This is a genomic window from Bradyrhizobium sp. SZCCHNS3016, from assembly GCF_032484535.1.
In the GTDB taxonomy this organism is placed as follows: domain Bacteria; phylum Pseudomonadota; class Alphaproteobacteria; order Rhizobiales; family Xanthobacteraceae; genus Bradyrhizobium.
Map to the genome: position 1 here is coordinate 1 of NZ_JAUETE010000014.1, position 56218 is coordinate 56218.

At 64.4% G+C, this 56218-nt stretch carries 54 protein-coding genes, 1 tRNA gene and 1 pseudogene (1 of these 56 cut by a window edge); 30 read left to right on the top strand and 26 right to left on the bottom strand.

Features of this window, described 5'->3' with window-relative positions; translation table 11 throughout:
- Window positions 1–348: 348 nt before the first annotated feature.
- On the bottom strand, window positions 349–1272 hold the full coding sequence (locus tag QW881_RS24225; RefSeq protein WP_315759650.1) for a LysR family transcriptional regulator: 924 nt from the start codon (window positions 1270–1272) through the stop codon (window positions 349–351).
- A 123-nt stretch (window positions 1273–1395) separates the two neighbouring features.
- Here QW881_RS24225 and QW881_RS24230 point away from each other — a divergent pair, with 123 nt between their 5' ends.
- On the top strand, window positions 1396–2619 hold the full coding sequence (locus QW881_RS24230; protein ID WP_316159239.1) for an MFS transporter: 1224 nt from the start codon (window positions 1396–1398) through the stop codon (window positions 2617–2619).
- Entirely contained in the window at window positions 2616–3623 is a 1008-nt protein-coding gene (locus tag QW881_RS24235; RefSeq protein WP_315759648.1) for an EthD domain-containing protein, read from the top strand. Before QW881_RS24230 ends, QW881_RS24235 begins: the two co-directional genes overlap by 4 nt.
- A gap of 60 nt (window positions 3624–3683) precedes the next feature.
- Here the strand turns inward: QW881_RS24235 and QW881_RS24240 are convergent, their stop codons facing one another.
- Complete coding sequence (locus tag QW881_RS24240) at window positions 3684–3965, bottom strand: hypothetical protein (RefSeq protein WP_315759647.1); 282 nt, start codon at window positions 3963–3965, stop codon at window positions 3684–3686.
- A gap of 398 nt (window positions 3966–4363) precedes the next feature.
- Here QW881_RS24240 and QW881_RS24245 point away from each other — a divergent pair, with 398 nt between their 5' ends.
- The 4 genes from QW881_RS24245 (at window position 4364) to QW881_RS24260 (ending at window position 9821) form a co-directional block, all read left to right on the top strand.
- The gene (locus QW881_RS24245) at window positions 4364–5374 is read left to right on the top strand and encodes an HlyD family secretion protein (protein ID WP_316159240.1); all 1011 of its coding nucleotides are present in this window, start codon (window positions 4364–4366) and stop codon (window positions 5372–5374) included.
- Window positions 5375–5376: 2 nt separating this feature from the next.
- A complete protein-coding gene (gene rbbA / locus QW881_RS24250) occupies window positions 5377–8112 on the top strand; it encodes a ribosome-associated ATPase/putative transporter RbbA (protein ID WP_315759646.1) in 2736 nt (911 codons plus the stop codon).
- Between the two features lies 1 nt (window position 8113).
- Window positions 8114–9238, top strand: coding sequence for an ABC transporter permease (locus QW881_RS24255; RefSeq protein WP_315759645.1), 1125 nt, complete (start codon window positions 8114–8116; stop codon window positions 9236–9238).
- A 235-nt stretch (window positions 9239–9473) separates the two neighbouring features.
- Window positions 9474–9821, top strand: coding sequence for a hypothetical protein (locus QW881_RS24260; RefSeq protein ID WP_315759644.1), 348 nt, complete (start codon window positions 9474–9476; stop codon window positions 9819–9821).
- A 442-nt stretch (window positions 9822–10263) separates the two neighbouring features.
- Here the strand turns inward: QW881_RS24260 and QW881_RS24265 are convergent, their stop codons facing one another.
- From QW881_RS24265 to QW881_RS24280, 4 genes are all read right to left on the bottom strand, one after another.
- Window positions 10264–10434, bottom strand: coding sequence for a hypothetical protein (locus QW881_RS24265; RefSeq protein ID WP_315759643.1), 171 nt, complete (start codon window positions 10432–10434; stop codon window positions 10264–10266).
- Window positions 10435–11087: 653 nt separating this feature from the next.
- A tRNA-Val gene (locus tag QW881_RS24270) sits at window positions 11088–11162 on the bottom strand.
- Between the two features lie 242 nt (window positions 11163–11404).
- Window positions 11405–12694 carry a hypothetical protein gene (locus QW881_RS24275; protein ID WP_315757411.1) on the bottom strand — a complete coding sequence of 430 codons (1290 nt, stop codon included), beginning with the start codon at window positions 12692–12694 and terminating at the stop codon, window positions 11405–11407.
- 132 nt (window positions 12695–12826) lie between these two features.
- On the bottom strand, window positions 12827–13471 hold the full coding sequence (locus QW881_RS24280; protein WP_315757410.1) for a DUF1134 domain-containing protein: 645 nt from the start codon (window positions 13469–13471) through the stop codon (window positions 12827–12829).
- Between the two features lie 119 nt (window positions 13472–13590).
- Between QW881_RS24280 and QW881_RS24285 the strand changes: the two genes are divergently transcribed.
- A complete protein-coding gene (locus QW881_RS24285) occupies window positions 13591–14100 on the top strand; it encodes a YHS domain-containing (seleno)protein (protein WP_315757409.1) in 510 nt (169 codons plus the stop codon).
- Between the two features lie 14 nt (window positions 14101–14114).
- Here the strand turns inward: QW881_RS24285 and cysQ are convergent, their stop codons facing one another.
- A complete protein-coding gene (gene cysQ, locus QW881_RS24290) occupies window positions 14115–14948 on the bottom strand; it encodes a 3'(2'),5'-bisphosphate nucleotidase CysQ (RefSeq protein WP_315757408.1) in 834 nt (277 codons plus the stop codon).
- 236 nt (window positions 14949–15184) lie between these two features.
- Between cysQ and chpT the strand changes: the two genes are divergently transcribed.
- The 7 genes from chpT to QW881_RS24325 all read left to right on the top strand — a co-directional run bounded on the left by chpT (window position 15185) and on the right by QW881_RS24325 (window position 22421).
- Window positions 15185–15847, top strand: coding sequence for a histidine phosphotransferase ChpT (chpT, locus tag QW881_RS24295; protein WP_315734106.1), 663 nt, complete (start codon window positions 15185–15187; stop codon window positions 15845–15847).
- A 242-nt stretch (window positions 15848–16089) separates the two neighbouring features.
- Window positions 16090–18885: a hybrid sensor histidine kinase/response regulator gene (locus tag QW881_RS24300; protein ID WP_315757213.1), complete on the top strand. Its 2796-nt coding sequence runs from the start codon at window positions 16090–16092 to the stop codon at window positions 18883–18885.
- 26 nt (window positions 18886–18911) lie between these two features.
- A complete protein-coding gene (locus tag QW881_RS24305) occupies window positions 18912–19382 on the top strand; it encodes a chemotaxis protein CheW (RefSeq protein ID WP_315714012.1) in 471 nt (156 codons plus the stop codon).
- A gap of 68 nt (window positions 19383–19450) precedes the next feature.
- Window positions 19451–19816 carry a PleD family two-component system response regulator gene (locus QW881_RS24310; RefSeq protein WP_006613312.1) on the top strand — a complete coding sequence of 122 codons (366 nt, stop codon included), beginning with the start codon at window positions 19451–19453 and terminating at the stop codon, window positions 19814–19816.
- 74 nt (window positions 19817–19890) lie between these two features.
- Complete coding sequence (locus QW881_RS24315) at window positions 19891–21081, top strand: chemotaxis response regulator protein-glutamate methylesterase (protein WP_315757407.1); 1191 nt, start codon at window positions 19891–19893, stop codon at window positions 21079–21081.
- On the top strand, window positions 21078–21947 hold the full coding sequence (locus QW881_RS24320) for a protein-glutamate O-methyltransferase CheR (protein ID WP_315757406.1): 870 nt from the start codon (window positions 21078–21080) through the stop codon (window positions 21945–21947). Before QW881_RS24315 ends, QW881_RS24320 begins: the two co-directional genes overlap by 4 nt.
- Window positions 21948–22142: 195 nt before the next feature.
- Window positions 22143–22421 (top strand): hypothetical protein, encoded by a 279-nt coding sequence (locus QW881_RS24325; protein ID WP_315757405.1) that lies wholly within the window; start codon window positions 22143–22145, stop codon window positions 22419–22421.
- Window positions 22422–22492: 71 nt separating this feature from the next.
- Here QW881_RS24325 and QW881_RS24330 read toward each other — a convergent pair whose 3' ends face one another.
- The 7 genes from QW881_RS24330 to QW881_RS24360 form a co-directional block, all read right to left on the bottom strand.
- The gene (locus QW881_RS24330; RefSeq protein WP_315757404.1) at window positions 22493–23578 is read right to left on the bottom strand and encodes a DUF2252 family protein; all 1086 of its coding nucleotides are present in this window, start codon (window positions 23576–23578) and stop codon (window positions 22493–22495) included.
- 36 nt (window positions 23579–23614) lie between these two features.
- Window positions 23615–23851 carry a hypothetical protein gene (locus QW881_RS24335; protein WP_315757403.1) on the bottom strand — a complete coding sequence of 79 codons (237 nt, stop codon included), beginning with the start codon at window positions 23849–23851 and terminating at the stop codon, window positions 23615–23617.
- Between the two features lie 106 nt (window positions 23852–23957).
- Window positions 23958–25121 carry a glutathionylspermidine synthase family protein gene (locus tag QW881_RS24340; RefSeq protein ID WP_315757402.1) on the bottom strand — a complete coding sequence of 388 codons (1164 nt, stop codon included), beginning with the start codon at window positions 25119–25121 and terminating at the stop codon, window positions 23958–23960.
- 5 nt (window positions 25122–25126) lie between these two features.
- On the bottom strand, window positions 25127–25399 hold the full coding sequence (locus QW881_RS24345; protein WP_315757401.1) for a hypothetical protein: 273 nt from the start codon (window positions 25397–25399) through the stop codon (window positions 25127–25129).
- A gap of 61 nt (window positions 25400–25460) precedes the next feature.
- Window positions 25461–25853, bottom strand: coding sequence for a hypothetical protein (locus QW881_RS24350; RefSeq protein WP_315757400.1), 393 nt, complete (start codon window positions 25851–25853; stop codon window positions 25461–25463).
- A gap of 2 nt (window positions 25854–25855) precedes the next feature.
- Entirely contained in the window at window positions 25856–26260 is a 405-nt protein-coding gene (locus QW881_RS24355) for a DUF350 domain-containing protein (RefSeq protein WP_315757399.1), read from the bottom strand.
- Window positions 26261–26331: 71 nt separating this feature from the next.
- A complete protein-coding gene (locus QW881_RS24360) occupies window positions 26332–27087 on the bottom strand; it encodes a GntR family transcriptional regulator (RefSeq protein WP_315757398.1) in 756 nt (251 codons plus the stop codon).
- Between the two features lie 204 nt (window positions 27088–27291).
- On the opposite strand from QW881_RS24360, the gene QW881_RS24365 reads away from it, so the two are divergent.
- From QW881_RS24365 to hydA, 5 genes are all read left to right on the top strand, one after another.
- The gene (locus QW881_RS24365; RefSeq protein WP_315757420.1) at window positions 27292–28302 is read left to right on the top strand and encodes an ABC transporter substrate-binding protein; all 1011 of its coding nucleotides are present in this window, start codon (window positions 27292–27294) and stop codon (window positions 28300–28302) included.
- A gap of 1 nt (window position 28303) precedes the next feature.
- Window positions 28304–29113 carry an ABC transporter permease gene (locus QW881_RS24370; protein WP_315757397.1) on the top strand — a complete coding sequence of 270 codons (810 nt, stop codon included), beginning with the start codon at window positions 28304–28306 and terminating at the stop codon, window positions 29111–29113.
- Window positions 29114–29115: 2 nt separating this feature from the next.
- The gene (locus tag QW881_RS24375; protein ID WP_315757419.1) at window positions 29116–29892 is read left to right on the top strand and encodes an ABC transporter ATP-binding protein; all 777 of its coding nucleotides are present in this window, start codon (window positions 29116–29118) and stop codon (window positions 29890–29892) included.
- Window positions 29893–30139: 247 nt separating this feature from the next.
- Complete coding sequence (locus QW881_RS24380; RefSeq protein ID WP_315757396.1) at window positions 30140–30868, top strand: aspartate/glutamate racemase family protein; 729 nt, start codon at window positions 30140–30142, stop codon at window positions 30866–30868.
- A gap of 12 nt (window positions 30869–30880) precedes the next feature.
- Window positions 30881–32284, top strand: a complete 1404-nt coding sequence (gene hydA, locus QW881_RS24385; protein ID WP_315757395.1) for a dihydropyrimidinase — start codon at window positions 30881–30883, stop codon at window positions 32282–32284.
- Between the two features lie 603 nt (window positions 32285–32887).
- Here the strand turns inward: hydA and QW881_RS24390 are convergent.
- The 3 genes from QW881_RS24390 to ctrA all read right to left on the bottom strand — a co-directional run bounded on the left by QW881_RS24390 (window position 32888) and on the right by ctrA (window position 35476).
- A complete protein-coding gene (locus QW881_RS24390) occupies window positions 32888–33292 on the bottom strand; it encodes a hypothetical protein (RefSeq protein ID WP_315757394.1) in 405 nt (134 codons plus the stop codon).
- A gap of 90 nt (window positions 33293–33382) precedes the next feature.
- Window positions 33383–33697: a hypothetical protein gene (locus QW881_RS32620; RefSeq protein WP_409999006.1), complete on the bottom strand. Its 315-nt coding sequence runs from the start codon at window positions 33695–33697 to the stop codon at window positions 33383–33385.
- Window positions 33698–34774: 1077 nt separating this feature from the next.
- Window positions 34775–35476 carry a response regulator transcription factor CtrA gene (ctrA, locus tag QW881_RS24400; protein ID WP_012046382.1) on the bottom strand — a complete coding sequence of 234 codons (702 nt, stop codon included), beginning with the start codon at window positions 35474–35476 and terminating at the stop codon, window positions 34775–34777.
- Between the two features lie 422 nt (window positions 35477–35898).
- On the opposite strand from ctrA, the gene fliI reads away from it, so the two are divergent.
- From fliI to QW881_RS24420, 4 genes are all read left to right on the top strand, one after another.
- Window positions 35899–37221, top strand: a complete 1323-nt coding sequence (fliI, locus tag QW881_RS24405) for a flagellar protein export ATPase FliI (RefSeq protein ID WP_315757393.1) — start codon at window positions 35899–35901, stop codon at window positions 37219–37221.
- A gap of 109 nt (window positions 37222–37330) precedes the next feature.
- Window positions 37331–37750, top strand: coding sequence for a flagellar export protein FliJ (gene fliJ, locus QW881_RS24410; protein WP_315714036.1), 420 nt, complete (start codon window positions 37331–37333; stop codon window positions 37748–37750).
- A 155-nt stretch (window positions 37751–37905) separates the two neighbouring features.
- Window positions 37906–38454 (top strand): sigma-70 family RNA polymerase sigma factor, encoded by a 549-nt coding sequence (locus QW881_RS24415; RefSeq protein ID WP_315714037.1) that lies wholly within the window; start codon window positions 37906–37908, stop codon window positions 38452–38454.
- Window positions 38455–38505: 51 nt separating this feature from the next.
- Window positions 38506–39495 carry an anti-sigma factor domain-containing protein gene (locus QW881_RS24420; protein ID WP_316159238.1) on the top strand — a complete coding sequence of 330 codons (990 nt, stop codon included), beginning with the start codon at window positions 38506–38508 and terminating at the stop codon, window positions 39493–39495.
- A 132-nt stretch (window positions 39496–39627) separates the two neighbouring features.
- Here the strand turns inward: QW881_RS24420 and QW881_RS24425 are convergent, their stop codons facing one another.
- Window positions 39628–39828 carry a hypothetical protein gene (locus tag QW881_RS24425; RefSeq protein WP_315734069.1) on the bottom strand — a complete coding sequence of 67 codons (201 nt, stop codon included), beginning with the start codon at window positions 39826–39828 and terminating at the stop codon, window positions 39628–39630.
- 372 nt (window positions 39829–40200) lie between these two features.
- Complete coding sequence (gene flhA, locus QW881_RS24430; protein ID WP_315714040.1) at window positions 40201–42327, bottom strand: flagellar biosynthesis protein FlhA; 2127 nt, start codon at window positions 42325–42327, stop codon at window positions 40201–40203.
- A 1321-nt stretch (window positions 42328–43648) separates the two neighbouring features.
- Here flhA and QW881_RS24435 point away from each other — a divergent pair.
- The 4 genes from QW881_RS24435 (at window position 43649) to QW881_RS24450 (ending at window position 46827) form a co-directional block, all read left to right on the top strand.
- Window positions 43649–44263: a hypothetical protein gene (locus QW881_RS24435; RefSeq protein ID WP_315757391.1), complete on the top strand. Its 615-nt coding sequence runs from the start codon at window positions 43649–43651 to the stop codon at window positions 44261–44263.
- 320 nt (window positions 44264–44583) lie between these two features.
- The gene (locus QW881_RS24440) at window positions 44584–45453 is read left to right on the top strand and encodes a hypothetical protein (RefSeq protein ID WP_316159237.1); all 870 of its coding nucleotides are present in this window, start codon (window positions 44584–44586) and stop codon (window positions 45451–45453) included.
- 118 nt (window positions 45454–45571) lie between these two features.
- Window positions 45572–45973: a helix-turn-helix domain-containing protein gene (locus QW881_RS24445; RefSeq protein ID WP_315705390.1), complete on the top strand. Its 402-nt coding sequence runs from the start codon at window positions 45572–45574 to the stop codon at window positions 45971–45973.
- Window positions 45970–46827, top strand: coding sequence for an IS3 family transposase (locus tag QW881_RS24450; RefSeq protein ID WP_315757083.1), 858 nt, complete (start codon window positions 45970–45972; stop codon window positions 46825–46827). Before QW881_RS24445 ends, QW881_RS24450 begins: the two co-directional genes overlap by 4 nt.
- A 158-nt stretch (window positions 46828–46985) precedes the next feature.
- Here the strand turns inward: QW881_RS24450 and QW881_RS24455 are convergent, their stop codons facing one another.
- Window positions 46986–47996 (bottom strand): NAD(P)-dependent alcohol dehydrogenase, encoded by a 1011-nt coding sequence (locus QW881_RS24455; RefSeq protein WP_315757389.1) that lies wholly within the window; start codon window positions 47994–47996, stop codon window positions 46986–46988.
- 83 nt (window positions 47997–48079) lie between these two features.
- Between QW881_RS24455 and QW881_RS24460 the strand changes: the two genes are divergently transcribed.
- The 3 genes from QW881_RS24460 to maiA all read left to right on the top strand — a co-directional run bounded on the left by QW881_RS24460 (window position 48080) and on the right by maiA (window position 50221).
- The gene (locus QW881_RS24460; RefSeq protein WP_315757418.1) at window positions 48080–48427 is read left to right on the top strand and encodes a MerR family transcriptional regulator; all 348 of its coding nucleotides are present in this window, start codon (window positions 48080–48082) and stop codon (window positions 48425–48427) included.
- 507 nt (window positions 48428–48934) lie between these two features.
- A complete protein-coding gene (locus tag QW881_RS24465; protein ID WP_315757388.1) occupies window positions 48935–49450 on the top strand; it encodes a cytochrome family protein in 516 nt (171 codons plus the stop codon).
- Between the two features lie 99 nt (window positions 49451–49549).
- Window positions 49550–50221: a maleylacetoacetate isomerase gene (gene maiA / locus QW881_RS24470; RefSeq protein ID WP_315757387.1), complete on the top strand. Its 672-nt coding sequence runs from the start codon at window positions 49550–49552 to the stop codon at window positions 50219–50221.
- Between the two features lie 110 nt (window positions 50222–50331).
- Here maiA and QW881_RS24475 read toward each other — a convergent pair whose 3' ends face one another.
- The 6 genes and pseudogenes from QW881_RS24475 to QW881_RS24500 all read right to left on the bottom strand — a co-directional run.
- Window positions 50332–51501 (bottom strand): TAXI family TRAP transporter solute-binding subunit, encoded by a 1170-nt coding sequence (locus QW881_RS24475; RefSeq protein WP_315757386.1) that lies wholly within the window; start codon window positions 51499–51501, stop codon window positions 50332–50334.
- Window positions 51502–51885: 384 nt separating this feature from the next.
- Window positions 51886–53721: pseudogene (locus QW881_RS24480) on the bottom strand (tetratricopeptide repeat protein).
- Between the two features lie 359 nt (window positions 53722–54080).
- A complete protein-coding gene (locus QW881_RS24485) occupies window positions 54081–54374 on the bottom strand; it encodes a DUF1330 domain-containing protein (RefSeq protein WP_315757385.1) in 294 nt (97 codons plus the stop codon).
- 175 nt (window positions 54375–54549) lie between these two features.
- Window positions 54550–54846, bottom strand: a complete 297-nt coding sequence (locus QW881_RS24490; protein WP_315734032.1) for a copper-binding protein — start codon at window positions 54844–54846, stop codon at window positions 54550–54552.
- A gap of 95 nt (window positions 54847–54941) precedes the next feature.
- Window positions 54942–55400 (bottom strand): cupredoxin family protein, encoded by a 459-nt coding sequence (locus QW881_RS24495; RefSeq protein WP_315757384.1) that lies wholly within the window; start codon window positions 55398–55400, stop codon window positions 54942–54944.
- A gap of 47 nt (window positions 55401–55447) precedes the next feature.
- On the bottom strand, window positions 55448–56218 hold the 3' portion of the coding sequence (locus QW881_RS24500; protein ID WP_315757383.1) for a copper oxidase. It continues 564 nt past the right edge of the window; 771 of the gene's 1335 nt are visible here — the last part of the coding sequence; the start codon falls outside the window, past its right edge — the gene reads right to left on this strand; it ends in the stop codon at window positions 55448–55450.

Consider the following 56218-nt stretch of genomic DNA (forward strand, 5'->3'; position numbering starts at 1 on the left):
CGGCGACCGGAACGCCAGCCTCGTGCTCCTTCAAAATCCCGATGATCTGCTCTTCCGTAAAGCGGCTGCGCTTCATGTTCTGGTCCTCGTTGGGGCCAGAACGAACTTCAAGCTGGATTAAGCCCGAGGGGCAAGGTCACCGGCGAAGCAGTTCAACCGCCTGTGCAGCGTAGAAAAGACTATTGAACTCTCCTCGCGAAGCAAGCACCGAAGGATAGATCGCCGAAGGAACGAGGATTAGGATGCCGTTTTCGGTAATGTATGGCATCCGGCGTTTTCTTACGCAGAATGCGCGGATCGGATGAAGACGTTGCTGATCTCCACACGGGGACGCAATCGAACGGCAGCTCATCTATCGCGATCCCACGGTAGTTCAGGCAGGAAGCAGTTCACCAACTCATCGACGACAACGCGCACCTTCGGGCTCGTCTGCCGAGCCTGCGGCCAGAGGGCGTGGATCGGAAAGCCGCGCGTCTTGGCCTCCGGCAGCACCTGCACCAAGCGTCCTTCCCGCAAGTGGTCGGCAATCAGCCAAGTCGAGAGATGCGCGACGCCTTGGCCGGCGAGGGCCGCGTCGCAGATGGCGTCGCTGTGGTTGAACGAGAGCCGTCCAGAGACGAGCTTCGCCACGGGGGTGCCCTTTCCATCCAGGAACCACCACGGCAAGGTCTTTCCGCCCCGGCCAAATAAGATGCAGGCATGGGCGTCCAGATCATCGAGCGAAGTGGGGCGACCGTGCATGTCGAGATAATCCGGGCTGGCGCAGAGCACCGATTGCTGAACACCCAGTTGCCTCGCGACGAGCGTGGCGCTGTTATCGAGATCGCCGATGCGGATCACGAGGTCGATGCCTTCGTCGATCGGATCGATTCGGCGGTCCGTCAGCGAAACTTCCAGCGAGAGCTCGGGAAAACGCGCGCCAATATCGAGTAACACAGGCAGCACCCATCGCCGGCCAAACACGACGGGCAGGTCGACCCGCAGGCGCCCGCGCGGCCGCAGGCGATGGGCGTTCAGCGCCGCCTCGGCGCTTTCCAGGTCGGCCAGAATTCGCACGCAGGTCTCATAGAAGGACTGGCCTTCGGTCGTCAGAGCGAAGCGCCGGGTCGTTCGATTGAACAGCCGTACGCCAAGCCGATCCTCGAGCCGCGCCACGCTCTTGGCGATGCCGGATTTCGAGAGGCCGAGCCTCTCCGCCGCCAGTGTGAAACCGCCCGCGTCGGCGGCCTGAACGAAGGCCGTTATGCCATTGAGGTGTTCAGCGGAGATCATTGCGAGCCTATTGACGACTTCTAGTCAACTCATATTGCCATATGAGGCAATTTATCGCCATTTAATTCGTCAATAGATTGCTCCGGATAGGGTCGTCCGGCCCGCATCCAAGGAGCGGCGCCAATGCCAGGACCATCCCATTCCGCAATGGAAAACGACCGGAAGAAAACGGTCCCACTTGCCGTGATCTGGCTTCTGGCGATCGGAGCCGGGGTCGGTGTCGCCAATGTCTATTACATCCAGCCGGTGGTCCCGCTGGTGCGCGAGACATTCGCTATCGGACCCGAACAGGCGAGCCTCGTTCCCGCGGCCTCCCAAGCCGGCTATGCCGCCGGAATGCTGCTGCTGGCCCCGCTCGGCGATCTCATCGACCGCAAGCGGCTCATCCTTACCAAGTCGATCCTGCTCGTTCTCGTCCTGCTGGCGACGGCCTTCGCGCCGAGCTTCTTCATGCTGCTAGCGCTCAGCCTCGCCGTCGGCCTTCTCGGCAGCATCGGCCAGGACTTCGTGCCGATGGCGGCGCACCTCGCGACTGGCGGGCAGCGTGGCCGCACCATCGCGCTCGTGACCACGGGCCTGCTCTGCGGCATCCTGTTGTCGCGCACGCTGGGTGGCATCGTCGGCGATCTCTTCGGCTGGCGGGCGATCTACGAGTTGGCCGCTGCCATGGTGGCACTGGTCGGCCTCGCGGTCTGGCGCTGGTTGCCGATCCAGCCGGCCACCGCCAGCGGTTCTTACGGCGTCTTGCTGCTGAGCCTCGCCGATCTGGTCAAGCAGCATACCGTGCTGCGCAAGGCCCTTGCGACGCAGGGCTTGCTGGCCGCATCCCTTGGCGCCCTCTGGTCCACCCTTGCGCTGATGCTGGCGGAGCCGCCGTTCCACCTTGGCGCAGGCGCGGCCGGCACTTTCGGACTGGCCGGCGCAGCCGGGGCCTTCGGCGCCCCCCTGTTCGGACGGCTCGCCGATCGCCGCGGGCCGATCATCGCCGTTCATCTCGGCTGTCTGCTGGTCGCTCTTGCCTTCACCCTGATGCTGCTGTTGCCGCATTCGATCACCGCGCTGATCGCCGGAGCGGTGCTGTTCGATATCGGCGTCATGGCCGCGCTGGTTTCGCACCAGACCATCGTGGCGACGATCGACCTCGCCGCGCGCAGCCGGCTGAACGGCTTGCTGATGACCGCTGCCATGATCGGCATGGCGATCGGCGCGCTCGCCGGCGGCTGGGCCTGGAGCCGCTATGGCTGGACCGGCGTGTGCCTCACAGGCGTGATCGCCGGCTTCGCCGCGCTGCTGCGCTCCCTTCTTCCGCCATCCGTCCCCTTCGCTTCAAAGGAGTTCGCCCGATGACCATCTCTACCGCATCATCGTCTTCGACCAAGTCTGATGCTGGTGCAGCTCCATTGACGGTGTTGTTTTCGCTCCTGTCGCGTGCCGATTCGACGCCGCTCGATCGACGTAGCCGGGCAGACGGCCATATCCTCGACAAGGACGGGAGGGTAGTTTCCGATCCCGGCGCCAATCCGGGCGCCAACGCGTTCGAGCCCGACCCCAACCTCAATTTCGAGAAATGGGGCGACTACTGGCGCAAGGTGCATGGCCCGCGCTTCCTGTATCCCGACGAGGCCGGCGACCGGAAGACCATCGATCGCCTGCTGCGCTACGATCAGATACACCGCGTGGCGCCGGGACCGACGAGTCTGAACCCGCCGCCTTATCAGCCGCCGCTCGGCACGGACGGTCGCCTGTTCGACACCATCATCGGTCACGTCGAGCCCTATCGCCGTCCGCAGTGGGACGGGGTCGCCTATCTCAACTTCGCTGACCTCGACGATCTTGACGCAGTCCTCGGCGCGGAGCGCGTCCGCCGCAAGATCCTTCCCGAGGACCAGGCCATCTTCCGCGATCTCGGGCCGGTGCTCGCCCGCCAGTTCATCATCGTGCCGAACACGGCCGGCGACGACGCCATCGTCCTGATCAAGACGCATGTCCGGCGCGATGATCTCGACCGCGAGACGTTCCAGCGCCGATGGCTACACGACCATGCCGAACTGGTGGTCGGTCAGGCCGATACGCAACGTCTCGTGAAGCGTTACGTCCAACTCCATAATGTCGGCCCCGTCACGGCGGGTGCGCCTTTCTTCCATCCCGCCACCAGCCGGATCGATGGCGTTACGCTTCTGGCCTTCGCCTCGATGAAGGATGTCGAGAGCTACCTGTCGTCCGACGGTCATGCCGTCGTCAAGGAGGCGGAACGATCTATCGCGGTCGTCGAGGCGGGCGAATATTGGACCGGCCTGACCTTCACCGTTGTCGATCAGCTCGCGCCGGAACGGGCATCAGCAATGTCATGAGAGGAGCCGGCGATGCGGTCCAAAAATGGCATCCGATTGCGGCGGGCTATCGCGCACCCGCTATCCGGCCATTGCGCGATGCTCCCGGAAGGCGGCTGCGAGCGTACGCAGCGGGGCACGCGATTTGAGGTCGATGAGCGTCACGCAATGAAGGGGCCGTTGGTCGGTACGGACCCGACCATCGATAAGGACGATGCGCGGCTCGACCGGATGCTGGAAGGATCCATCTGCCGTGGCTGCTGAGGAAGGGCGGATCGCGAAAGCGATCGTGTCCGGCGTGGTGGCCGTCGTATTCGAGCAGGCCCGTTTTTTGCGTGCATAGATGTCGCGTACCGAGTCCATCTCACTGCGGCCTTTGGTGAAGACGGCCTCGTTGCCAAGGCGGCCGAGAGATCCCCGGACATGTCGAAATCGGACCGAGGCTGATGCAGCGCACGGTCAGACGCCGACCTTGAGCATCGCCAGGCCACTCATGCCGCTGAGTCTTTCCCGCGTAACTCAATTGAATTGTTTCACAATATTGCTGACGAGCGACGCCTGCTCATCGATGTGCTAATCGGCTTGCTCGACTATGCACTCGCACGCCGGAGAGACGAAACTGCTTTTCGTTCTAGCGTGCGCCATTGGAGCCGGCGCCGCGCAATCACGGAAGCAGAATCAGCATTGAGCTAGATCAGAAAATTTCACGGGTTGTCCAGCTAAGATCTTTCGTCTCAGAAAAGAGGTGCACGCCTGTGAAGATGCTTAGCCTCAAGAAGGCTGCTCTTTTGATGCTGGTTTTGCTCGTGCCAGCAGGTGCCTGCGGCATTTGGTATTGGCGGCAGAGCCAGCAGGGCAAGCTACCTGAGGGGCTTGTGTCGGGGAACGGGCGCATCGAATCCAACCAGGTCGACATCGCCGCGAAGTCGGCCGGACGCGTCCGGGAGGTGCTCGCCCAGGAAGGCGATCTCGTCATGGTGGGCCAAGTGCTCGCCCGCATCGATACCACGGAGTTGCAGGCGCAACGCGCCAAATATGCTGCCGACAGGGCTTCTGAGGAAGCTTCGATGCTCGAGGCGAAGGCGACTGTTGCTCAACGGCAGGCGGAGTTGACCCTTAAGGAAACAAGCCTTCGTAGAGCGCTTACGCTCGTTGGGACCGGGGCGGTCAGCCAGCAGGCCCGCGATGAGGCGCAGAGTGAACGCGATCCTGCGCGCGCTGTCCTTGAAGCTGCGCAGAAGACTGTGACGGCGCGCGAGATGTCGATTGGCGCCGCGAAGGCCCTCGTTGATCAGATCGACGCCCAGATCGCTGATGCCAGCCTCGTGGCGCCCGTGCGGGGCCGCGTTCTTTATCGTCTCGCCAATCCCGGCGAAGTTGTTTCGGCGGGCGGCAAGGTTCTGACGATCGTCAACCTGTCGGAGATATATATGGAGATCTATCTCCCCTCCCAGCAGGTCATGCGCATAACAATCGGGTCGCAGGCGCGCATTGTGTTCGACGGTGCCGATTTCGCCGTCCCGGCCAAAGTAAGCTTCGTATCTCCGGAGGCCCAGTTCACGCCCAAGCAGGTCGAAACCCGTAGCGAGCGCGACAAGCTGATGTTCCGGGTCAAGCTACGCATGCCGCCTAGCCTCATCGAGCGTCATCTCGACCAGGTGAAAACGGGGACCCGTGGCGTTGGCTATGTACGCCTCGATCCGAACCCGCCCAATTGGCCGGACTTCCTGCAAAAGCGCATCCAGGGCGATCCTCTTGACGCGGGAGACTGACTATGGCGGCTGCCGCATCACTGATCGCCGAGGTTTCCGGCGTTACGCATAGCTATGGCAAAATCCGAGCGCTCGACAATGTGTCGTTGGAATTGCCGAGCGGCCGAATGGCTGGCGTCATCGGACCTGATGGCGCTGGAAAGTCAACGCTTCTCGGCCTGATCGCGGGAGCCCGAAAGCTGCAGACTGGATCAATCGCGGTCCTGGGCGGCAACATGGATGAGGCAGGGCATCGCCGCTCGGTGTGTACGCGCATTGCCTATATGCCACAGGGGCTCGGCAAGAACCTCTATCAGGAGATCAGCGTCCGCGAGAACCTGGCCTTCTTCGGAAGTCTCTTCGGTCTATCCGCGTCAGAGCGTGAGGCGCGCACGCGGCGTCTGACGGCCGCGACGGGCCTGCTCCCTTTTCTCGATCGGCCTGCCGGAAGGCTTTCGGGCGGCATGAGGCAGAAGCTTGGTCTGTGCTGCGCGCTCATTCACGACCCCGATCTTCTCATTCTCGATGAGCCGACGACCGGGGTCGATCCGCTGTCGCGCCGACAGTTTTGGAATCTCATCCGCGATTTGCGGCGCGAGCGGACGTCGATGAGTGTCGTGGTCTCCACCGCCTATATGGATGAAGCAAATTATTGCGATTGGCTCATCGTGATGGATCGCACAAGAGCGCTCGCCTCCGGCTCGGCGGATGAACTACGCGCGAAGACCGGCGAACAGGACCTCGAAGCTGTCTTCGTCGCCCTGCAACCGGGACAGAAATCGGCGTCGCAACGCCTCTTCATTCCGCCGCGCAAACCGAGCACCGAGGCTCCCGTGATTGTCGCGAAGAATTTGACGTGCCGGTTCGGCAGTTTCACTGCTGTCGATCGCGTCAGCTTCGCCATCGAACGCGGCGAGATCTTCGGCTTCCTCGGCTCGAACGGCAGCGGCAAGACTACGACCATGAAGATGCTCACCGGGCTTCTGGCGCCCAGCGAGGGAGAGGCCGAGGTTTGCGGAAGTCCCGTCGATGCGAACGACCTGTCGATACGCCGGCGCGTCGGCTTCATGTCGCAATCGTTCTCGCTGTACGGCGAGCTCACCGTGCGGCAGAACCTCCTTCTTCATGCCCGCCTTTTCGATCTGGCCGAGGGCGAAGTCGAGGATCGAATCGCCAAGCTCCTGGTCGAGGTCGGTCTCGTCGACTATGCTGACGCCGAGGCGAGCTCGCTCCCGCTCGGGGTGCGGCAACGCCTCTCTCTGGCCGTGGCAATCGTGCACGATCCCGAGCTGCTGATCCTGGATGAGCCCACGTCGGGCGTCGATCCGCAGGCACGCGACGAATTCTGGCGTCTGCTCGGCGATCTCTCGCGCACCCGCAATGTCACGATCTTCGTCTCCACGCATTTCATGACCGAGGCGATGCGCTGCGACCGCATTTCATTGATGCATGCAGGTCGCGTTCTCGTTTGCGACACGCCGCAAAACGTGATCGCCGTCAAGGGCTGCGCGGATCTCGAAGACGCGTTCATCGCCTATATCGAGAGTGCTGAGATTTCTCCGTCAGCAGCCGAAGGGCGGCCGGCGGAAACACTGCAGGACGTCGCGGCTTCATCGCACGGCCACTCGGCTTTCATGCCGCTGCGACGTCTCCTCGCCTATACCAAGTGTGAGACGCTTTCACTTATGCGCGATCCGGTGCGGCTCGCCTTCGCCTTCCTCGGCTCCTTCATCATGCTGCTGATCTTTGGCTTCGGCGTTTCCAGCGACGTGACCAATCTCACCTACGCCGCGTTTGACCACGACGACACGCCGGAGAGCCGGGCCTATCTCGCCAATTTCTCAAGTTCACGATCCTTTACCGAAAAGACGCCGATCCGCAGCCTCGAAGAGATGGAACAGCGTCTGAAGTCAAACGACCTCACTCTTGCCATCGAGGTTCCACCGGGCTTCGGCCGCTTGGTCAAGCGCGGTTCGAATTGGCAGATCTCTGCTTGGATCGACGGCGCTAACACGTCGCGCGCCGCGACCATCGAAGGCTATGTCCAACAGGCACACAATCTCTTTTCGGATCAGAGAGACCGCGAGGCCAGCGCCCCGGCAAGCTCCGCGCCGACCACCAGCATCCTGGTCCGCTACCGCTACAACCCGACGGCTGAAAGCATTTACTCGATCGGCCCGGCGGTGCCGGCGATGTTGCTCATGATGTTTCTCGCCATTCTGATGGCTGTCAGCGTGGCCCGCGAAAAGGAGATCGGCACAATCACGAACTTCTACGCCACGCCGACGACCCGGCTGGAGTTCCTGATTGGCAAGCAATTGCCCTATATCGGCGTCGGCATGATCAACTTCATCGTCATGACCGCGACCGTGCTGTATCTCTTCGAGGTCCCGCTCAAGGGCAGCGGTTTCACGCTGGCCCTCGGCGCGCTTCTCTATGTGGCGGCGGCCACCGGCTACGGGCTTTTCATCTCGACCTTCACATCTAGCCAGGTCGCAGCGGTGTTCGCTGGAGCGGTGCTGTCAATGCTCCCAACCATGCAGTTCTCCGGCATGATGCAGCCCGTCTCAACGCTGCAGGGCGGTGCACGGCTCATGGGGTATTTATGGCCCACGAGCTACTACATGCATATGAGCGTCGGTGCGTTCACCAAGGGACTTGGCTTGCGCGACATGGCAACCGATCTGCTGGCTCTGACCTTGTTTTGTCCGGCCTTCCTGGTGCTGTCAGCGCTCCTCTTGCGCAAACAGGAGAAATAAGGTGCGGAGTCTCTCCCACATCTTCTGGCTCGGTACCAAGGAGCTGCGCACCCTTTCGAAGGACATCATGATGATCCTCTTCATCATCTATTCCTTCGGCTTCAGCATCTATACGCAGTCGACCGGGGCCGGCGAGACCGTCAACAATGCCTCCCTCGCGATCGTTGATGAAGACCATTCCGGTCTCTCGCGATCGATTGCCGGACTTTTCTATCCCCCATACTTCCAGGCGGCCAAAATGATCGGCGCATCCGATATCGATCGCGTCATGGACGAAGGTCTCTACACTTTCGTCGTCGTCATTCCGCCGCGCTTTGAAGCGGACGTGCGGAAGGGACGCGATATCGAAGTTCAGGTCAACGTCGACGCCACCGCGGTCCAGCAGGCGTCCCTGGGCGGCGGCTATATCCAGAACATGGTGACCAACGAGGTCAAGCGCTACCGGAAGGAGACGGGGGACACCACCGGGCTCTCCAGCGATCTCGTCATTCGCCGCGCCTTCAATCCCAACGGCACGCAATCCTGGTTCCGTGCCATCGTCGGCCTCGCCGATCAGCTGTCGATGCTGATCATTATCCTGACCGGTGCGGCGCTTTTGCGCGAGCGGGAGCACGGCACAATCGAGCACCTGCTGGTAATGCCACTGACGGCTTTCGATATTGCGCTCGCCAAGGTGTGGTCAAACGGGCTGGTGATCATCGTCGGCTTCATCTGCTCTCTGTTATTCGTGGTCGAGGGTCTGCTCGACGTTCCGATTGCCGGCTCTCGCGGTTTGCTGCTGCTTGGAACCGTCATCTACGTCTTCGCCGCGGCGGCGATCGGAATCTTCCTCGGCACGCTCGCACGCACCATGGCGCAATTCGCCCTTCTGATGATGATGACTGTGATGCCGATGATGATGCTATCGGGCGGCATGTCGCCGATTGAGAGTCAGCCACAATGGGTCCAGTACGTGACATGGTTCTTTCCGTCACGGCACTATGTGAGTTTCATGCAGGCGATTGTCTATCGAGGCGCGAATCTCGACATCGTTTGGAAAGAGTTCGTGACGGTCCTGGTGATGGGCGTAGCGTTTCTTGTGGTGAGTTTGGTGCTGTTCCGCCGGTCCATTGCGGTATTGCACTAGATCGCGAAGCTGCGTTGCGGTGGGTCTTCTGGATCAATGTGCCGTTCTGCGCAGTGAGGTTGAGCCACGGTGTCGTGGTGATGGCGCGTTGATGCGCGACCTTGCAACGGGGTAGACCATTGACCTCGTCCTGCCTCGTCTGCTTGGTCAAAAGAAGCCATCTCCGTGAGACGGCGGTGCGCGCTGTTGCGCGCAGCCAGTATCGGACCGGCGGATCGATCCGTACGAAGCGCACATGGTTGACGCCGACAAAATGGAGCACCTTGCGCCGGTATGGCGTTGCGAAGGGATGCTCCATGATCTAAGCCCTCGCACTTTCCTCGCCGACGGCATAGGCAAGGCCATATTCGTCTACGTTGACGTCGCAGATCGCCTGAAGGCGCGCGACGCAGGGATTTTCGTGGCCGTCCCTGAACAGGTGCGCGAAGCGGCGTTGCGGCTTCAGATAGTCCTGTACCGGAACCTGCCGGCGGATCTTTCGCACCTGCGCGACCTTGCCACGCTCGGCTTCGAAGATCGGATAGAGGCCGCATTCCACTGCGAGCCGTGCCTTTGGCTCGGATGCGGTCATTATGAGGAGTAGGAGAACGGCTTTCTATGTTTCATCAAGCCTTCCCGTCCTTTCGTTCCACAGCTGCTAAGGAGACCGAGCTGAGGGCTTAGGAGAATAGAAACATGGTGTCGTGCCTGGGGTCCGGACCACCCGCAATCGGGCCTGATCAATCGTGACGATCACGAATTGTGACGCACTGCCTTCCCCAACTCCCGCCCCCAATCAGGCACTATGTTCGAAAACACTATTGCAATGAATTAGATGGCAGCCCGACTCTGCTCATGCACAACCTCCCGCGCAGAAGCCGCTCTTTGCAGTAAGAATCCCGGGGCAAGTAGTTCTCGGCTAGCTGCCGGACTACACTCGACTGTTTTCGCTTCGATGTTACCGCGCAGGCGACGAAGCGAGCGACCGGATGCCGGGAAAGTACCCGAGTCTTCGCTATCGACCTCATCCCGAACCAGCCCCCTTCTCAGGTTTGGTCATCGAAGTAGGGTGCCAGGTGAGGCGGTTTGACCTCAATGTCGAGTTTGGCCGTGCGTTCAATCGTACTTTGGACAATTGTTTCACAGTCGAGGCGAGTGAGCCCGCAGATGCCGTGTTCCCGCAACTCATCCTCGAGAATCGCGGCCATGATCGACATGATGCTCATCCCTCAGCCCCTCTCGATCCGCACAACAGCCGTGTAAGATGCATATTGCTACATTCGTCTTCATCAAACTCGATCTTGTGGGGATAGTGGCATGTTGGCCAAGTCGCAGATTGCTTCAATCAAAAGACGTATAGCCCGACCGTCCCAGTCGATCTATTCGATCGGGGTTTGCCATAATTCGGGTAGGACGTAAGCCGCGTGGCGACCCTTTACGCCCAGACCGGCGACAGTCCGTGCCGGTATGGCCATAATGGCCTGTTCAATAGGCGCTAAGCCGGCGAGCATGGCTTCAATTCGCTCAAGATGACCGTCTGGCGATACCGGATGGTACAAGTCTCGTACCTTGGCCATCGTGTCTTCGAGTTGCTTGCCCAATACCATCAGACCTGAATCGTCATCGCTTGCCTCCGTCCGTATGTCGGCGAGCACTGAAGCCGGGAGAGAGGCTTTGTTGGGAATCTCACTCCCACGGCGGGCTGACTGAGAAGGGCCCTGTATACGTCCACCAGAACAACGCCGCGTACTCGCTCCGAATGGCAAGCCTCAATCCACTGGCCGAACGAATGTGCCCCAGCTGTGCCCCGGACATCTCGGGGCACACAGTTAGGAAATAAAAGCGCTAAACGACTGAAACTGTTGCCAAATGGTGGGCGCACAAGGGATCGAACCTTGGACCTCTCCCGTGTGAAGGGAACGCTCTCCCGCTGAGCTATGCGCCCGGATCCTGGTGGCTGCCGGCCGTGGGGCCGTAAGAGGCAGCTGCCGAAGCAGTCCGTCGGAGCCCGCGATTTACGAAGCGCGGGCAGGGGGTGTCAAGGATTTGCGGCGCCGCTGGCGAGGAAAACTGCCGGGGTGCGGTGGCCCGTCCTCGATAGGGGCCGAAACCGGCCCTCTCGCGGGCCGGCCTCCATACTGAAGCGAGGGGCGGATATCCGCCGCACTCGGCGCCGATCCGGCGGCCTCAGGCCCCGAGCTGCCGTGCTCGCGAGGCATGAGACTGCAGCGCGCGGATGCGGTCGGCCAGGGTGCCGCCTTGCGGACCGCCTGCGCCGGCTGCAGCGGCTGGAGCCGCGGCGACGCCATTGGCGTTGGCCGGCTTGGCGGGGGCCGGCTCGGCGGCCAGCATGGCTTCGATGGTCGAGTTCGGGCCCTCGATCTGCATTGCGAGCTTGGCCACTTCGGCGGCGATGTCGTTGATGCGCTCACGCAAGAGCGCGTTCTCCATCCGCTCCTGGGCCCAGGTGCTCTCGGCCTGCTGCTGGATCGCGTTCATCTCGCGCTGCAGCTTGGTGCGCTCGTCGCGGGCGGCCTGCAATTGCTCTTCGAGGGCGGCCTTCTCGGATTTGAGCCGCTCGAATGCGGCTGACTTGCCGCTGCCGAAGCCGGCCAGCTCCTCGCGCAGCTCCTTCAAGGCGCGGTCGGCGGCCACGTTGGCCTCGCGCAACTGGTTGTTCTCGAAATCACGTTCGGCAAGCAGCTTGCCCTGGGTCGACAGCCGGCCTTCGAGGTCGGCAACGCGGGTCGCCAGCATCTCGGCTTCCTTGACCTGGACGATCAGCTGGCGGTCGAGCTCGGTGACGCGCTGGCTGAGATTCTCGACCCGCGCGCGGGCGTCGTTGAGCGCCTTGGTCGCGGTGTCGGATTCGTCGCGCTCCAGCGCGAGCCGCGTCTGGGTCGCGGAGAATTCCTTCTCGGCGTCGGCCACGCGGCTGCGCAGCTCCTCGACCTGGGTCCTGACCGACACCAGCTCGACCTGCCGGCTGTCCGCCAGCAGCGCCTTGTCGTTGAGCTCGGTGCTCAGCCGGACCAGCTCGGCCTGCTTCTCCTTCAGCGCCTGCTCGGCGGCGCGCAGCGCCTCGGTCTTGGCGGCGAACTCCTCTTCCGTGGCGCGGAGCTGGTCCTTGAGCGCCTTCTCGCGCGCCTCCAGCGCGAAGATCGCAGCGTTCTTCTCGCCAAGCTCGAGCTTCATGCGGTTGATGGCGTCGGTCTTCTTGCCGAGGTCGGCGAGCTGGCCGGTGGCCTTGTTCTTGAGCGCGTCGACGCTCATCTCCAGCCGCCGCGCCGACATCGCGAACTCCGCGCGCAGCTGGTCCTTGTCGGCCTGGATCTCGGCCATCGACAGCGGCGTCGCCGCCTCGAGCCGGCGCGTCGTCAGCCGCACCGCACGATTGTGCACCAGCGGCACGATCATCAGCGCACAGAGCATGGCGATCAGAAAACCGATCGCAAAATACATGATCGGCTCGACCATGACGCACCACTCCCGGTCCAAAATGATTAACGGAATCACAATGCACGGCGGGCTGATTCAACGCCAGCCCAATGCCGTGTTAACCTTGATCCGTCGCGGGAGAACGTGTCCTAGCGGTACCAGCCGGCGACCTCAGAACGGGTTCCAGGTCGCACTTGGGGTGAACTTGAGGTAGCCGACATTGGCGCCGAGCCGCAGGCCGATCCCGGACCGGATCGGCACCAGCACGATGTTGTTGGCGGTCAGCGCCGTCATGCCGAAGCCGCCGACGATATAGGCCGAGCCGTCGATGCCGACGAAGCGCTGATAGATCGCGCTGGTGGCCGGCAGGTTGTAGACCAGCGTCATGGTGCGGGCGCCGTCGCCGCCCCAGTCGAAGCCGAGCGAGGGGCCCTGCCAGTAGACGCGGAGGTCGCCGGCGTTCTTGGTGTAGAGCGTGCCCTCGCCGTAACGGAGACCGGCGACGAAAGCACCGGCGCCTTCCTCGCCCAGGATATAGCCGTTCGGCAGGCCCCATTGGCTGACGGCGCGCTCGATGACCGAGGCGAGGCCGCGCGAGACGTTGCCGAAGAAGCGGTGGCCGGCATTGACGAGCTCGTCCGGATTGAAGCTGTCCGGGCTCGGCGCAGGGCGCGGCGGCGGTGCGGGCTGCTGATACGGCTGCGCAGCCTGGTAGGGCGGCGCAGCAGGCGGGGGCGCCTGCTGCCCGGCGACCGACGCGGTCATGGCCAGCACGGCCGCTAGCGTGGCGGCGGCAAGGCGTGATGCGAAACTCATCGATGGAAATCCCCTGCTATCGGCTGCCCGAGCCTCGCCTTAACCTGACGCCAACCCCATCGGGCGATTGTCGGGCGAGGGGCGATGCCCCTGCGACTCCCATGTTATCGGCACCAACTATGACCGCACAACGGCAACAACCGAACCAGACCGGATCAAAGTCGCTGTTTCGCCTTGTAATTGCCGCTATCGCGCTCGCTGCGCTGCTACTGCCGGTCGGCGCGCCGGCGGCCACGACGCAGCGCATCATCTCCGACCGCTTCAGCGGGCTGGCGATCGACGGCTTCGACCCCGTTTCCTATTTCGTGGATGGCAAGGCCCTGCTGGGACTGCCGGATTTCGAGGCGTCCCAGGGTGGGGTGGTCTGGCGGTTTCGCAACGAGGGCAATCGCGCCTCCTTCCTGGCCCATCCGGAGGTCTACGGCCCGCAATTCGGCGGCTACGACCCGACCGATGTGGCTCGCGGCGTGACGGTGGCCGGCAACCCGCGCTTCTTCGTCGTGGTCGAGGAACGGCTGTTCCTGTTCAACCGCGAGGAAAGCCGCGACGCCTTCGCGGCCGACCCGAGCCGCTATCTGCCGCGGGCGGAAGCTCGTTGGCCGGCGCTCGAGGAGGATCTGCCGCAGTAGGCGGTAGGGCTGTCTCAAATTCTCACCGCAGCCGGGTCGCCCCAGGCGATGAAGGACGGCACGATGAAGCCGTCAGGGCGCTCGCCATAGCGCAACGGCGCGCCGGTCTCGCTGGTGACGGTGCCGCCGGCGGCTGCGACCACGGCATGGCCTGCCGCCACGTCCCATTCCGAGGTCGGGCCGAGCCGCGGATAGATGTCGGCCAGACCTTCGGCGAGCCGGCCGAACTTCACGGCCGAGCCGAGCGGCAGGCGCACCGCGCCCGGACGGGCCGCAATGAAGGCTTCGGTGCGGGCATCGCCATGCGACCGGCTGACCGCGGCGACCCATGCCGCGCCCTGCGGCGGCATCGGCCGGGTGCGGATCGGCTCGGCGGCCGCCAAACCCGCCTCCGTGAACGACAGCCGCTCGGCGCCACGGCCGACCAGACCGCGCCAGATCTGGCCGATGGCCGGCGCGCAGACGATGCCGAGCAGCGGGCTGCCGCCGGTGACCAGCGCCAGATTGACCGTGAACTCGCCGCGCCCGGCGACGAACTCCTTGGTGCCGTCGAGCGGATCGATCAGGAAGAAGCTGCCATTGAACGGTCCTGCGCTCGCCCCGACCCGCTCCTCCGACAGCGCGGGAATCGCGGGCGCCAGCCGTGCCAGCCCTTCGGCAATGACCCTGTCGGCGGCAAGATCGGCCTCGGTGACCGGCGAGCCGTCGGATTTGTCGGTGACAGCCATGGCGCGGCGGTTGACGGCGAGGATCGCGTAGGCCGCCTCGACGACGAGCTCCGTCAGGGGCGTCATCAGCGCGGCGGCGGCCTCGACCTCGACGGTTCCTGCAGTCGGTGCCGTCGTCATTGCGCGGTGCTCCTTCCGGCCGTTCCGTACGCAGCTTGCATCATCGTATCCTTGTTCTGGCGCCGGCGCATCCGGGTACGGCCGTTCGCACGTTCATTGAGCTGCGGCTGCCGGGAAAACCGCTACGTACTTTCCCGTGTCCCGCCCTCAGTCCGGTGGCGGTCCATGCTTTCGCAGTGTATCAAGCGTTAACGCAAGCATGATTCGCCCAGGTTCGCGGATTTCAGGAACATCGAATGTCCGGCACGTCCTCTCCCGAGATCGCCAATCCGATTCCCGCTCCCGATACGCTCGAACTTGCCGCTCTGCTCTGCTCGAAGGTCTGCCACGACCTGATTAGTCCGGTCGGCGCCATCGTCAATGGGCTCGAGGTGCTCGACGACAATCCGAAGCCGGAGGATCGCGACTTCGCGCTGGAGCTGATCCGCAAGAGCGCCAAGACGGCGTCGGCGCGGCTGCAGTTCTGCCGCCTCGCCTTTGGTGCGGCCGGCTCTGCGGGCGCGCAGATCGATCTCGGCGACGCCCAGACCATGGCGCGCGGCCATATCGAGGATGCCAAGACTTCGATCACCTGGAATCTGCCGCGGCTGCTGTTGCCCAAGAACCGGGTCAAGCTGCTGCTCAACATGATGGTGGTGGCGCAGCAGACGATCCCGCGCGGCGGCATGCTGACCGTCGACCCGATCGGCGACGGCGAGTCCATGAGCTTCCGCGTTGCCGCCACCGGGCTCAATGCCCGGCTGCCGCAGAACATCGTCAATCTGCTTGGCGGCGAATTGCAATCGACCATCGATGCCCACGCGGTGCAGCCCTACTACACCCGTCTGCTCGCCGATGCCTGCGGCCTCAAGGTGACGCTCACCGCCGACGGCAACGCGATGGTCGTGCAGGCGGCCTGATCTGGCAGACGTCCTGCCGCGTCAGTCCTGCGACCTCGTGTCGTGGGACAGACGCAACAATCCATTCACCATGGTTAATCAAGCCTTGCCGATCGGTCCGAATTTGTCCGGATGCATCTTATCTCTTTGTTGAGTCCGTTCATTTGCGCTTACTCAACTAATATTAAACGCTTTGCACCGAAACTGGCCACGGTTTGAAGGGCGCGTCATGTCGCGTTCCGTTGCGTGCGAAGGCCAGTTTCATGGATGACCTGTTGCGTGAGTTCCTGACGGAGACCAGCGAGAGCCTGGACACCGTCGATAATCAATTGGTGCGGTTCGAGCAGGAGCCGAACAACGCCAAGATCCTCGATAACATCTTCCGGCTGGTGCACACGATCAAGGGGACCTGCGGCTTCCTCGGCCTGCCGCGGCTCGAAGCGCTGGCGCATGCCGCCGAGACCCTGATGGGCAAGTTCCGCGACGGCATGCCGGTCACCGGCGAGGCCGTGACGCTGATCCTCACCACCATCGACCGCATCAAGGACATCCTGGGACAGCTCGAGGCCAACGAGGCCGAGCCCGAGGGCGAGGACCGCGACCTCATCAGCGAGCTCGAAGCCATGGTCGAGCGCGGCATGGCGGCAATGGCCGCGTCGGCGGAGCCGATCGCGATGGCCGGCGAGACCGCGCCACCGCTTGCGCCTGCAGCGCCGGCCGCGCCCGCGGTCACGCACGGCTCGCTGATCGACCAGACGCTGGAGCGTCCGCTGCGTCCGGGCGAAGTGTCGCTCGACGAGCTCGAGCGGGCCTTCCGCGAGACCGCGATCGAGTTGCCGCCCGCGCATGAGAAGGCGCCTGAGCCCAAGGCCGCTGCCCCGGCGCCGGTCGCCAAGGCCGGGCCTGCCAAGGCGGAAGCAGAGGCCAAGGCCGAGGCGCCGAAGAAGGCGGCGCGCGCCAAGGCCAATGCCGATGGCGAGGTGCACGAGAACGACAAGGTCGCCAACCAGTCGATCCGCGTCAACGTCGACACGCTCGAACATCTGATGACGATGGTCTCGGAGCTGGTGCTGACGCGCAACCAGCTGCTCGAGATCGCCCGCCGCAACGAGGACACCGAGTTCAAGGTGCCGCTGCAGCGGCTGTCCAACGTCACCGCCGAGCTGCAGGAGGGCGTCATGAAGACGCGCATGCAGCCGATCGGCAATGCCTGGCAGAAGCTGCCGCGCATCGTCCGCGATCTCGCCACCGAACTCGGCAAGCAGATCGAACTCGAGATGCACGGCGCCGACACCGAGCTCGACCGCCAGGTGCTCGACCTGATCAAGGACCCGCTCACCCACATGGTGCGCAACTCCGCCGATCACGGCCTGGAGACGATGGCCGAGCGCGCCGCGGCCGGCAAGGCCGAGCAGGGCACGATCCGGCTGTCCGCCTATCATGAAGGCGGCCACATCATCATCTGCATCGCCGACAACGGCCGCGGCCTCAACACCGAGCGCATCAAGGCCAAGGCCTTGGCGAACGGCCTCGTCACCGAGGCCGAGCTCGAGAAGATGACGGAAGCGCAGATCCACAAGTTCATCTTCGAGCCGGGCTTCTCGACCGCGGCCGCCGTCACCTCGGTCTCGGGCCGCGGCGTCGGCATGGACGTGGTGCGCACCAACATCGACCAGATCGGCGGCACCATCGACATCAAGTCGGTGCTCGGCGAGGGCACCTCGGTCACCATCAAGATCCCGCTGACGCTCGCGATCGTCTCGGCGCTGATCGTCGAAGCCGGTGGCGACCGCTTCGCGATCCCGCAATTGTCGGTCGTCGAGCTGGTGCGCGCGCGCGCCAACTCCGAGCACCGCATCGAGCGCATCAAGGACACCGCGGTGCTGCGCTTGCGCAACAAGCTGCTGCCGCTGATGCATCTGAAGAAGCTCTTGAAGATCGACGACGGCTCGTCGACCGATCCGGAGAACGGCTTCATCGTGGTGACGCAGGTCGGCAACCAGACCTTCGGCATCGTGGTGGACTGCGTGTTCCACACCGAGGAAATCGTGGTCAAGCCGATGTCGACCAAGCTGCGTCACATCGACATGTTCTCGGGCAACACCATCCTGGGCGACGGCGCCGTGATCATGATCATCGATCCGAACGGCATTGCGAAAGCGCTCGGCGCCGCCGGCTCGGCCTCGCAGGCGGTATCCGACGAACACGCCGCGCATCACGCGATCGGCGGCGAGCAGCTCACCTCGCTCCTGGTGTTCCGCGCCGGCACGGCGCAGCCCAAGGCGGTGCCGCTGGCGCTGGTCACGCGCCTGGAGGAGATCGCGGCCGACAAGATCGAGATCTCCAACGGCCGCTACATGGTGCAGTACCGCGACCAGCTGATGCCCTTGGTGCAGATGGAAGGCGTGTCGGTGCAGACGTCAGGCTCGCAGCCGATCCTGGTGTTCGCCGACGAGACCCGGGCGATGGGCCTCGTGGTCGATGAGATCATCGACATCGTCGAGGAGCGGCTCAACATCCAGGTCTCCGGCGCCAAGGACGGCATCCTCGGCTCGGCGGTGATCAAGGGCCAGGCGACGGAAGTGATCGACGTCGGCCACTTCCTGCCGATGGCGTTCGCCGACTGGTTCATCCGCAAGGAGATGGCGACCGAGTCGCAGACGCAGTCGGTGCTCTTGGTCGACGACTCGCCGTTCTTCCGCAACATGCTGGCGCCGGTGTTGAAGTCGGCCGGCTACAAGGTGCGCACGGCGGCATCGGCGATCGAGGGCCTCGCCACGCTGCGTTCCGGGCACAGCTTCGACATCGTCGTCACCGACATCGAGATGCCGGAGATGAACGGCTTCGAGTTTACCGAGGCGATCCGCGCCGACCAGAACCTGAACCAGATGCCGGTCATCGCGGTGTCGTCGCTGGTGTCGCCGGCGGCGATCGAGCGCGGCCGCCAGGCCGGGCTCTACGACTACATCGCCAAGTTCGACCGGCCCGGCCTGATCGCGGCGCTGAAGGAACAGATCGAGGAACGGGCGCGCGCCGAAGCCAACCGGCGGGCCGCGTGACAGCAAGCGGACAGGAGTAGCGTGCGATGAGCAGCAAGATCGAAACCACCGAAGGCGCCGCCGTCGAATACGTCACTGCGATGATCGGCGGCCAGCTGTTCGGCCTGCCCATCTCGCGGGTGCAGGACGTGTTCATGCCGGAGCGGGTGACGCGGGTGCCGCTGTCGTCGGCGGAGATCGCCGGCGTCCTGAATCTGCGCGGCCGCATCGTGACCGTCGTCGACATGCGGGCGCGGCTCGGCCTCGCCCGCGCCGAGGACGGCAAGCCGCCGATGGCGGTCGGCGTCGATCTGCGTGGCGAGTCCTATGGTCTCCTGATCGATCAGATCGGCGAGGTGCTGCGGCTGCCCGAGGAGGGCCGGGAGGAGAACCCGGTCAATCTCGACCCGCGCATGGCGAAGCTCGCCGGCGGCGTGCACCGCCTCGACGGTCAGCTGATGGTCATCCTCGATGTCGATCGCGTGCTCGAGCTCGCAGCAGACAAGATGGCGGCCTGAACACTGCAATTTGAGGGCGGCGGCGCATCAGGCGTCGTTGCATTGGATCCTGATCTCGTGAGGCTGATATGAGAACGTGTCTGGTAGTTGACGATTCCAGCGTCATTCGAAAGGTGGCGCGACGCATTCTGGAAGGTCTGGATTTCCAGATCGTGGAAGCGGAGGACGGCGAGCAGGCTCTGGAGATCTGCAAGCGGGGCCTTCCCGATGCGGTGTTGCTCGACTGGAACATGCCCGTCATGGACGGCTATGAGTTTCTCGGCAATCTCCGGCGCATGCCCGGTGGCGACGCGCCGAAGGTGGTGTTCTGCACGACCGAGAACGATGTCGCGCACATCGCGCGCGCGCTGCACGCCGGCGCCAACGAGTACATCATGAAGCCCTTCGACAAGGACATCGTGACCGCGAAGTTTCAGGAAGTCGGGCTGATCTGATCTCCGTTGCGTGCGGCGGTCCCGTGGTCGTCCGGGCTTGCCGTCACCCCGTGCCTCTGTCCTGTTGGTGAACTATGAGCGTCGCGTTGGCCAGTTCTTCGATCCCGAGTTCGATCAGGCAGGAACCTCTCCGGGTGATGGTCGTGGACGACTCCGTCGTCATCCGCGGCATGATCTCGCGTTGGATCGCGTCTGAGCCCGACATGGTCGTGGCGGCGTCGCTGCGCACCGGCCTGGAAGCCGTGAACCAGATCGATCGCGTTAATCCCGACGTCGCCGTGCTCGACATCGAGATGCCCGAGCTCGACGGCATTGCCGCCCTGCCGAAGCTGCTTGCCAAGAAGAAGAACCTCGCCGTCATCATGGCGTCGACGCTGACCCGCCGCAACGCGGAGATCAGCTTCAAGGCGCTGTCGCTCGGCGCGGCCGACTACATCCCGAAGCCCGAGAGCACGCGCGAGGCCTCGGCGGCTGACAATTTCCACTACGATTTGATTCAGAAGATCCGCAATCTTGGCGCCAAGGCGCGCCGCGCCGCTCCTGCTCCGCATGCGCCGGCCGCATCGCCGATCGTTCCGCAAGTCCAGGGGCTCCGGCCTGTGCTTGCATCGCGGCCGATGGTCGCCCCCGTGGCGCCCGCCGTGCCGACCCAGCTGGCGCGCCGCTCCTTCAGCACGCAGATGCCGAAGGTGCTGCTGATCGGATCGTCGACCGGCGGCCCGCAGGCGCTGATGTCGCTGGTGACCGAGCTCGGTCCCGTGATCGACCGCTTTCCGGTGCTGATCACCCAGCATATGCCGCCGACCTTCACCACCATCCTCGCCGAGCATCTGGCGCGCTCGAGTCGCCGACCGGCCCACGAGGCCGTCGACGGTGAGGTGGTGAAGCCGGGTCAGATCTACCTTGCCCCCGGCGGCCGCCACATGCGTGTGGCGCGCCATGGCGCCGATGTGGTGATCGCGCTCGACAACGGTCCTCCGATCAATTTCTGCAAGCCCGCCGTCGATCCCTTGTTCATGTCGGCGATCGAGGTCTGGCAGGGCTCGACCCTGGCCGTGATCCTGACGGGCATGGGTTCCGACGGCATGCGCGGCGGCAAGGACATCGTCGCCGCCGGTGGCAGCGTGATCGCGCAGGACGAGGCGACCAGCGTGGTCTGGGGCATGCCGGGCGCAGCCGCCAATGCCGGCATCTGCGCGGCCGTCCTTCCCTTGAACCAGATCGGACCGAAGCTGGTCCGTCTGTTTGCTGGAGACCGTTCGTGACACCCCTGGACTATGAGTTCTTGCGTAAGGTCCTGAAGGATCGCTCCGGCCTCGACCTGTCGGCCGATAAGCAGTACCTGGTCGAAAGCCGGTTGCTGCCGCTGGCCCGCCGCGCCAACCTGCCGGGCATCCCGGAGCTGGTGCAGAAGATCAGGAGCGGCGCGGAGCAGCTCACGACGCAGGTGGTCGAGGCGATGACCACCAACGAGACGTTCTTCTTCCGCGACAAGATTCCGTTCGATCATCTCCGTGAGGGCATCCTGCCGGCGCTGATCCAGTCGCGTGCCAATCGTCGTTCCCTGCGCATCTGGTCAGCCGCCTGCTCGACCGGACAGGAGCCGTATTCGATCGCGATGTGCCTGCGCGAATTCGGTCCCGCTCTGGCGGGCTGGCGCATCGAGATCATTGCCACCGACCTGTCGCAGGAGGTGCTGGAGAAATCGAAGGCCGGCCTCTATAGCCAGTTCGAGGTGCAGCGCGGATTGCCGATCCAGCTGCTGGTGAAATATTTCACGCAGCTCGGCGAGCTCTGGCAGCTCAGCGCCGACATCCGCGGCATGGTCCAGCATCGCCAGCTCAATCTGCTGCAGGACTTCTCGCATCTCGGCAAGTTCGATGTCATCTTCTGCCGCAACGTGCTGATCTATTTCGACCAGGAGACCAAGGCCTCGATCTTCGAGCGGATGGCCAAGGTGATGGAGCCGGACGGCACGCTGTTGCTGGGAGCCGCCGAATCGGTCGTCGGCATCACCGACGCGTTCAGGCCCAACCAGGAGCGGCGGGGTCTGTACCAGATCAATCCGGTGCGCAGTCCGCGCGGTGGCGCTGCGCTGCTGCCCGGCCTCAAGGTGGTCGCGGCTCGCTGACGACAGGCGGAAGCGCTCTGTGATCGCGGCCGCAGCTCGACCGGTCGCTGCTCACCACGGTGCTGGCACCTTACGGCGTCGGTGAAGGTCGAATCGCCACCGAGGGCCCGCCGGTGCTGGTGGAGGAGCGGCTGGTGCTGCCGCTGTCGATGGTGCTGCACGAGCCTTGCGACCAACGCCTCCAAATATGGTGCGTTGTCCGCCTCCCACGGCCAAGTCACGATCTCCCGGCGCCTGCGCGACGATCGCCACCGGCTCGAGCTGGTCTGGCTGGAGCGCGGCGGACCGTTGATCGAAGGCGGCGGCGCACGCGGCTTCGGCACCACGCTGATCGACCGCGTCGTGCGCTTCGATCTCGATGGCGAGGCCGTGCCGGACTTCGCGCCCGCTGGCATCCGCTGCTCGCTGACGTTTGCGCTGGGCGCGGAGACATCGTCGGAACATCGGCCGGCGTCGGCCGTGCGGCCGGACTGACCGGTGTGTGATGAAGGTCGCGCTCCGGTCGGTGCTTCCTCGTCCTCGCCGTATCGGCCCTCACGTCGAGCTCAGGCCCGTCGGCACCACACGTCGTAGTCCCTCTCCGTCGCCTCGCGTGCGGCGCGGGAAGCTCTGTGCAACCAGCCCGAACCGCGTTTCCTGAGATCCGCCGCGATGGTGCTGCTGACGCGACCGTCAGCCGCATGGACGGAGGCGAGCTCCGCGCCCATGCCGCGTAGAAGGACGAGCTTGAGGTCGGCGCCGGCCTCCTTGCCGAGGTCGATCTTGCGCGCATCGGCCGACAATCGCCGAACGACGTAGTCCCCCTCGTCGGTCCGGTAAACGCGGAGGAATGGATCGGGCGCGCGATGGGCTCCATTCGAGAGTTCAATGAACCTGTGCTGAGGCGCCGGCTTCCGTTGCGGCTTGTCCTTCGCCCAGGTCCAGGCCGAAGGGACCAACGCCTTCGCTTCGCGCACGACGCGGCCGCCGCGCCATGTTGCGACGACGACGAAGCGTGGACGTCCCAGGCTGCCGCCGCCGGCGGCGCGGCGGAAGAATCTCGGCGTCTCGCCCGTCCCGGGAAGGCTGCCGAGGAGCAACTTATGGACGGCGGAAGGAATTGCATCCGCCGGCGTCAATCCGTCGATCTCGTCCCAGAATTTTCGCCGGCACTGATCCGAGCATTTGACGTAGGAGCGGATCCACATCTCATGGTCGTCGAGCAGCGCCGGCCCTGGCCTTTGAAGTCCGCGGCGATAGCCTTCCAGGATCGCGTCTGCCGCATCGCGGTTGCCGATCTCCATTTTCGGCGCGAGCTCGACGCTGGTCGTGAGTCGGACCAGATCGAGGACGTAGGGCATCACCGCGGCCTCGTCGAAATCATTGACGCCCCACACCCAGCGCCCGTCGGCGTCGCGCCACGTGCCGAAATTCTCCAGATGGATGTCGCCGACGCAGAGCGCAGCTGGTGCGTCGGTGAGCTCGGGGCTGGTCTCGGCGATGCGCCGCGCCCAGCGGTAGTACGTCGCCCGCAGGAAGATGAAGGGGCTCTTTCGCATCCGCTCGTGCTTGGTGAGGAGGTCGTCTTCGACCACTGCGCATTGGCTGCGAAGCCAGGCCTCGTAGGCCGCGGTATCTTCGATGATGGACACGCGATGCCTCCGGATGTGCCGGGCCCGAGCGAAGCCTTATGAGTTGCGCTGATGCCGAACGAACGTGGCCTCGCACATCGCGCGCAGTGCGCGCTTGTCGAACGGCTTGTCGAACGGCTTGGCGAGCCGGGGCAGGCCGCGGATCTCCGGCGGAAACAGCGTCGCATCGTCATGGCCCGAGGTAATGACGATCTTCAGATCGAGCGCAATCAGGCCCTCGTCCTCGGCGACCAGGATCCGCAGGCCTTCGAGTTCGGAGTTGTCCGTCGCCATGCCTCATCCCGACTATGCGCGCCGATCCGGCAGGGAATTCCCCTCGGTCCTATCTAGTGCTCCCGAACCGCGTGTCGAGGCGCTTTCGCTGGCTGTCGTCAATATCCTACAGGATTGCATGCGGCAAAAAGCGCGAGCGGTTGCCGGTGATCGGGCTCGTGTCCTCGCGGATCGACAGGCCGCATGGCTTGTGGTCGACGAGCCAGCTGCCGATCACCGGGAACACGCCGCCGAAATCCGGCAGCGGCGCCAGCGCTTGGCGGATGAAGCCTTCGGCGCCGTAGGGCCCCTCCTGCGCAGAGACGGCGACGCCGTCGGATACCAGGCTGACATTGGCGCCCTCGCGCGAGTAGATCGGCTTGCGCACAAAGCTCGAGCCGAGGCTGGCGGCTTTCCGATCGTCCTCGAAATAGGCCGGCAGCAGGTTCGGATGGCCTTCGTGCATCTGCCAGAGCAGCGGCAGGATGCCCTTGTTGGACAGGATGGCCTTCCACGGCGGCTCGATCCATTGCGTCGGCGCTTGCGCGAGCTTGGCGCCGAACGCATCGCGGAACATCCATTCCCACGGATACAGCTTGAAGGCGAGCGCGATGTCGCCGTCGTCGAGATCGACGAAGCCGCCGCCGGTCTCGCGCCAGCCGATGTCGGCGACATCAAGGATGGTTGTCGACAGGCCCGCTTGGGCTGCCGTGTCGGCCAGATAGGCCAGGGTCGCGGCGTCCTCGGCGTTGCCGGTGAGGCCGGCCAGATGCACGCGGCGCTGCCTGCCGAGGGCGCGCCAGCGCTCGATCAGGCGCTCATGGATCGAGTTGTACTGGTCCGCACGCCCCGGCAGGATGCGACGTTCGATCGCCTGCTCGAGCCAGGTCCATTGGAACACCGCAGCCTCGAAGATCGAGGTCGGCGTGTCCGCGTTGTATTCGAGCAGCTTCGCCGGCGCGCGGCCGCCGTGATAGCTGAGGTCGAACCGTCCGTAGAGGCTGCCGTCCCTTCGCTTCCAGCTCTCCGCCAGCAGCGGCCAGAACGCTTGCGGGATCTTCAGCCGGCGCAGCAGTGCCTCGTCGCCGATGACGCGTGCGACCAGCGCGAGGCACATCTGCTCGAGCTCGGCCGTCGGCTCCTCGATGCCGAGCTCGATCTCGGCGATCGTGAACGCGTAGTAGGCGCGCTCGTCCCAATAGCGCTCGCCGTCGAGCTCGTAGAAGTCGAATCCGCATCGTGCCGCGGTCTCGCGCCAGTCGTCACGTTCTGGACAGGGGATGCGCCGCATCGGTGTCAGCCCCAGGCTGCACCAACCGTGCCGTGCCCGTGGCAACCGGGCGCAGCATCGCCGAAGCCGCCATCGCTGATGCGGCCATGACCGCGTCCGCGCGGTCCCGGCGCCGTCCCGCGTCGGCGACCACGCGATCGCTTGCTGGCAAAATGTTGCGAGGCGGCGGCGGTCACCGCAACCTTGATCGTCGCCCGCACCACCAGGTGCGGACGTTGCATCGGATCGCTTCCGATGAGTCGGTAGGCCAGTTTTTTATGATTTTGAGTCTGTGTCAAAGATCCGAATCCAAGGAAACATCACAAACGCGGTGTTTTCACGGCGCCGGCGCGACGAAAATCAGCCGCCGCCTCCGAAGCCGTGTCCGAACGAGCCAAAGCCGCCGCGCGAGACATGTGCGGAGGAGGCCTCGGCGACATGGCTCGAGCCGCTGCTTCTGGAATCACTGTCGCCGCTGGAAAATCCCCAGCGGCCGGAGCCGCTGCCGCCGCCACCGCCGCTCGAGCGGCGCGTCGTGCATTCGCTCGTCTGCGGCTGGCCGGCCATCGTTGGCGTCTCGGTGCCCTGCTGCGGGCAGCTCTGCTGCCGCGGCATCAGCGCATAGGCGGTGCTGCCGACCGCGAGCGTGCCCATCAGCAGCAGCGCGACATGGCCGGAGCGCTTCACCGGCGGCGTCGCGGGCGGGGGCGGCATCGGCCGGCGCTTGCCGAATTCGCGGCGTTTCTCGGCCATGGTCAGATGATCATCGAGGCGGCGTTCAGCGCGCCGGCGGAGAGCGACGCGAGACCGAGCCAGATCGCCGAAGCCAGCTCGCCGGCGACGATGCGCTGGGCGAGATCCGGCACCGGAATGCGGACGAGGTAATAGACGATCACCTGGACGATCAGCGCGACCAGCGCCCAGATCAGGCAGTCCAGCACGTTGGCGGAATGGGCGATGGCGCTGACCAGCGGCAGGGTGAAGCCGAGCAGGCTGAGGCCGAGCGCGATCGCGGCCGAGGGGTGATTGTCCCGGATCAGCTGGAATTCATTGTAGGGCGTGACGCGGGTGTAGACGAACAGGTAGGCCGTCACCGCGACCAGTGCGGTACAGAAGTACACCAGAAAGGCCGGCAGGCCGGCGAGCGATTGCAGGATCATGGATCAGGCCCGACGCTTGGAAGCTCTCATCTGTCGCGATGCCAGCATGCCCGGTTCGACGTGAACAAAGTCTATCCGTCTTTCGCCGGATCCAGCCTGGCCTGGTCCAGCATCTGCAGCACGGAATCCCCCGTCTTGCGGGTGTGCTCGGAGAGCGCCTGCGCGAAGCCGGATGTGTCCCGCGCCCGCAGCAGCGCCATGAACGCTTCGTGCTCGCCGATCGATTCGTCCCAGCGCCGCGCGTCGTAATTGGCGACCGCCCGCGCCCGGAACACGCTCGCATGCAGGGTGCTCCACATGTTGAGCAGCACGGCGTTGCCGGCGAGCTTGGTGATCTCGGCATGGATCTGCTGGTTGAGCCGGAAATAGGCGGCGCGCTCGGCGGCGCGATGCAGCGCCACCAGCTCGGCATGCATGGCGTCGAGCCTGGCGAGGTCGTCCGACGTCGCACGCGCGGCCGCGGCGCGGCCCGCGGTGGCATCGAGCGACACCATCACGTCGAAGATCTCGGCGATCTCGCGGGCGTCGATCGGCGTCACCACGGGCGTGCGATGCGGCCGCAGCTCGATCAGGCCCTCGGCGGCGAGGATCTTGAAGGCCTCGCGCAGCGGCGTGCGCGAGACGCCGAAGGTCTCGCACAGCATGCGCTCGGGCAAGGCAGCGCCGGCGGCGAGCTCGCCGTCCACGATCATCTCGCGCACCCTGGCGACGAGCTGATCGTGCAGCGACAGGCGATCGAGCGGCCGCTTGGAGTGGTCGGACGACAGCTTCAGCCGCGCCGGCTTGAAGCGCGTCTTCAGTCTGGGCCGGGGTGAAGGCGGGGTCATGTAGGCGCGGCTGCTCCGCTGCGAGATGCCTGAAATTCGGGCGATGCGCCCGCGGATGAGGCATGATCTCCAAAATTCATGAACTATTACATATTGATATTACTGTAAAAAATCAACATTGCATATCGCATCCAGTTGGCACGTCGCTTGCTGATGAGAGGACAAGTTATGAGAGACAAGCCCATGAACCGACCTGCCCTGGAGATGGATGTGAAACGTTTCGTGCTGCCCATGCTCGCCCTGCTCGCCCTGCTCGCGCTGCCCTCGCTCAGCTTCGCCGACGATGCCGCCAAGATCAAACTCGGCTACGCCAAATGCGCGCATTGCACGCCGATGTCGCTGACGCCGCAATTCGCGGAGGGCGTCGCGATCGATGCCGTCAGCTTCAACACCGGCACGGACGCGCTGACCGCCTTGGTATCGAAGAACATCGACGTCGCGCAGGTGACCTATCTGCATTACGCCATCGCGCTCGACAAAGGCTTCGACGTGGTCGCGATCTCCGGCCAGGTCAATGGCGGCTCGGCGATCCTGCTCGGCAATGATCTCGAGGTCGCGCCGGGCGATTGGAGCGCGCTGAAGGCGCTCATCGCCAAATACAGGGCCGACGGCAAGCCGTTCCGCGTCGCCGCCTCGCGCGGCAATGCGCAGGACATCCACATGCGCGGCGCCTTCGCCAAGCAGGGCATCGACATCAACAAGGACGTGCAGTTCGTCAACATTCCCAATCCGTCGGATCATCTGCAGGCGCTGCGCCGTGGCGAGGTCGAGCTGATCTGCACCGTCGAGCCGTTCGCGACCCAGATCATGCAGGCCAAGGCGGCGAAGTTCTTCGGCTTCCCCTATGACCAGGCCGCCGGCAAGCTGACCAATCTGATCCTGACCCGCTCCGACGTCATCGCATCCAACCCGAAGGCGCTGGGGGGCGTGGTGAGCGCGGTCGTGAAGGTCGACGCGCACATCGCGGCCGACAAGCCGGCGCTGATCGAGGTGATCTCCAAGATCACCGGCCTGGACAAGGCGATCGCCACCGGCGCGGTCGAGAATCTCGATCCCGATCCGAAGATGTACCGCGCTTCCGCGCTCGCCATCGCCACGATGATGCGCGACCTCAAATACATCAACTCGGACGTCACGGCCGCGGTCGAGAAGAACCTCGACTACCGCTTCCTGGAAGCGGCGACCGGCAAGCCGAAGACCGAGCTCGGCTACTGAGATGACGGCGTTCGCCCAGCTCAGGAAGCTCGACCGCTATATTGTCCCGGTGCTCGTGCTCGCCGGCTGGGAGGCGTTCTCGCGCTCCGGCGCGCTGCCGGCGGCGCTGCTGCCGGCGCCGTCGACCGTGCTGTGGGCGTGGGCGGACTGGCTGGTCGGCACCGACGGCAACACCCAGACCTACAGCGGCCATTGGCTCGCCGATATGCTGGCCAGCCTGTCGCGCGTTGCCGCCGGCTTTGCGATTGCCACCGTGCTCGGCGTCTCGCTCGGAGTCGCTATCGGCTGGTCGCGCAAGATAGAGATCGTGATCGAGCCGACGCTTCAGATGCTGCGGCCGATCCCGCCGGTGTCGTGGATCCCGCTCGCCATCATCTGGTTCGGCATCGCCAACAAGCCGGCGATCTTCCTGGTGTTTCTCGGCGCGTTTTTTCCGATCCTGCTCAACACCATCCACGGCGTGAAGACCTGCGACCGCAATCTGATCCGCGCCGGCGCCATGGTCGGCGGCAGCGAGCGCAAGCTGCTGCGCTACATCGTCGTGCCCGCGGCGATGCCGAGCATCTTTGCAGGGCTTCGCATCGGCATCGGCTCGGCGTGGATGCTGACGGTGACGGCAGAGATGGTCGCGGTGAAGAGCGGGCTCGGCTACGTGCTGTGGGATTCCTACTACTTCCTGCGCTACGATCTGGTGCTGGCGGCGATGGCGAGCATCGGCCTGCTCGGCTTCTGCAGCGATCTTGCCATCCGCTTCGTGATGGCGCGCGTGCTGCACTGGCAGCGCAACACCACCTTGGGCGGCGGGGAATGAGCATGGTCGCGATCGAGATCGCCAGCGTCTCCAAGATCTTCACCGACAGGAAGCGCAACGCCGAGGTGACGGCGCTCGCCGACATCAGCCTCAGCATCGCGCGCAACGAGTTCGTCTGCCTGCTCGGCCCGTCCGGCTGCGGCAAGTCGACCCTTCTCAACATGATCGCCGGATTCGAGCAGCCGAGCGCGGGCCGCATCGCCGTCGACGGCGAGACGGTGACGGCGCCCGGCGCCGATCGCGGCGTCGTGTTCCAGCACGCCAATCTGATGCCGTGGCTGCCGGTGTGGGAGAACGTCGCCTTTCATCTGCTGCTAGGCGGCGGCCAGAAGGCCGAGCGCCGCGCGCGGGCGCAGGTCTATATCGACATGGTCGGGCTCACCGGCTTCGAGAACCACTATCCGTCCGAGCTGTCGGGCGGCATGAACCAGCGCGTCGGCATCGCCCGGGCGCTGCTGATGAATCCGCAAGTGATCCTGATGGACGAGCCGTTCGGCGCGCTCGACGAGCAGACCCGCATGGACATGCAGACCGAGCTTGTCAGGATCTGGCAGCAGCACCAGGGCACGATCGTGTTCGTCACCCACGGCATCGACGAGGCGCTGACATTGGGGACTCATGTCGCCGTCATGAGCGCGCGTCCCGGCCGCATCGTCGAGATCATCCCGATCGATCTGCCGCGCCGGCGGGACATCACCAGCCCGCAGTTCAATGCGCTGAAGCGCCACATCCTGGCGCTGCTGCGCGGCGAGCGGGCGGAGCAGGGGGAGCGGGCGTGATGATGGCCCGATTGCTCCCGCACAAACGATGCATGTTGAAGCCGAGACAGCTCGATATGCGCAGTGCGCCCCCTCTCCCGCTTGCGGGGGAGGGCTGGGGTGGGGGCGCTCCACGGCACGCTGCCCGTGAGGAGAGAGTTCCCCCACCCGGATCGCATCTGCGATGCGATCCGACCTCCCCCGCAAGCGGGAGAGGTCTTCCCGCCGACCACCTCCAACTGCCCGCGCCGAGAGAGGCAAACCACCAATGACCAAACGCACTCTCCTCGGCATGCTGACGCCGTCGTCGAACACCGCCCTGGAGCCGATCACCTCGGCCATGGTCGCCGGCCTGCCGAACGTGTCAGCGCATTTCTCGCGCTTCAAGGTCACGGAGATCGCGTTGTCGACCGACGCGCTGGCGCAGTTCGACACATCGAACATCTTGCGCGCGGCCGAATTGCTCGCGCATGCCAAGGTCGACGTCATCGGCTGGAACGGCACCTCCTCGGGTTGGCTCGGCTTCGAGGCCGACGTCAGGCTGTGCGAGCAGATCACGGCCGCGACCGGCATCCCTGCGACCACCTCGATGCTGGCGCTCAACGAGATTCTGACGAGATCCGGCGTGAAGCGGCTCGGCTATGTCACACCCTATCGCGACGACGTGCAGGCGCGGATCATCGCCAACTACGAGACGCTCGGCATCGGTTGCGGCGGCGACCGCCATCTCGGCCTGCAGGACAATTTCTCCTTCGCCGAGGTCACCGAGGCGCAGCTCGAGCGCATGATCCGCGAGGTCGCGGCCGAGAAGCCCGATGCGATCGCCGTCGTCTGCACCAACCTGCGCGCCGCGCCGCTGGTCGACAGGATGGAGCAGGAGACGGGCATTCCAATTCTCGACACCATCGCCACCGTGGTATGGAAGAGCCTGAAGGTCGCCGGCGTCGATCCGGCCGCCGTGACCGGCTGGGGCACGCTGTTCAAGAACTTCGCCTGAGAAGGACGTCACATGGCTGCATTCGACACCGTTATCCGCAACGGCACCGTCGCCACCGCGAGCGATACGTTCAAGGCCGATGTCGCCATCAAGAGCGGCCGCATCGTCGCGATCGGCGAGGCCATCACCGATGCCGACGAGATCGTCGATGCCACGGGCCTGCTGGTGCTGCCGGGCGGCATCGACAGCCATGTCCATATCAGCCAGCCCTCCGGCCCCGGCATCGTCATGGCCGACGATTTCGAGAGCGCGACGCGCGCCGCCGCCTTCGGCGGCAACACGTTCGTCATGCCCTACTGCCTGCAGGAGAAGGGCCAGCCCTTGCGCGCCGCGCTGAAGGACTATCACGCGCTCGCCGACAAGGCCTGCTACGTCGACCACTCTTTCCATCTCATCATCGCCGATCCCACGGACGCCGTGCTCGGCCAGGAGCTGCCGGCGCTGGTCGCCGACGGCTATTCGTCGCTGAAGATCTTCATGACCTATGAGGGTCTCGCGCTGAACGACTACGAGATCCTCGGCGTGCTGCAGGTCGCGCGCGAGCAAGGCGCGCTGGTGCAGATCCATGCCGAGAACTACGACGCCATCCGCTTCCTCACCGACCGCCTGGAGCGCGCCGGCAAGATCGCGCCGTACTATCACGGCAAGTCGCGCCCGATTCCGGTCGAGCGCGAGGCGACCCATCGCGCGATCTCGCTGGCCGAGCTGATCGACGTGCCGATCGTCATCGTCCACGTCTCCAACCGCGAGGCGATGGAGGAGATCCGCCGCGCGCAGGCGCGCGGTCTGAAGATCCACGGCGAGACCTGCCCGCAATATCTGGTGCTGACGGAGGAGGACATGCAGGGCCTCAACATGGAAGGCGCCAAATATGTCTGCTCGCCGCCGCCGCGCGACAAGGCCAGCCAGGAGGCCTGCTGGGAGGGCCTGCAGCAGGGCGTGTTCTCGCTGTTCTCGTCGGACCACTGTCCGTTCCGCTACGACGACGAGGCCGGCAAGCTGACGCCGAAAGGCCGCACCAGCTTTCGCTGGGTACCGAACGGCATCCCCGGCGTCGAGACCCGGCTGCCGATCCTGTTCTCCGAAGGCGTCAGCAAGGGTCGCATCACGCTGAACCAGTTCGTCGCCTTCACCGCCACCAACCACGCCAAGACGTATGGGCTGAGGGCTAAGGGCTCCATCGCGATCGGCTACGATGCCGACATCGCGCTGTGGGATCCGGCGAAGACCGCGAAGATCACCCAGTCCGGCCTGCACCACGGCTCGGACTACACGCCCTATGAAGGCATCGAGATCACCGGCTGGCCCGTCGCTACGATGCTGCGCGGAAAATTCGTCGTGCGCGACGGCCAGCTGGTCGGCGCCAAGGGCGACGGCCGCTACGTTACGCGCGGCAAGCCAAGCGCAGTGGCCTGAGTGGCCTAAGCACGCTCTTCCCATCCGTCATTGCGAGCGGAGCGGCGCAGCGAAGCAATCCAAACTCGAGCTCGCGACTCTGGATTGCGTCGTCGCTTCGCCCTTCGCAATGACGGCCAATTGCGATATCGTTCCTGTGAACAGCCGTCAGACAAGGAGTGCCGCTAGGTCCGCGGCTCTTCCGAGACCCTGAGATCATGATGCGGGTCCGCGGGATCGCATCATGATCTCGTCTCTTTGCTCGAAGCTGATCGTGGGTGAACGATCGTTCCAGTCCTCGGCGGACTGGAAGCGGGTTCAATAGGCCGTCCATCCGCCGTCCGTCGCGTAGAACGCGCCGGTCAGGTTCGACGCCTCGGGCGACTGCAGGAACAGTATCCCCGCGACTAGCTCCTACATGGCGTCCGCGCGTACGGTGCCGCCAGCGCGATCGGCCAGACTCATGGGCCCGTACACAACGGCCGAGATGATAGTTTTGTGCAGTCGAGCAGCGTCGCCGTCGCCGTAATCGCTGTCGGTCAATGCAAGGACAGCTAGTTTTCGTGGGCGTGAAAGCCCGGTGCGGGGAACGCTCCGGGCTCATCACGCGGTCGCAAGAAACGACTAATGATGCACCCGCAGGGTCCCGTCCGCGTTGTAGTCACTCTTGGGATTGTAGCCGGAATCGCGGTGCGTTCTACGATGTAGGGCAGCGTTGCTGCCGCTTGCGCCCGGAGTTCCGCTATCAACCCGCATGGTTCCGTCTGCATTGTAGTCACTCTTCGGCCCGTAGCCGGAATCGCGATGCGTTTTTGCATGTAGGGCAGCGTTGCTGCCGCTCAGGCCCGGAGTTCCGGGATTGACCTGCATATTTCCATATTGGTCGCGATCACTTTTGCTCGCCCCGACCTGCTGAGCCGCACTGGCTTTTGCATGAGTACCTTTTGCATGATGAGTACGATGTCCGGCCAAGGCCGCAGATGTAGAGACGGCGAGAATAACAAGACCAACAGCAATGCTTCTAGCCATAGTGAACTCCTCACGTTGAAGGACCATTGATGACGGATACGCCGTCAATGCTAGCCTGCCACGGAAATTGCTGACCGTCTTTGATGCAACTCAAGGTACCGAAGGCGGGTGCGACGTCACGGTCCGCACAACTTTTGGCATCATTTCTTCGGCTTTGGTGCGGTGCCCGGCGGAGCCGATGTCGCTCCGCAACATGCCTCTGACGACGGGTTCGACCGATGCCTTCACCGTACCGCTATCGACTTCGATTTGCGAAACGCCGGTCGTCATGTCGACCAGAAGCCGATCGCCGCTCAGCACGTTCCGGCAACTGGTCGACACCACCCCGCCGAGCGTGGTGATCAGAATTGGGACCGATCTCTGCGCCGCATGGGCATCGCAGGTGACTTGCGCGAAGCCGCACATGGCAGATCGTCGATCCGAAACAGGAGCGTTCGGATCCGAAACAGGAGCGTTCGACAGGGTCTCGATCGGGAACGCAAGCCTTGACGGTGGCCGTTCGAACGCCTGAAAGAAATATGATTTCTGTTTATCGAAACTCTATTTTGTTTTTACGAAAAATGTGCTTTACTGCGCGCCGTCCCGCCCAACGAGGGGACGCTTCGCGGTCGTCACGGACGTCGGGTGTGGGATGCGATGGGCGCTGTGGGGTCGCAGCATGGCTTGGCCGTGCCGACGAACGATCCCTGGCGCACGGTGAAGTCGCGTGGTCCTGGCCTCCCGGTGCTGAGGTCAAGCTTGTGGGCGTTGCTGATGAGCTGCCTGCGGGTGATGGGGGCAAGACAGCCGGTCCCCAGGGAGATCGCGTATAAATCGTAAAACCATCGCGCAGGGAGGGCCGGGTGTTTCGGCCAGACCTGTGGCGACTGCCGCCTGCTTTCTTTTCTGCAGGCGGGCCACGGGCGCGGCCAGCGCCCGGCCTTCCCTGCGCCCTCAGTGAGAGGAGGGCGGTGAGAATGGCACACAACTCGGGCGCCGGGCGCCGCGAGACCGCGTCAGCTTGGGATGATGGAAGGTTTGAGGAAGCGGGGTGTGGATCGCGGTCGAGGCCTTCTCGAGCTTCATGCTCGTTGAGAGGCGAGGGCGCTTGTGTTTCGGGATTGGGAGTTCGAGGCGCACTGGCGCAGCAACGGCGGTGGGCTCCCTCCCCCTCGCGGGCAGGGGTTGGGGTGGGGGGGGTCTTGCTCCGAACCGAGTTTGGGGCATGGGGCGCCGCGGCGGTGAGATTGCTGTTTAGCTAGCTGCGGTTGGGTGGCCTACATGAAGACCATTCGCTGGGACCCCCACCCTCGACCCCTCCCCGCAAGGGGGAGGGGAGCGCAGCGGTTGGGTTGAGAGAGCTCGTGTCCAACACCCATCGGCCCCAGGCAAGCGCTCGCCTTACAAACCATCACCCCCACAAACAAAAACCCCGCCATTTGCGGCGGGGCCCAGTCTGGGAGGAGCAAGCCGGTGAGGCCTGCCGGAGTACCCAGTGAAAGATCAGGCGGGGATGCGCTCGTCCATGTCATGCGGCTCGCGCAGCACGTAGCCGCGGCCCCAGACAGTCTCGATGAAGTTGCGGCCTTCGGAGGCGTTGGCGAGCTTCTTGCGCAGCTTGCAGATGAAGACGTCGATGATCTTCAGCTCGGGCTCGTCCATGCCGCCGTAGAGATGGTTGAGGAACATCTCCTTGGTGAGCGTGGTGCCCTTGCGGAGCGAGAGCAGCTCCAGCATCTGGTATTCCTTGCCGGTCAGGTGCACGCGCTGGCCGCCGACCTCCACCGTCTTGGTGTCCAGGTTGACGACGAGGTCGCCGGTCTGGATGACCGACTGGGCGTGGCCCTTGGAACGGCGGACGATCGCGTGGATGCGGGCGATCAGCTCGTCCTTGTGGAACGGCTTGGTCATGTAGTCGTCGGCGCCGAAGCCGAGACCCTTGACCTTGTCCTCGATCCCGGCGAGGCCGGAGAGGATCAGGATCGGCGTCTTGATCTTCGAGACGCGCAGCTGCTTGAGCACGTCGTAACCGGACATGTCGGGCAGATTGAGGTCGAGAAGGATGATGTCGTAATCGTACAACTTACCGAGGTCGACGCCTTCTTCGCCAAGGTCAGTCGTGTAGACGTTGAAGCTCTCAGACTTCAACATCAGCTCGATCGACTGCGCGACGGCGCTGTCATCCTCAATCAGCAAAACGCGCATGCCAGTTCCCCATAGTCGCCGCTCCGGGCGTCAGGTCGGCCGCCATCGCGGCACTCAAAACGCCTTTGAACAACTGATTCGGATCCTGACGAGAGATGGTTAACAAATCCTGATTCCCCTCCGCAAGCTCTATCCGTGCAATTTTTATCGAATCGCCGTAAGGTGTTGCGATAAGGCAGTTTTTCTTAGCCGTCCTCGTTCAAGCTCCATGTTAAGAGATGGACCTAACCGACTCTCGGATCTCACCGCTTTTTGAAGGCGGCAAAGCGAAGCACGTCAGTCACTCCAGACCATGACGTAATGATTAATGATGCGAGTAAACACAGAGTTAAACCGACGACGCGAATCTGCCCCTACTTAAGGTTTTCGCAATGAAGGCTCTGGCGCAATGAACTTTCTCTCGCGATGAAGGCGCTTTGGCAATGAAGGCCCTGGCCGAGCAGATCAGCGACATCGACGCCGTGAACACCTATGGGCGTGTCGTCGGCGTGAAGGGACTCATGGTGGAGATCGCCGGGCCGCTTCATGCGATGTCGGTCGGCGCGCGCATCGTGATCGAGACCGGCAACAATTACATCCCTGCCGAAGTGATCGGTTTCTCCGGCAAGAATGCCGTGGTGATGCCGTTCGCCGGGCTGGAGGGCGTGCGCCGCGGCTGCCGCGCCGTGATCGCCAATGCGGCCAACCAGGTGCGGCCGTCGCCGGCCTGGCTCGGCCGCGTCATCAATGCGATGGGCGAGCCGATCGACGGCAAGGGGCCGCTGCCGCAGGGCGCCTCACCGGTTCCTTATCGGAACAATCCGCCGCCGGCGCATTCGCGCAGGCGCGTCGGCTCGCCGCTCGATCTCGGCGTCCGCGCATTGAACACCTTTCTCACCTGTTGCCGCGGCCAGCGGCTCGGCATCTTCGCCGGCTCGGGCGTCGGCAAATCGGTGCTGCTGTCGATGCTGGCGCGCAACGTCGATGCGGCGGTGTCGGTGATCGGACTGATCGGCGAGCGTGGCCGCGAGGTGCAGGAGTTCCTGCAGGACGATCTCGGCGATGAGGGTCTCGCGCGCTCGGTCGTCGTGGTCGCGACCTCCGACGAGCCGGCGCTGATGCGAAGGCAGGCGGCGTATCTGACGCTCGCGATCTCCGAATATTTCCGCGACGAGGGCAAGGATGTCCTTTGTCTAATGGACTCTGTGACGCGCTTTGCAATGGCGCAGCGCGAGATCGGGCTGTCGGCCGGCGAGCCGCCGACCGCCAAGGGCTACACGCCCACCGTGTTCACCGAGCTGCCGAAACTGCTGGAGAGGGCGGGGCCGGGCAGCGGCGACGGCACCATCACCGGGATCTTCACGGTGCTGGTCGATGGCGACGATCACAACGAGCCGGTGGCGGATGCGGTGCGCGGCATTCTCGACGGCCACGTCGTGATGCAGCGTTCGATCGCCGAACGCGGCCGCTATCCGGCGATCAACGTCCTCAAATCCGTGTCGCGGACGATGCCGAAATCGGCCGACCCCGTATTCTTGCCGACCATCATGCGGGCGCGCCAGGTGATGGCGACCTACGCCGACATGGAGGAGCTGATCCGGCTGGGCGCCTACCGCGCCGGTTCCAGTCCGGAGGTCGACGAGGCGATCCGGCTGCACGAGCCGTTGGAGGCGTTCCTGCGCCAGCGCAAGGACGAGGTCTCGACGTTGCAGAGCGGGTATCGGGAGCTGGAACAGATCCTGGGGCGCTTGGAAACGGAAAGCTAACTTTGTCGGGTAATCATCCCCTCCATGTAACGAGCCTAGTCGGCGAGCCCAGGGAGGGCGGCCGGCCCTGTCCCGCGCCCTACACGGGACTTCTGGGGAGTATGAGTCGATGAAGTCGCGCGAAACGCTGATCCGTCTGAAGAAGTTTCAGGTGGATGAGAAACGCCGCCGGGTGACGCAGATCGAGGGCATGATCGCTGACTTCCAGCGCATGTCGGCCGAGCTCGAGCGGGAGATCCAGACCGAGCAGGAGCGGGCCGGCATCAACGACCCGACCCATTTTGCCTATCCGACCTACGCCAAGGCCGCGATCCAGCGCCGGGAAAACCTGACGCGCTCGGCCGACGAGCTGCGCACCCAGCTCGAGGACGCCAAGGCCGCGTTGTCCGAGGCGTTCGAGGAGATGAAGAAGGTCGAGCTGCTCGACGAGCGTGACCAGGCCCGCGAAAAGGCCGAGGAGAGCGCCCGCGAGCAGGCCGACATGGACTCTATCGGCCTGATGCGCGCCCGGCTCGGCGTCATCGCCTGAGCCCCTGTCGCCGTCGCGGCTGTCGCTTTCGAAAACCCGGGCCGCGAGGTCCGGGTTTTTCGTCGCGCCCGCCCCGGTGGAGAGTTGCCCAGGACTTGTGCTACGGGAGGACGTAGGCTCGAACGAGGGAGTGGGGCGATTTTCGGGGACGCTGAATGCTGACGCCGGCAGAGCTGGTCTGGTTGCTTGCCGCCGTTGCCAAGGGGGACGAGGCCGCCTTCGAGCGCCTCTACGCGGCGACGCGCGCGAAACTCTATGGCGTCGTGCTCCGTATCTTGCACCGACAAGACCTCGCCGAGGAGGTCGTCCAGGAGACCTATGTGAAGGTCTGGAACAACGCCGCGCAGTTCAACCCGGCGGTGTCGTCCCCGATCACCTGGATGGCCGCCATCGCCCGCAACCGCGCCATCGACCTGGTGCGAAAGCGCGGTGAGCTGTCTTTGGAGGATGAGCCCTCCGCGCTGGAGGTTGCGGCCGAGACGCCGGATCCGCTGGCGCGCCGCGAGATGTCGGAGGAGCTCAAGCGTCTTTTGGAATGCGTCGGCCAGCTCGAGCCCGACCGCCAGAAGCTCGTGCTGCTTGCCTACTATAACGGCTGGAGCCGCGAGCAATTGGCGACCAAGTTCGAGGCGCCGGTGAACACGGTGAAGACCTGGTTGCGGCGGAGCATGATGGACATCCGCCAATGCCTCGGTCTCGGATGAGGTGCCGTTCGAGCCGGCGAGAGACCTTGTAGGACGTGACCTGGACCTGTGATGGCGTATAGCGAAGACCATATCGCGCTGGCGGCGGAATATGCGCTCGGGACGCTCGATGCCGCCGAACGGGCGCAGGTCGAGACCATGATGGCCGTCGACATGGAATTTACGACGCTGGTCCAGGCGTGGGAATTTCGTCTCGGTCCGCTCAACCAGATGGTCGGGCTGGTCGAGCCGCGCCCCGAGCTGTGGGAGCGCATCAAGGCCGAGATCGCGCGGTTGCGCGCGTTCGCCGAGAGCGCTCCGCCGGCTGAATCAGTGGCGGTGGCCGAGGCTCCAGTCATTGCTGTTCGTCCTGACCCTGCACCTCCCGAGGGTTCGCCTGTCGCGGCGGAAGCCCGGCCGATCGAAGCGGCCCCGGTTGAGGCGCCCGAGCCTGAGGTCACGACCGTCGCCGCGACGCGTAGCGCGTCTGCGGCGCATGAGATCGCGAACGATGATGCGAACGTGGTGCGGCTCTCGTCCAAGGTCCGGCAGTTGCGCGCGGTCGCCAACATCATGACCGCGCTCGCGGCCGTGCTGCTCGCGCTGGTCGGTGTCCAGGTTTACCGCCCCGATCTCTTGCCGCAGCCATTGCGGCCGAAGCCGCGGATCCAGACTGTCGAGATCAAGGTGCCGGTCGCGCAACCCTCCGCCCAGTTCGTTGCTCTCCTGCAGAAGGACGCGGCGTCGCCGGCGTTCATCTTGACCGTCGATGCCGCCAGCAAGAGCTACACTGTGCGCCGGGTCGGCGCTGCGCCGGAGCCGGGCAAGAGCTTCGAGTTGTGGCTCGTGTCCGACAGGCTGCAGAAGCCGCGCTCGCTCGGCGTGATCGGCGGCAGCGACTTCACCAGCCGTCCCGTTCTCTCGTCCTACGACGCCGACACCGTGAGTCGTGCGACCTACGCCGTCACGGTCGAGCCTGAGGGCGGGTCGCCGACCGGGCAGGCGACCGGGCCGATCGTTTTTACCGGCAAGCTGATCGAGACGGTGCCGCCGGCGCGGTGATTCAAGTCCCAGAAAAAGAAAACGCCCGTGGGGAGCGGGCGTTTTCAGTAGTCGACTTGGGGTTGGGTCTACTACATATCCACGCGGCCAGTTGGGGGGCTGTGAGAACCGCGTGAATTCCGGGAATTCCTGTCAGCGAACCAGCGACGTCTCCGAACTCGTCACCACGACCGGCTTGCCGGCCTTGAGGACCTTTGCCGTCTGCGCGTAGTTCGGCTCCGCGTTGAGACGGGCGGAGATGCCGAAGCCGGCCACTGCGATGCCAGCCACGAGCGCCACCACCACGATCTTGAGGTGGGTGGTCCGATCCGCGCTGTAAATCGAGTGGTTCATGGAAGCCTCCTGCCGTCTTCCGTCCTTCGCTGATTCGTGTGAGCCGGGGGCTTTCCGGTTCATCGTCTCGCGTGAACTAACGTAGGAAACCTCAATTCTGTTTCGTAGGCCACATCACAAGTGTGTGATAAGGCGTGATGCCTCGCGATCGAAAGTCGATGACATATACATTTATATAGTTATATCAATAACTTGACTTGTTGTTCGGTGTGCGGATGAAATTTCAGCCACCTAACGCAAAATTAAGAATTCGTTTGCCTGTGGCGGTAAAGCAAGGGGTGGTCTGCCGGTAAAAACGGCAAAAGCCGGGGCCGCGCGCCGGCCCCGCTGATCAAACGCGCTCGGGATTCCGCGGTTCCGCAACGCCAGCCGTCACACGCTCCCCACCGTCTTCAGCCGCGCCCGCGGATGGATTTCTGCCTGCGACAGCACCGTGGTCTGGGCGCGGAAGCGCTCGACCAGCGAGCGGACGAAGGGCCGGATCGCGGCCGACGTCACCAGCACCGGCGACTCGCCCTCGCGCGCGGCGCGCTCGAACGCATCGCGCGTCGCGGTCATGAACTCCGACAGCTTCGACGGCTGCATCGCGAGGCTGCGCTCCTCGCCCTGGCCGATCAGCGATTCCGCAAACGCCTGCTCCCACCTCGCCGACAGCGCGATCAGCGGCAGGTAGCCCATCGGCGAGGTGTTCTGGGCGCAGATCTGGCGGGCGAGGCGGGCGCGCACGTGCTCGACGATCGTGGCCGGGTTGCGGGAGAACGCGAGCGCGTCGGCGATGCCTTCGAGGATGGTCGAGAGGTCGCGGATCGAGATGCGCTCCGACAACAGCAGCTGCAGCACGCGCTGGATGCCGGAAATCGTGATCTGCGTCGGCACGATGTCCTTGACCAGCTCGCTCTGCTCCTTCGGCAGCTCCTTCAGGAGCTTCTGCACCTCGCCGTAGGAGAGCAGGTCGCTCATATTGGCCTTGAGCAGCTCGGTCAGGTGCGTCGACAGCACGGTCGCCGCGTCCACCACTGTGTAGCCCTTGAGCGTCGCCTCCTCCTTCAGACCGGCGTCGACCCAGGTGGCGGGCAGGCCGAAGGTCGGCTCCGTCGTGTGGATGCCGGGCACCGCGACCTGGTTGCCGCCTGGGTCCATGACCATGAACTGGCTCGGCCAGATCTTGCCGGAGCCGGCGTCGACCTCCTTGATCTTGATGATGTAGGTGTTGGCCTCGAGCTGCACGTTGTCGAGGATGCGCACCGACGGCATCACGAAACCCATCTCGATCGCCAGCGACCGGCGCAGCGCCTTGATCTGGTCGGTCAGGCGGTCGGTGCCGTCGGGTGCGTTCACGAGCGGCAGCAGCGCATAGCCGAGCTCGATCTTGAGGTCGTCGATCTTGAGCGCGGCCGAGATCGGCTCCTCGGCGGCCGCGGCGGTGGCAGCCGCCGCCGGCGCTGCAGCCGCGGCGACCTCCTCGGCCTTCGCGACCTCCTTCTGCTTGCGCGCCTTGAGGGCGAGCGCTGCGGCGCCGCCGCCGAGCGCCAGGAACGGAAGGGTCGGGATGCCCGGCAGCAGCGCCAGCACCAGCATCACGGCGGCCGACATGCCGAGCGCCTGCGGATAGCCCGAGAACTGCTTGATCAGCGCCTTGTCGGCGGCACCGCTGACGCCGGCCTTGGAGACCAGGAGGCCCGCGGCGGTCGAGACGATCAGCGCCGGCACCTGGGTGACGAGGCCGTCGCCGACGGTCAGCGTGGTGTAGGTGCGAGCGGCCTCGGCAAAGCCGAGACCCTGCTGGGCGACGCCGATGATGATGCCGCCGATGATGTTGATGAAGACGACGAGCAGGCCGGCGACCGCGTCGCCGCGGACGAATTTCGAGGCACCGTCCATGGCGCCGAAGAAGCCGCTTTCGTCCTCCAGCTCCTTGCGCCTGATCTTGGCGACCTTCTCGTCGATCAGGCCGGCGGAGAGGTCGGCGTCGATCGCCATCTGCTTGCCAGGCATGGAGTCCAGATGGAAGCGCGCCGCGACCTCGGCGATGCGGCCCGAACCCTTGGTGATGACGACGAAGTTCACCGTCACCAGGATCGCGAACACGATGATGCCGATGACGAAATTGCCGCTCATCACGAAGTTGCCGAACGCCTCGATGACGTGGCCGGCGGCATCCGTGCCCTCGTGGCCGCGCGACAGGATCAGCCGGGTCGAGGCCAGGTTGAGCGACAGCCGCAGCATCGTCGAGATCAGGAGGATGGTCGGGAAGGAGGAGAATTCCAGCGGCGCCTGGATGAACAAAGCGGTCATCAGGATCAGGATCGACAGGGTGATCGAGATCGCCAGGAACAGATCGAGCACCAGCGAGGGCAGCGGCAGGATCAGCACCACCAGGATGGTGAGGATGCCGAGCGCCAGCGCGATGTCGCCGCGCAGGACTGCTGTCTTGAGGTCAGCGAATGAGAACCCGCCGGCCGGAGATCCGACCCCCTGACCCGCCGTGACGTCGACCATGGCTTTCGCCCCTTCCCGCCGGCCGCGTGTGCCGGCCCCAAACGACTGCGCGACGGCCGCAGGGCCGCCGTTCCGAAACTGAGGTACCGCGCCGGCGTCCACGGAAGCTCTCCTCCGTCAACTGCACCCAACCACGACACGCACATTCCACCCGGCAATTTTTGCCCGGTGGTTGGTTAGCGTTCGGTTAATGGCGGTTAACAAAGGGTTGCGGGGGAGAGGGGATGGGCTCTCCTGCCGCATCTTCGATACGCTGCCACGGTCCGGGCCTCGCCCTTCGAGACGCCCGCCTACGGCGGGCTCCTCAGGGTGAGGAGCGAAGGTCGTACCCGGACGATGAATTGTGCCAGCCATCGCGCTCCTCCCGATGAGCACACCGCTCATGGCCAAATGCAGCTCCGGTTTCGGCGCCAAACCCTCATGGTGAGGAGGCGCGCAGCGCCGTCTCGAACCATGAGGCCCCTGCCGGCCCTGACTGCGAACAAGCACGAATGAATTTCCTCTCGCAGACATGCGGCATCGTCTCCCGCGGCGGATCGCGCCCGAGTCGTGCATCAGGTCCGCCCTCGATCGGATGGAGGGCGCAGGGAAGGCCGGGCGCTGGCCGCGCCCCGCCTGCGAAAAAAATGCAGGCGGCAGGTACCACAGGTCTGGCCGAACACGCCCGGCCCTCCCTGCGCAACGGTTGGAACGGCTTATACGTGGTCTCCCTGGTGCGCCGGGCTTGTTGGCCACCATGGCGACAATGCGCTTGCGCGCATTGCGCTGGACACCAGCGTCGGGGTGTCAGGACCGCACGATTTCGCCGTGCGCAATGAACCGTTCGTCCGCGCGACATCAAGCCACGCTGCGATTCCTTGCGCCCATCGCATCCCACCTCCCACGTCTCGTGACGGTCGCGACACGCCCCTCCGGCGGAAGCAGGACGGGAAGAGATATACATGATTTCGGAAAAAATGAAAGAGGAAACGTCGGGCAAGATCTGAATTCGTGCTCTGCGGATCAACGCAGCGCAATTCGGCTGGATCCTCTGTCGCTATGAAACGGCGCCGGTCTGCCAGGCGGCTTTGCAAAAATGTCGAGAACGGCGGCATGGCGACCGACCTGCAAATCAACGTCGGTGACGCTCTAGGAAAGTAGTCAAGGATTCGTGCCGACGTCCTTCGATCGCGAAGCGTCCCCCTCACTCGGGACTGATATGTCTACCATTTTTCTAAAGAAACGAAATCAAGGATTCTGGGAGAAGGCGCGCCGCGGAGACTTCGTCCCGCATCCCCTGCTATCGTGCCGCGGCACGAGTCGAAGCGATGGAGCGGCGGTGATGGCAGTGAATATGGCGCAGAAGCGGGCCAAGAAGGCGCAGCGGCGCAAGCAATTGGCGATTCTGGCGAAACGCGAGGACGCGATTTACAACAGCCTGCCCGCCCAGGTGACAAGAGCGGCGCAAGCGCCGATCCGGCATTGCTTCGTCAACGAAGGCCTGTTTGACGTCGGGATGGGGACGCTGGTCCTGACCCGCGGCCACACCTCGCCCTTCACCGCGGCCGTGTTTCTGCTGGACAGTTTCGCGCTGGGCGTCAAGGATGCGATGTTCAGGACCATGGAGAGCGAGCAGGTCGAGCAATATCTGGACATGGCGGCTGCAGTCGGGACGATGGTCCCGATCGCTCCGAGCGAGGCGCGCAAGCTGCTGCACGGGCTTGCCGCGTGGTCGAAGGCCCATGGTTTCGCCCCGCACCGGGATTTCGCCGCGGTGGAAAAGATCTTCGGCGATGTCAATGCCGACGACAGCGTGTTTCGATTCTGCAGCGATGGTAAGCCGGTTTTGATCAGCGACCGGCTTGATCTCGACGCAGACCTGCTGTTGCCGGACGAGGCGCTGGATACGGAGCTTGTGGATCAGAGCGAATTGAACCCTCGCGGCAATGCTGGCTGATTGCGAGCACAGCGAAGCCATCATTTGACTTGAGCTGATCTCGGAACCTGCGGTGAGTGTCCATGCCCGTTGGCGGAGGATCGTTCTGTGCACTGTCGCCGTAATGCGAACCTAGGAGTCATTGTAAGTATTGCATCATGTAGTTGATAAATCAGAAGGCGTGCTCATGGCCTTCGGCTTTGTCGCCCGATTCGGCCTGAGTAGAGGTTGACCAACGATTGTTTCACAGCATTGTTGGTGCAACTCTAGAGAGTGTGTCGGCGATGTGTGATGATTGTGGTGTTCGTAGAGCTCGCCATACCTAATAGGAAATAAGCGGCATGCCAAAGCTAAGAAAGGCCAATCCGCAGCGTCTTCGGTCGTTGGGCCTCAGCGAGGCTTGGCTGCAACAGCAAATCGCAGCAGATCCTTCGTTGTTGGGATTGGGGGATCTGACGGTCTTTCAACGCGAGAAGACACAGCCGACTGGTGGTCGAATTGACTTTATCATGTCCGACGCGTTGAACGAAACGCGCTACGAAATTGAGATCATGCTCGGCGCTACTGACCCGAGCCATATCATCCGCACAATTGAATATTGGGATATGGAGCGGCAGCGGGCTCCGACCATCGAGCACCGCGCAGTGATCGTTGCGGAGGAAATCACCAGCCGCTTTTTCAACGTGATCAGGCTTCTCAATCGCGCTGTCCCGTTGATTGCAATCCAACTCAGCGCGTTTCAGTTCGGCGACGAAGTTGTTCTTCAGTTTATACGCGTTCTTGATACCTACGAGTTCGGTGGCGACGAGGAGGAGGAAAGCGGGGCAACCGAGCTGGCCGATCGCCCCTACTGGGAAAAGCGTACCCAACCAGAATCGCTTGCTGCGGTAGACGCAATTGTTGCGCTGATCGCAAGCGGGGGCAGTGAACCAAGGATTACTTATAACCGAACCCACATTGCTGTGGGTACATCTGGGTATTATTTCGGTTGGTTCTTTCCGAGGAAAATCGCCGCGCATTGCCCTGTTCGTTTCAAGGTGGGGCCAGACCAGCGTGCGGCTCTGGTCGCAAGGCTCGAAGAGGCGGGGCTTGAGGCAGAGAACAAGGGGCAAGGATCGATCCAGATGTTCTTGAAGCCCGATCAGATAAAGCAGAACGCCGGCCCGATAGGTGAAGTCCTCCGCGTGGCTGAGCAGTGGTCGCATCGCTAGCGTGAATGCCCGTGTGACCAGGGCATATCGCCTTGAGTTCGGTTACGGTGACGCTGCTGGACTGCACCCCTTAAGTGAGACACGATAATTTCTGTGACAGGCATTTCGAGGATGACCTGTGGCAGCAAGAGGGAAGAACCGTCAGTTTCCGACGGCTTACAAACTGAAGGCGATCAAGCGCGTCGAGCGAGGCGAAGGCGTTCTGCCTGTGGCTCGCGAGCTTGGGATATCTCGCAAGATCCTGCATGACTGGATCAAGGCCTGGAAGGCGCAAGGACCTGAGGGATTGAACCGCAAGCGAGGGCCGAAGCCCGGCCCCCGGAAGCTCAAAGCTACGGCAACCTATGACGACAAGCGGTCTGCGCTGACGCGCGCAAATGCTCGCATCGCCGAACTCGAACGGCTTGTCGGCCGTCAGCAGATGGATCTCGATTTTTTTCGGCAAGCCTTGCGCGCATTGGAGCGGCCGGCAGCGCAAGGCGGACCCGCACCCGCATCATCGAAGTCATCCAAGCCATGACATCGGAGGCAACGGAGTCCCACGCCGACGTGCAACGGCTCTGCGGTCTGGCCGGCCTGCCACGCGCGACCTATTACCGGCATCTCAACAAACGCAGTCGTGAGACTGCCGACTGCGAGCTGCGCGACCAGATCCAACGCATTTGCCTGAAGCATCCGTTCTACGGCTACCGGCGCGTGACGGCCACCATCCGACGTAAAGGCATGGTCGTTAATGCTAAGAAGGTGCTCAGGCTCATGCGCGAGGACAATCTTCTCGCACAGCGCAAGGCGCCATTCCTGAAGCCGCCTGCAGAGCGACCAAGGGACATTGTCGTGGTGCCCAATCTGGTGCGCGGCCTGGTGCCGTCCGCTCCCGATCAGATCTGGGTCGCAGACATCACCTACGTCCATCTCGCCACGACCTTCGCCTACCTCGCGGTCATCCTCGATGCCTTCTCGCGCAAGGCGGTTGGCTGGGCCTTCGAGAACACGCTCAATGCCTCGCTCGCGATTGCAGCATTGAACAAGGCCATCGAGGCCCGCAAGCCGCAACGCAGCAGCCTGATCCACCATTCCGACCGCGGCGTGCAATACGCGTCAATCGCCTATCGCCAAATATTAGCGGATCGCGACATCACGATCAGCATGAGCAGGCCGGGCAACCCCTTCGACAACGCCAAGGCTGAGAGCTTCATGAAGACGCTCAAGGCCGAGGAGGTCAACGGCAAGGCGTTCTCCGACATAAGAGACGCTCGCCGCCGGATCGATAGCTTCATTGCGGATGTCTACAACAAGGAGCGCCTGCACTCGGCGCTCGGCTATCGATCGCCTATTGAGTTCGAAGCCGCGTTCGCGCAAAACAAGGCACGATAGTCGTCGTGGCAACCCCACTGTCACAGAAATTATCGTGTCTCACTTAAGGGGGGCAGTCCACTGCATAAAATACGACGCCATCCTGAGATGGTGGCATCGGCAGCGCTGGCCGCCATGAGCCGATCCGCCCCATGATCATGCCGGCCATTGCCCCTCGCCTATAGCTTCAAAACGATCTTGCCGAAATGCGAGCCGGACCGGAGATGCGCATACGCCTCGGGGGCCTCGTCGAAGCTGAACACCCGATCGACGATCGGGTGGATCGCGTGTTCGGTCAGGAAACGATTCATGGCGGTGAAATGGTCGACCGATCCGACGGTGACGCCGACGATGTCGGCATTTTCCCACTGCAGGCGCGCGAGGTCGGGCTTCGGGCCGAATCCGGTCAAGACGCCGATCTGAACGATCTTGCCGCCCGAGGCGACCGATCGCATCGATCGGTCATAGGTGCCGGGGCCGCCGAGCTCGAGGATATGACTGGCGCCTTGGCCGTCGGTCGCCGTCATCAGTGCCACATCCCAGTCAGGCGTGGTGCGGTAGTTGATCAGGATCGCGGCCCCGAGCGCCTTGGCGCGGGCGAGTTTCTCATCCGAGGACGAGATCACGATCGCACGCGCTCCCAGCGCGGTGGCAAACTGGAGGCCGAACAGCGCGACGCCGCCGGTGCCCTGCACCAGCAGCGTGTCGCCTTGGCCCATCCCGCCGCGCGTGATCAGGCCATGCCAGGCCGTGACGGCAGCGCAGGGCAGGGTCGCGGCCTCGATCGACGTGAGGTGCTGCGGCACAGCGACCACCGCCGTGGCGGGCAGCACGACATGCTCCGCCAGCATTCCATCCATCGTGCTGCCGCCCAGCGATGACGCGACGTATTGGGCCTTGAACGGACCCGAGGCCCAATCGCGAAAGAACGACGCGGCGACCCGGTCACCGACCTGCCATTGGACGACATCGGGGCCTACGGCATCGACGACGCCTGCGCCGTCGGAAAGCGGAATGCGGCCATTCAGCCCGTCTTGGCCCGCGCGGTCGAGGATGATGAGGTCACGGTAGTTGAGGCTCGCCGCCTCGACGCGGATGCGGACCTCGCCATTGCCGGGTTCGGGCTTGCGGACGTCTACCCGCACGAGGTGACCGGCGCCGGCATGGCCATTCACATGATAGGCTTTCATGGTTGCTCCTTTCCAAGGGCATTCACCTGGATGAGCAGACTCTGTAAGGTCTGACAGCACTGTCAGGGTCAAGAGGTTTGCAGGTGAAGATTGGTGAGCTCTCCCGAAGGACGGGGATCAGCGTCCGGATGCTGCGTTACTACGAAGGCCAGGGATTGCTGGCGCCGCGACGGACCGATGCCGGCTATCGCGACTATGGCCCGGCGGAAGAGGAAACCGTGCGGCGGATCAAATTGCTCGGCGCGGCCGGGATGACGCTGGAGACGATCCAGCAGTTGCTGCCCTGCGTGAAGAGCGACCAGCCGGCCTTTACGCCATGCGACAATCTGCGACGCATCTTGGCCGAGCAGGTTGGCCTGATCGATCAACGGATCGAGACGCTGAGCCAGAGCCGGACGATTCTCGCAGGCTTTCTGTCGAGCGTGGACTGAGTTCTCTGTCGACGGCCGGACGGCATCGACGCGTCATCACCAGGCCGCGGCGGTCGGCGTCCGGGAGTTGCCGCCATGGCCCGCAAGGCACCGCGGCGACGCGCTCCGCAAGCGGCGCATCGCATTGACCGCTCGCCGACGCAGGGATGCTCGAGCAACTTGGAAAAACAGAAAGCAGATTGTTTCGATCAATCAAGAATTGCAGGGAGACCTGGAGGAGCTCTCGCGGTTTTGCTCAGGCTCGATCAACTCTGTCTCATCGCGCCTTGGCGCGGATCGGCAGGGTGATCCGCCTCTTCCATTCGCGGAGGTTGCAGGCGATTCCAGTTGGACCTGGAGGGGGCTCGGGCCGATGGTGCCCACGGCACCAGGCAATGTGGCCGGATCATGCGCGTCGCGCTGCGTGACGCTTCAAGTTTTTCTGATCGCTGCGATCAGCGATTGCGATTGGCGATGCGGGACGTTGCTCTTTAGGAGGCTTCTAAATCTTTCTCAGGAGAGCCGAAGATGCATCGACCGAAGCTCCGCCATGGTCTGGGGCTGACAGTGACGGCCGCTGGCCTTGCCGGGCTTGCATCGCTGATCGCGATCGCCGCGCCAAGGGCGGAGACGCCGACGCCCGCACCAGCACCGGCCTATCTGCCGACCGTCAGCGACCTGATGATCGCGACCATCCAGCCGCGCCATCTCCGGCTCTGGATCGCCGGCCATAGCGGCAATTGGACGTTCAGCGCCTATGAGCTCGGCAATCTCAAGGGCGCGTTCAACCGTGTCAGCCGGGCGCAGCCGCTGGTCGAGGGCAATTCGTTCGCCGACATGACGACGGCCGTGACGCAGCAGCCGTTCGACGAGCTGGCGCAGGCCATCAAGCAGAAGGACATCGGCCGCTTCGAGCGCTCCTATGCCGACCTCACGGCCGCCTGCAATTCCTGCCACCAGGCGCTCAATCGCGCCGCCGTGGTCATCAAGGTGCCGCAGACCGCCGGCGTTGCCGACCAGGACTTCACGCCGGGCACGGAGTGACGGGACGAGCCTCGGGCAAGACGATTCGGAAGCGGCGGGCGCCTTCATCGAAACTATATTGGTTGCTGAAATGCGATATTGAGGTGAAGGGGGACCCGCATGAAGCTCTATTCGTTCTGGCAGTCGCTTGCGAGCTTTCGCGTGCGCATCGCGCTCAACCTCAAGGGCATCGCCTATGAGCAGGTCGCGGTCGATGTCGACCGGCAGCAGCATCGGGACGAGGCCTATGCCGCGCTCAACCCGCAGATGGCGCTGCCGGCGCTGGTGCTCGACGACGGCACCGTGCTGACGCAGTCGCTGGCGATCCTCGAATATCTCGACGAAGCCTGTCCGGGCGCTGCGCTGCTGCCTGGTGATGCCAAGGGGCGCGCGCGGGTGAGGGCGCTGGCGGCGATGATCGCCTGCGATGCGCATCCGCTGACGACGCCGCGGGTGCAGCGCTATCTCACCGAGGTGCTGCACGTGGACGACGCGGCACGCGCGGCCTGGCTCAGGCACTGGACGGCGGAGATGCTGGGCGCGATCGAGGCCCAGCTTGCAGGCCATGTCGCGACCGGCCGGTTCTGCCATGGCGATGCGCCGACGATGGCCGACATCTGCCTCGCCGGCCACGCCGTCTACGCGCGCAATAAAGGCCTCGACCTCGCCGCGACGCCGACGGTGCAGCGCGTCGTCGAGGCCGCGATGGCGCTGCCGGCCTTCGCGTCCGCCCATCCGCTGGCGCAGCCGGACACGCCGCCGGCGCTGCGCGCCAAGCCGGCTGCGCCGTAGCCTCATCTCTTTGTTGAGCATGATCTCCGCGCAAACGCCTTCGGCGTTTGTCGCGAGGGAAAACCGGTTTCCACTTTTCCGGATCATGCTCTACGCCAGAACCATCGGCGCTACCGCGCCGGCTGGCCGCCGTCGCGTTTCATCCAGTCGCGGAACTGCTCGAACAGCACCCTTGTTTCGTCCTCGCTCATTCGCCGGCCGCCGGTCGGCGCCCTTGCGCTCATCCAGTCGTCGAACTGCTGCTTGATGGCGGCGCCGTCGGCCTGCGGCGCGCGCGTGCTGGCCAACAGCTCCTCCGCGGCGCGGAAGCGGGTCCAGCCGGGCAGCGACGAGGCGAGGTTGATCTCGTTCCATTTGGGGTGGAACGGCGGCCGCTTGAACTGGTCGAACCGCTTGAACAGATAGTCGACGAAGCGCGCGACGCGGCGGTAGCGCTCGGTCTCCGGCGGCCAGTTGTAGACCGCCAGCACCTGCGGCACGCCGATGGTCTCGACGTTCTCGCCGGGCTTGAGCAGATTGGGATAGTCCTGCGACGTCAGCTTGGTCGGCACGTAGTAGTCCTGCAGGCTGCGCGCGAACGGAATCGGCAGGAAGTGGAAGCCCGGCTCCGGCTTGAACTTGGCGAACAGATCGGTCGGCTTGCCGGTGACGTGGACGACGCCGGCGATCTCGCCGCTGCGCATCTTCTCCAGCGCCACCGAATTGTTGATGAACACCTTCTCCGCGCCGATCTTGAGCCGGTCGAACACGATGCCGCCGGTGAGGTTGGCGGCGCTGCCCACGGTGTTGAAGGAGACCTTCTTGCCGGCGAGATCCTCGAGCGTCCTGATCTCCGGGCGGACGTAGACATGCATCTCGTTGATGTAGAACGAGCAGATGTAGCGGATCCGGTTCTTGATGTTGGCGAGCGTGCCGTTGCGGACGAACTCATCGAGCACGTCGGCCGAGGTGATGGTGACGTCGACGCCGCGCAGATAGAGCAGGTCCTCGATGTTGCCGAGCGCGCCGTAGGTCACCATCGGCAGCACGCGCAGGTTCGGACGGTCGTCGAGCACCTTGGCCATCTCGGCCGCAAAACGGATGTTGGTGCCTTCGAGCAGGCCGCCGGCGACGCCGACCGTCCATTCGTTGGACTCCTGCAGCTTGCCGCCTTCGCCGGCCGCGGCGGCCGTTGCCGCCGCCGGCCTTCCGGTCCGCGCCGTCTGTGCCATGGCCGGCAGCAACGGTGCCACCAGACTCAATCCCGCCGCAACGACGCAACTCAACAACGCGACCCGCATGCCCAAAATTCCTCCGTTGCCGGCCGCACGGCGATCGTGAGGCGCGGCCGATTTTCGCGCATTATCTCCTTGGTTGAGGAATGAGGTCTACTACTCGCCGGTTGGGCGCAGCCGGGGCTGCCGCGAGGCGCATCCTTGCCACCAAAAAGCCATAGGCTTGATTGCGCCTTGGTCTGGACGGAGAAACGCCGCGATATCAGTCCGAGAGTCGTCGCCTCATCGCACGCGGCCACAATGGCTCGCTGGAAACCGGTGCAGCTTGCGGTTGCAAGGAGCGGTCGAAGCCGGACCGTCGTGAGCGCGGCTCGTGCGCGCGCCGGACGTTCGTGCGATCGGGCTTCGGGGGCCTTCCGCGAGATGCTGACCTCGGCGATGCCGGCGCGATCAGGCGCCGGCCTTGCTTGCCTTGGCGCAATAGTCCCGCCAGAACTGCCGATAGCCGGCCTCGACGCAGCGCGTGTAGTTGGCGACGTCGCCGGCCGGCGAGCGTGCGACCATGCCGGGCAGCTCGGGCCGCAGCTTCGTCAGCAGCTCGGGCTGCGCGGCAAAGCTCTTGGCGATCCGGATGTAGCCGTCATCGTTGTCGGCGACCCAGTCGGCGAGGCCGGCCGCGGTCAGGATGGCGCCGGCGGCGCGCGAGGCCGCGCCGGCGCCGAGCTTGGCGACGACCGGCACGCCCATGTAGAGCGATTCGAACGTCGAGATGCCACCGTTCTGCGGGAACGGATCGAGCGAGATGTCGATGCGCTCGTAGGATTTGAGATGCTCGACGCGCTCGCTGGCGCCGAGGCAGAGGATGCGCGCCTCGGGCACGCCGTGTGCGACGAAGCGGGCGAGCAGCCCGTCGCGCACCGCGGGATCGTTGAGCGCGAGATGCTTGACGACGAGCTTCGCGTCGGGGATCTCGGCGAGCAGCCGCGCCCACAGCGCGATCGCCGCGTCGGAGATCTTGTCGATGCGGTTGTAGACGCCGAAGGTGACGTGGCCGTTGGTGAGCATCGGCAGCGGTGCCGGCGGAACGTCGAGCACCGGATCGATCGTGATCACCGACGGCAGGTCGTGGACGTGCTCGGCGAACAGCGGCCGCACGCTCTCGGGCACCGTGACCGGATCGGCGAAGAAGTAGTCCATCGTGGCAAGGCCCGTGCCGGTGCCGCTGCCCCAGGCCGTAACCTGGATCGGCGCCGGCTTGCGCGCGAATACCGGCATGCGCGTGCCCGTGGTGTAGCCGGAGAGGTCGACCAGGATGTCGACGCCATCAGCCTGGATGCGGTCGGCGAGCTCGTCGTCGGACAGGCTTGAGGCCTCGACCCAGACGTCAGCAATCGACTGGAACGTCGCGGTGTAGGAATCGTGCCGCGGCGAGGTCGAGTAGCAGTTGACCTGGACCTGCGTCTTGTCGTGGCCGCGCAGCACGGGCAGGAAAGCGAAGGCCGCCGAATGCATGCGGAAGTCGGCCGAGACGTAGCCGACGACGATGCGCCGGTCGGGATCGAGCGAGCGCGGCGCAAGCTTGCGGCGCGGGAATCTCGAGCCGACCGCCATCCACCAATATTGCCGCGCCGCCTGCTGGACCGCGAAGTCGGCGCCAGCTCGAAATGGTGCAGTTCGAGATGCGCGAGACCCTTGTTGACCGTGGCCTCGAAATGGTTCGGGTTGAAGGCCAGCGCGCGCTCGGCGCTGGCGGCAGCGGCGTCCCAGCGCCGCAGCATCAGCTCGGCGACGCTGCGATTGCACCAGGCATCGACGTCGTCGGGCTTGAGCTCGAGGGCCCGCGTCGCGGCCGCGAGCGAGGCCTCGCCCTGTCCGAGCCGCAGCAGCGCGATCGCGAGGTTGCGCAAGGTGATCGGCGCATTCGGGCGCAGCGCCAGCGATCGCTCCAGCGCGGCGCGCGCCTCTTCGTAGCGCTCGCAATTGATCAGCGCCCAGCCGAGATTGGACTGCGCGTCGGCGGAATTCGGCTCCATCGCGACGGCCTGCGCCAGGAAGGCGGTGGCCTCGGCGAAGCGTGCCGACGACACCAGGGACACGCCGAGCAGATGCATGGCATCGAAGCAGCCGGGGACCTCCTGCAGCAGCTTCGCGCACAGCGCCTGCGTCTCCCGCCTGGCGTCCGGCCTGGAAGGCCTTGAACGCCACCGCCAACTGCCCCTCGACGAGCTTCTTCTGCTTCTTTTCCTGTCGTGCCTTCTGGAAGGCGCGCGAACCGACGGTGCTCAAGGACTTGGGTCTCCGGACAGACAGGACGGCATGGCGTCGGACGCCGCAGCGATGCGCTGCGGCCGGCAACCGGGGCGCCGCCATGCCCGGCGGCAGCAAAGCCCAGGATGTCCTGTGGTCGTCCGGTCACCGGCCACGCGCAGCGCGACGCGGCAAAGCTTGCCCGCGCCATGGTTAGTAAATGGTTAACGGGATGACGGAAGGAGCTTGTTGCGTCCGCGAATGCCCCGGGGAATGACGGGGCAGCTCGCGCAGGGTGGATCAGCGCCGCGTGATCCGCCAACTGCGGATGTCACGCCGACGAATAGGGATCTTCCTTAGCTAGGTACTGTCTTCCGGCACGACATTGCATCGCGCGCTCACGCCGTGCAGCCGTCGACCAGCACCAGCCGGCTCGTCGTGGCGCCGTGCCGGATCGCGAAGAGGTCCTGGATCTCGGGATCACCGAGGAAGTCGGTGGCGTTCTGGCGCGACGCGAATTCCAGGATCACGATGCGCTCCGGCATCCAGCCGCCTTCGACCGGCGTGGGCACTGCGCCCTGGACGATGTAGCGGCCGCCATGCCTCGCGATGAAGGCGGGGATCCGTTCGATATAGACTTTGAACGCTGCGAAGTCGTGAACGGCGAGATCGAGGACGAGATAGGCTTTCATGGCCTGCTCCGCGCAGGGAGCCGCGATCATACGATCAGAACTTGGAATGCAAACACATCCGCCCGCCGGTTCGTAGCCTCATCCATCCGCACGTCATTCCGGGCTCGCGCTGTCGTCGTCGCCGCGCGCGCCCCGGAATGGCGGTGGACAGAGGGGCGGCTCGAAACGCTGCCGCCTACTTGCCCTTCTCGATCTTCGTCACCGTGTAGCCGGAGGCGTCCTCGACCGCCTCGAACTTCACCTTGTCGCCGGCCTTGAGGCCCTTCAGCAGCGCGGCGTCCTTGACGCGGTAGACCATGGTCATGGCCTCATCCATGCCGAGACTCTTGGCCGGGCCGTGGTGGAGGGTGATCTTGGCGTTGGCCTCATCGACCTTCTTGACGTCGCCGCTGATCGCCTCGGCGGCGAGGGCAGGGGTCGCGAGAGCGAGAACCAACGCGGCGGCGGTCGTGAGCTGAGAGAACGTCTTCATGATGTGTTTCCTTCTACTGGTGAACTCATGGCGAGGCGTAGGGCGGATGACGCGGCGATGATCCGCCCTACGCGTTGTCAAGACGGCTTCATCCGTCACTTCACGGCCACGTGGCCGGTCATGCCGAACTCGCGATGATCTGGGATCAGGCAGGAATATTCGAACGTGCCGGGCTTGGTGAACCGCCACAGCAGCTCGGCGGTCTTGTTCGGCGCGAGCCGGGCGCCGTTGGGCTCGTCGTGCTCCATATGCGGGTGCTTCTTCATGACCGCGGCGTGCTTCAGGTTCTCGGCCTTGGTGGCGAGCAGGAACTCGTGATCCTCCTTGCCGGCGTTGCGCAGCACGAAGCGGATCTGCTCGCCGCGCTTGACCTCGATGCGCGCCGGCGTGAACTCCATCTCGCTCAGGAGCACCTCGATGGTGCGTGACGGCTGTTTGGGATCACCCGGCTCGCCGGCGGAATAGCCGCGCGATCCGTGCTGCTCATGGCCACGGGCCGGTGCGACGATCAGAGCGGCCGCCGCCAGTGCGCTGATCGCGAATGCAGTCTTCATGGAGATCTCCTGATGGTGGTCGTCGGTTGATGCGGTGCTTGGTGAATTCAGCGCTGGGTGCGGACCTGCGTCGGTGGGCCGTCGCTTCGCCGCACCGGCTCCGGTGCGCTTGCGACCTCATAGGCCACGCTGCCCTGCGGGAACTGATAAGGACCGGGATCGCGGTAGTCGTCGCGGGCGAGGCCCTCGCGCACCTTCACGGTCGTGAACATGCCGCCCATCTCGATCGGCCCGAACTGGCCGCTGCCGGTCATCATCGGCAGGGTGTTGTCGGGCGCCGGCATCTCCATGCTGCCCATCGCCATGCCGGTGTTGCCCATCACCATGCCGTCGGGCGCGAGCTTGCCCACGGCGGCGGCCAGCTCCTTGCGCGACACGCCGACCAGGTTGCGCATGTCGTGGCCCATCGCATTCATCGTGTGATGCGACTTGTGGCAGTGGAACGCCCAGTCCCCGGGATTGTCGGCGGTGAAGTCGAGCACGCGCACCGCGCCGACCGGCACGTCGGTCGTGGTCTCCGGGAATTGCGCCGTTTCGGGAAGCCAGCCGCCATCGGTGCCGATCACCTTGAACTTGTGGCCGTGGAGGTGGATCGGATGGTTGGTCATGGTGAGATTGCCGATGCGGATGCGGACGCGATCGCCGAGCCGCACCGGCAGGGGATCGATGCCGGGAAACACCCGCGCGTTCCAGGTCCACATGTTGAAGTCGGTCATCTCGGTGACCTTCGGCAGGTAGCTGCCGGGCTCGATGCGATAGGTCGACATCACGAACACGAAGTCGCGGTCGACCGGCGGCGGCTGCGGCCCGCGCGGATG

Excerpts from the sequence above, each read along its gene's own strand:
- QW881_RS24225 (WP_315759650.1), bottom strand. The coding sequence starts at position 1,272 with ATGATCTCCGCTGAACACCTCAATGGCATAACGGCCTTCGTTCAGGCC.
- QW881_RS24230 (WP_316159239.1), top strand. The coding sequence starts at position 1,396 with ATGCCAGGACCATCCCATTCCGCAATGGAAAACGACCGGAAGAAAACG.
- QW881_RS24235 (WP_315759648.1), top strand. The coding sequence starts at position 2,616 with ATGACCATCTCTACCGCATCATCGTCTTCGACCAAGTCTGATGCTGGT.
- QW881_RS24240 (WP_315759647.1), bottom strand. The coding sequence starts at position 3,965 with ATGGACTCGGTACGCGACATCTATGCACGCAAAAAACGGGCCTGCTCG.
- QW881_RS24245 (WP_316159240.1), top strand. The coding sequence starts at position 4,364 with ATGCTTAGCCTCAAGAAGGCTGCTCTTTTGATGCTGGTTTTGCTCGTG.
- rbbA (WP_315759646.1), top strand. The coding sequence starts at position 5,377 with ATGGCGGCTGCCGCATCACTGATCGCCGAGGTTTCCGGCGTTACGCAT.
- QW881_RS24260 (WP_315759644.1), top strand. The coding sequence starts at position 9,474 with ATGGTTGACGCCGACAAAATGGAGCACCTTGCGCCGGTATGGCGTTGC.
- QW881_RS24265 (WP_315759643.1), bottom strand. The coding sequence starts at position 10,434 with ATGTCGATCATGGCCGCGATTCTCGAGGATGAGTTGCGGGAACACGGC.
- QW881_RS24275 (WP_315757411.1), bottom strand. The coding sequence starts at position 12,694 with ATGGTCGAGCCGATCATGTATTTTGCGATCGGTTTTCTGATCGCCATG.
- QW881_RS24280 (WP_315757410.1), bottom strand. The coding sequence starts at position 13,471 with ATGAGTTTCGCATCACGCCTTGCCGCCGCCACGCTAGCGGCCGTGCTG.
- QW881_RS24285 (WP_315757409.1), top strand. The coding sequence starts at position 13,591 with ATGACCGCACAACGGCAACAACCGAACCAGACCGGATCAAAGTCGCTG.
- cysQ (WP_315757408.1), bottom strand. The coding sequence starts at position 14,948 with ATGACGACGGCACCGACTGCAGGAACCGTCGAGGTCGAGGCCGCCGCC.
- chpT (WP_315734106.1), top strand. The coding sequence starts at position 15,185 with ATGTCCGGCACGTCCTCTCCCGAGATCGCCAATCCGATTCCCGCTCCC.
- QW881_RS24300 (WP_315757213.1), top strand. The coding sequence starts at position 16,090 with ATGGATGACCTGTTGCGTGAGTTCCTGACGGAGACCAGCGAGAGCCTG.
- QW881_RS24305 (WP_315714012.1), top strand. The coding sequence starts at position 18,912 with ATGAGCAGCAAGATCGAAACCACCGAAGGCGCCGCCGTCGAATACGTC.
- QW881_RS24310 (WP_006613312.1), top strand. The coding sequence starts at position 19,451 with ATGAGAACGTGTCTGGTAGTTGACGATTCCAGCGTCATTCGAAAGGTG.
- QW881_RS24315 (WP_315757407.1), top strand. The coding sequence starts at position 19,891 with ATGAGCGTCGCGTTGGCCAGTTCTTCGATCCCGAGTTCGATCAGGCAG.
- QW881_RS24335 (WP_315757403.1), bottom strand. The coding sequence starts at position 23,851 with ATGGCGACGGACAACTCCGAACTCGAAGGCCTGCGGATCCTGGTCGCC.
- QW881_RS24340 (WP_315757402.1), bottom strand. The coding sequence starts at position 25,121 with ATGCGGCGCATCCCCTGTCCAGAACGTGACGACTGGCGCGAGACCGCG.
- QW881_RS24350 (WP_315757400.1), bottom strand. The coding sequence starts at position 25,853 with ATGGCCGAGAAACGCCGCGAATTCGGCAAGCGCCGGCCGATGCCGCCC.
- QW881_RS24355 (WP_315757399.1), bottom strand. The coding sequence starts at position 26,260 with ATGATCCTGCAATCGCTCGCCGGCCTGCCGGCCTTTCTGGTGTACTTC.
- QW881_RS24360 (WP_315757398.1), bottom strand. The coding sequence starts at position 27,087 with ATGACCCCGCCTTCACCCCGGCCCAGACTGAAGACGCGCTTCAAGCCG.
- QW881_RS24365 (WP_315757420.1), top strand. The coding sequence starts at position 27,292 with ATGGATGTGAAACGTTTCGTGCTGCCCATGCTCGCCCTGCTCGCCCTG.
- QW881_RS24370 (WP_315757397.1), top strand. The coding sequence starts at position 28,304 with ATGACGGCGTTCGCCCAGCTCAGGAAGCTCGACCGCTATATTGTCCCG.
- QW881_RS24375 (WP_315757419.1), top strand. The coding sequence starts at position 29,116 with ATGGTCGCGATCGAGATCGCCAGCGTCTCCAAGATCTTCACCGACAGG.
- QW881_RS24380 (WP_315757396.1), top strand. The coding sequence starts at position 30,140 with ATGACCAAACGCACTCTCCTCGGCATGCTGACGCCGTCGTCGAACACC.
- hydA (WP_315757395.1), top strand. The coding sequence starts at position 30,881 with ATGGCTGCATTCGACACCGTTATCCGCAACGGCACCGTCGCCACCGCG.
- QW881_RS24390 (WP_315757394.1), bottom strand. The coding sequence starts at position 33,292 with ATGGCTAGAAGCATTGCTGTTGGTCTTGTTATTCTCGCCGTCTCTACA.
- QW881_RS32620 (WP_409999006.1), bottom strand. The coding sequence starts at position 33,697 with ATGTGCGGCTTCGCGCAAGTCACCTGCGATGCCCATGCGGCGCAGAGA.
- ctrA (WP_012046382.1), bottom strand. The coding sequence starts at position 35,476 with ATGCGCGTTTTGCTGATTGAGGATGACAGCGCCGTCGCGCAGTCGATC.
- fliI (WP_315757393.1), top strand. The coding sequence starts at position 35,899 with ATGAAGGCCCTGGCCGAGCAGATCAGCGACATCGACGCCGTGAACACC.
- fliJ (WP_315714036.1), top strand. The coding sequence starts at position 37,331 with ATGAAGTCGCGCGAAACGCTGATCCGTCTGAAGAAGTTTCAGGTGGAT.
- QW881_RS24415 (WP_315714037.1), top strand. The coding sequence starts at position 37,906 with ATGCTGACGCCGGCAGAGCTGGTCTGGTTGCTTGCCGCCGTTGCCAAG.
- QW881_RS24420 (WP_316159238.1), top strand. The coding sequence starts at position 38,506 with ATGGCGTATAGCGAAGACCATATCGCGCTGGCGGCGGAATATGCGCTC.
- QW881_RS24425 (WP_315734069.1), bottom strand. The coding sequence starts at position 39,828 with ATGAACCACTCGATTTACAGCGCGGATCGGACCACCCACCTCAAGATC.
- flhA (WP_315714040.1), bottom strand. The coding sequence starts at position 42,327 with ATGGTCGACGTCACGGCGGGTCAGGGGGTCGGATCTCCGGCCGGCGGG.
- QW881_RS24435 (WP_315757391.1), top strand. The coding sequence starts at position 43,649 with ATGGCAGTGAATATGGCGCAGAAGCGGGCCAAGAAGGCGCAGCGGCGC.
- QW881_RS24440 (WP_316159237.1), top strand. The coding sequence starts at position 44,584 with ATGCCAAAGCTAAGAAAGGCCAATCCGCAGCGTCTTCGGTCGTTGGGC.
- QW881_RS24450 (WP_315757083.1), top strand. The coding sequence starts at position 45,970 with ATGACATCGGAGGCAACGGAGTCCCACGCCGACGTGCAACGGCTCTGC.
- QW881_RS24455 (WP_315757389.1), bottom strand. The coding sequence starts at position 47,996 with ATGAAAGCCTATCATGTGAATGGCCATGCCGGCGCCGGTCACCTCGTG.
- QW881_RS24465 (WP_315757388.1), top strand. The coding sequence starts at position 48,935 with ATGCATCGACCGAAGCTCCGCCATGGTCTGGGGCTGACAGTGACGGCC.
- maiA (WP_315757387.1), top strand. The coding sequence starts at position 49,550 with ATGAAGCTCTATTCGTTCTGGCAGTCGCTTGCGAGCTTTCGCGTGCGC.
- QW881_RS24475 (WP_315757386.1), bottom strand. The coding sequence starts at position 51,501 with ATGCGGGTCGCGTTGTTGAGTTGCGTCGTTGCGGCGGGATTGAGTCTG.
- QW881_RS24485 (WP_315757385.1), bottom strand. The coding sequence starts at position 54,374 with ATGAAAGCCTATCTCGTCCTCGATCTCGCCGTTCACGACTTCGCAGCG.
- QW881_RS24490 (WP_315734032.1), bottom strand. The coding sequence starts at position 54,846 with ATGAAGACGTTCTCTCAGCTCACGACCGCCGCCGCGTTGGTTCTCGCT.
- QW881_RS24495 (WP_315757384.1), bottom strand. The coding sequence starts at position 55,400 with ATGAAGACTGCATTCGCGATCAGCGCACTGGCGGCGGCCGCTCTGATC.